We start from the raw sequence: 45,550 nt of genomic DNA, 5'->3' as shown, positions 1-45,550 counted from the left end.
TGTACTGTGGGTTCGTTTGCGTATGGTAATGCGTTTTTTGCTACGGTGTGCACTCGGTTAGAAGATGGCGTGTGGGGTAGTCGCTTTCCTGTGGTGATGAATCATTTGAGTTGGTATCGCATTGAAGTCGATTGGATGGATCAGGCTTTACTCGAGCTTGAGACTATCAAGCGTGAGTTGAGTGTGTTGCCGGTGAGTGATGTGGTGTGGGTTGTTGACTTGCCTGAGGCGAAGCCTCCTTATGATGTCGGTGGTGATAGTGAGGCTGTGAATTTAGCTGAGTTCTTTACCACCCGGAATGGTAAGAATCTGATTGATGAGATTATAAACTTGGTTACGTATGGTCAACAGATTGATAGCCGTGTGCTAAAGAGCTATATGTACGGCATCGAAGGGTGATCAGCCTGCGCATGTTCATGCTCGTCCTGTGTCAAACCCTAGGACTGGGAGTATTGATGGTGCTCAGCGTCATTATTATTTCGAAAACGAAGAGTAAAGGAGCTTTGTATGTGGCGTAAATTGATGCAGAGAAAAAAATTTCATTCGATCTTATTTGATGAATTGCCTGATTTAAAAGGAATTACTGTATGTGGTCTTGAAACTTATCAAGATGCGATTGAATTATCTTTTGATCTACCTACTCCGATTGACCATCTTCCGAGGAAATGGGAGCAGAGGGGGTTTACCACTGTTAGAGAGAATATGGAGTTTGCTGATATAAAAAGTTTTTCTATGAGTTTAGATTGTCCTTTTCCGATAGTGGATGCTGAACTTCAAGATTTAGGTAAAGACGGCATACGGTTTATTGCTCAAGGACCGTATGCTCATCTTGAGGTTATAGCGTATATGGTGGGTTTGTACAACCCTACAGGTGTTCGTTTTGCTGGTGATCATTTTACAGTGTCGTAAACGGGGAGGGTAGCTATGTGGATTGATGTTTTTGACTCCTATGGCACATTTTGTAAGTTGTATGATGCGGTGCCTTCGTTAGAGAAATGTAGTTATAAGAGCGTTACTGTCGAAGAGGGTGGGAAACGTATTAGATTCTGGGGAAGACTGTACGCGCCTGTGGATCATCCTAGACCGGATTGGTATACGGACGAAGATGGTAATGTGAAGGTTTGTTTTGATTTTTATGGCGTAAAACATTTTCAGACTCATATAGATGTTGATGCTTCGGATTCAAATACTGAGCTATTGAAGGTTGATGGTTGTGTGGTGTTTCATGGGTATGGCGAGCGCCGTGATTTCAGTATCGTTGCAGAGGGTGTGACTTTAAAACGTGGATAGAGAATGAAAAAATTCTAATAGTGAAAGGGAGGTTGGACCTCCAATTGATAAGCGGCATGCGGAAGAAATGGGAATTGAATATGATCCAAGGGACAATGAATATACTGTGGTGATCCAGGATCATACCGCTGGGCATCAGTTTGGTGCTGAGGGTGGGAAGGGTGATCAGCCTGCGCATGTTCATGCTCGTCCTGCGGCGAATCCTTGGACTGGTAGTATTGATGGTGCGCAGCGTCATTATTATTTTGAAAACGATGAGTAAAGGAGCTTGCTATGTGGCGTGAAGAGCTAGAGGGTAATAAGTTTTTGTCTATGTTGTTTGATGATGTTGCGTTGTTTGATGGCATGGTGCTGTGTGGTGTATATGTTGTGGGTAGTGGGCAGATGATTGATGTGTATTTTGATATTCCGACTCCGGTGGATCATCCTCCGAAGAAGTGGCAGCAGCAGGGTTTTACTTTTGCAAGAGTAGATATCACATTTGATGTAATTCGAGAGTTTTCTGTACGGTTGGATCGTCCTTACGCGGCGGTGGACGCTGAGTTTTATGAGTTTAACAATAATCATGTGCGGTTTGTTGCGCATGGGGTGGATGCTGATCTTGATATTGCTTCCTATGGTGCTTTTATTCAGCGTATTCGTGGTGTTCGTGCTGTTGGTGATCCTTTTAGAGTCTGGTAGATAGTAGATAGGGGTTTGATGATGTGGATTGATGTTGTGGAGTCGGGGGATTGGATTCGTCAGTTGTATGATGTGGTGCCTCCGCTAGAGCATATTGCGTGTAATTTTATGTTTGTTGATGAGGGTGGTGGTTCTATCGAGTTGAGGATGGTTTTGCCTGTGCCGGTGGATCATTCTGCTGTGCGTGGTCGTGGTGGTGATGGGATTATTCTTGTTTTAGTGTTTCATGGTGTGCGGAGTTTTCGTATGCGGATGGTTGGTAAGCGTATGATTTCGAGTGCGCAGTTAGAGAGGGTGGATGGGCAAGTGGTGTTTCATGGGTATGGTGAGCAGGTTGATTGCACTATTGTTGCTGATAGCGTGTCTGTAGGAAAATGATAGGCCAGTAACGGTTGTTGTTGGGTTGTGTGGTCAATGGTGATTGCATGACTGTTGTATGCTGGGTTGTTGTTGATTTTTACTCGGCTGTCTATGCTGTTTACTGTTTAATTTCCAAAGAGTTAAAGGTTTTGAACCATACTCTGACTGTTGGATTGGGGCAGTTTCTTCTGGATGATAAGTACTAGCAGCGTAAGTTGTATTTGCCTGAGGGTATGCGGCAGACGATTGTGATTGATGTTGAGGGTCAAGATATTTCTGATGATATGAGGGCTTCTTTGGTGGAGAAGATTCGTAGTCGTGTTTCTGTAGATGTTGATGTTCATTTTATGGAGGAGGAGTGAGTATGTCTCTTGGATTGGAATATTGGTATAACGGGACCGTGGACATTTTTTGTAGAAAAATTATCTTTTATATAGTGTAACCGAGTTTGGTGCTGAGGGAGGTGAGAGTGATCAGCCTGCGCATGAGAAGATTGTATTGCGTGTGTACTGTGAGTGGGTGGGGAGCTGTAAATTCATAATGAAAATGGGGACTGAACATACATCCAATCCCCATGCATATTGATAACGGTATAAAGACGTACCGTTTAATTCATGTCATATAGCAATTCGTTACACACGTGTGAGCTTACGGTGTAGACGATGTGGTTTAGAAGCTTCCTCACCGAGGCGAGCAATCTTATTTTCCTGATAGGACTGGAAGTTACCTTCAAACCAATACCACTTTGCAGGGTTTTCGTCATCACCTTCCCAAGCGAGAATGTGGGTAGCTACGCGGTCGAGGAACCAACGATCGTGGCTGACGACCACTGCGCAACCTGGGAATTCAATCAGCGCGTTTTCTAATGATTCCAAGGTTTCCACATCAAGATCGTTAGTAGGCTCATCGAGGAGCAACAAATTGCCGCCCTGCTTCAAGGTCAGTGCCAAATTCAAACGATTACGTTCACCACCAGAAAGCACGCCGGTAAGTTTCTGCTGGTCAGCACCCTTGAAACCGAAGCTTGCTACGTAAGCGCGTGTAGGCACTTCTACGCCGCCAACTTCAATAAAATCAAGTCCATCAGAGACTGCTTCCCACAGATTCTTCTTAGGGTCAAGGCCGGCACGGTTCTGATCAACATAGCTGATTTTTACGGTGTCGCCAATCTTGAGCTCACCACCGCTTAATGGCTCTAGCCCTACGATGGTCTTAAAGAGTGTAGACTTACCGACACCGTTAGGGCCAATAACACCTACAATGCCATTTCGTGGCAAAGTGAAGCTCAAATCATCAATGAGCACGCGGTCGCCAAACGCCTTGTGAATATGCTCAGCTTCAAGTACGGTCGAGCCCAAACGTGGTCCTGGAGGAATCTGTATTTCAGAGAAGTCCAGCTTCTTGGAATTCCTTGCCTCCTGCTCCATCTGGTCATAGCGTTCCAAACGAGCCTTATTCTTAGCTTGACGAGCCTTTGGTGAAGAGCGTACCCATTCGAGTTCGTTCTTCAAGCGCTTAGCGAGCTTAGCGTCTTTAGCACCCTGAATTTCCATACGCTTGGCTTTAGTCTCCAAGTAGGTAGTGTAGTTGCCCTTGTATGGGTAGAGTGAGCCGCGGTCGACTTCGCAAATCCATTCAGCAACATTATCCATGAAGTAGCGGTCGTGGGTTACTGCAATGACAGCGCCCTGATACTGGTGCAAGAATTGCTCTAACCACAGAATGGATTCAGCGTCCAAATGGTTAGTAGGCTCGTCGAGCAACAGCAAATCAGGTGCTTCAAGTAGGAGCTTGCACAGTGCTACACGGCGTCGCTCACCACCGGAGCATACAGACACTGGCGTATCTGGGTCAGGGCACTGCAATGCGTCCATGGCTTGTTCAAGTTGGGAATCTAAATCCCAGCCGTTAGCTGCATCAATCTCTGTCTGCAGGGTGCCCATTTCTTCCATGAGGGCATCAAAATCGGCGTCAGGGTTTGCCATTTCTTCGCCAATTTCATTAAAACGAGCAACCTTCTCAGCAATACCGCCGAAAGCCATTTTAATGTTTTCGCCCACAGTTTTTGTGTCATCTAATGGTGGTTCCTGCTGCAAAATACCAACCGTAAAGCCTGGGGTTAAATAGGCTTCGCCATTAGATACGGTGTCAAGACCTGCCATAATTTTCAGCAGGGTAGACTTACCCATACCGTTTGGTCCGACGACACCAATTTTTGCGCCCGGCAAGAAGCTGAGCGTGACATTATCAAGAATCACGCGATCGCCATACGCCTTGCGAGCGTTAATCATCTGGTAGATAAACTCTGCCACAAATACTCTTTTCACTCATACGACGATGAAACAAACATCACTAGTATCCCATATGCTATCGTCATGCTGCTGGTATTTGCGACTGGAAGATGCGTATGCATGCTGCTACATTCCGATGCCCTGCATTTTTTATTTCATTCAGATAGATCCCATTATGCGATGAAATGCTCGATTAGAGCAATCATTATGTCTTTTTCTCTGGGCTCGGATAAAGCAATCATAAGAGTTATTGCTGTCAGCGTATTGCCAGCAATTTCTGGATTAGATGATCGCTGTAGTACCTTTACAACGGATTCCAGAGTTTCCAAACGTTGACGATTGATTGTATATCCTTGTAACAAGTGTTGTTTAAGCACAGTGTTTGCCCATCGGCGGAAATACACACCTTCTCTAGATTTCACTCGGTATCCGATGGAGAGAATCATGTCTAAGTTATAGTGTTCAACTTGGCGTTTAACTGCCCTACCACCTTCATCCTGAACTGTCGCAAATTTTGCGACAGTTGGAATTTCGCTTAGCTCCTCACGTTTGGCATTTCCTATATGCTTACCAATCGTTTTGATATCACGTCCAAAAAGTATAGCTAGTTGTTGCCTAGTTAGCCACACGTTGTTGTCTTCGATACGTACATCTAGGTGCACGGTATGGTCGTGACTTTCGTATAGTACTACCTGCTGTTCGTTGGTAGGACGAACTGATTGAGGGCTACTCATAATTCTATCTCCCTATTCTTATCTATTATTCTAGCCGTTCAATGCTTTAACTCTTAGCATGATTATTCGTTTAAGCAAACGAGTACTAAAGGATTAGTAAGGATTATGAGAAGCAGATAGCACATAGCTCAGTATGACAGTATGCTCTGGAAGCTAGATAATAATGCCCAGTGTATGGTCAACTTCATGCTGGATGGCTTCTGCAGTACCGCCAGTAAACGCGGCATGACGCGCCCTGCCACGAATGTCTTGCCAGCTCACTTCAATACGACGATACCGTAGGGTAGAGCGTTCTCCTTGTAAACTTAGGCAGCCTTCTTGTGTCTCGTACGCGCCATCTTGGGTGGTGATTTGCGGGTTGAGCATTGTGGTAATGCGACCGCCCAAATCTTCATCGACTACTGCGATAATGCATACAGATTCGCCAATCATATTGGCAGCCATGCCGACACAACGTTCGCGATTGGCATCAAGCGTATCTACCAAGTCTTGCGCAATGTGAATATCATCAAGCGTTGCTGCTCTGGATGGTCGTCGTAGGAAAGACACTGTGGTCATTATTGGTCGCTGCAAGGAGTGCTCCTCATGTATTACTTCTATTTACATGCTCTATTTTGAAGTTCAGTATAGCGAATGCTGTATTTGCAAATGATGGATTGCAAATATTATTATTGCTCAATACTGTTTGTAACTTGCTCGATCCACTGTCCATAGCCTGCTTCTTCCATCTGTTCTAGCGGTATGAAGCGCAATGATGCTGAATTGATGCAGTAACGTAATCCGCCAAGCTCAGCAGGACCGTCATTGAATACATGCCCTAAGTGAATCTGCGTTTCCCCAGCCCTGACTTCAATACGAGGCCTGCCCGGTAAACTCAAATCGCGATGCTCGGTTAAAAGAGCATTATCAATTGGCTTGGAAAATGCCGGCCAGCCGCAACCAGAATCATACTTATCGCTCGATAGAAATAGTGGAGTGCCGCTTACGATATCGACATAAACGCCTGGGCGGAATTCATGATCGTACTCATTGGTAAAAGGCGCTTCCGTAGCAGCTAACTGTGTTACTGCAAACTGTTCGTCATTTAATGCCCAGACTTGCTCAATCATATGAGCACGTTTACGGGCGCCAGCAATAGCCATTGGGGGAATATGGCAATAACCATTAGGGTTTGCAATAAGATAGTCCTGATGATAATCCTCAGCAGTGTAGAAATTCTTGAGTTCGTCAATCTCTACTGCTGGCGTCTTGCCATAGCGTTTGGCGAGCTGGTCAAGCGCCTGAGTGTAGGTATTGCGCTGGGCTAAGCATGTTTTTGCATCCGCATGTTGGGTATCAATATACAATCCTGAACGATATTGTCTGCCGGCATCGTTGCCTTGGCGATTGACGGAGAATGGATCAATGACATCAAGCACCATAAGGGTAAGTACGCGCAAGGAAAGCACTGTAGGATCGAAGACAACTTGTACTGTTTCCACGGCGTCAGTTTGTCCAGAGCACACTTGCTCGTAACTTGGCTGCTCCACTAGAGACTGTACGTAACCAACAGTGGTTTCGATTACGCCATCGAGTTGCTGTAGATAGCGTTCCATACCCCAGAAGCAGCCTCCTGCGATGTAGGCAGTTTGCGTGTCTGAGTTCCGCTGTGATTGAGTAGACTGTAGTGGTTGGTCGGTTTGTGTGTCTGGACTAGTTTGTGGCACTTGCTCTGATTGTTGTGCATGTGTTGGCTCGCTCATGGTATGCATTGTCCTTGTGGTTTGCTCGCGTATTGGTCTACATGTTTATGGTTGAAGCCAAGTATAACGAAGTAGCGTCGAGATAGCTCATAATTTTGCTAGATACATAATAGTGAATATGGTCAGATAGTTGCAACATGTATGCACAATGGTTGCAATATGCACGCACACTGTACGCAATGAGATGACGAATATGGTCACATAATAACCAGTATTTCACAATATGAAATTTCTTACATTGCATAAAACATTCCTTATACACTGTACCCGAGCCCCACAAGGGCTTTATAAATACTTACAATGCTTACGCCACATGGTCAGAACACCGCATGGTAAAAAGCAGCGTTTCGCATTGCAAATGAGGAATTGTGTCAATATCAACCGCACAGGTAGCCACTGCTACTATATCAACGAAAAACAAGAAAACCGCTATTAACTCGCCTGCAGAAGTTATCGCAGCAAGCCTTGCTGGAACGACTGTGGAATTCTACGACTTTTACGTATACGCAACGGCAGCAGTGTTGGTATTTCCTAAGCTATTCTTCCCAGCCGCCAATGCAACCGCAGGCTTACTGGCATCTTTTGCGGTATTCGGTGCTGCTATGATTGCTCGCCCTATTGGTGCAATCTTCTTTGGCCATTTGGGCGATAAGCGCGGGCGTAAAACTACGCTGATTGCTTCACTGCTTACCATGGGTGTTGCAACATTTCTCATCGGTTTGTTGCCAACATACAACCAGATTGGGTTAGCTGCACCAGCGCTACTGCTGCTACTGCGCCTTACTCAAGGTTTTGCTCTTGGTGGTGAATGGTCAGGCGCAGCACTTGTTGCCACAGAAAACGCTCCGGCAAATAAGCGTGCGCTCTATGGCACCTTCCCTCAATTAGGCGCACCAATTGGCTTTATTATTGCTAATGGTTTGTTCCTTATTATTAACTACGCTCTGCCACACCCAGATGGTTCTGCTATGCAGTCACCAGCATTTATGTCATGGGGTTGGCGCATTCCATTCCTCTTTAGTGCAGTGATGGTAGCGATTGGACTGTATGTGCGCTCGCAGCTTGCAGAATCACAAACCTTTAAGCAGGCAGAAGCACGCGGTGTGATTGTACGCGTGCCACTGGTAGATACTCTGCGTCACCATATGAAGGCAGTAGTACTGGGCACTTTTGCAATGTTGGCAACATATGTGCTCTTCTACTTAATGACCACATTCAGCCTGACCTACGGTACTGCTTCTTCTGATGGAGCGATTGCAGGACTTGGTATTAAATACACTGATTTCGTGCTTATGCAGATTATTGGTGTGGTTTTCTTTGGTTTGTTTACCATGCTTTCCGGACCTCTAGCAGATTCCATTGGTCGCCGTCGTCTGCTGATTTGGGTTACTGCAGTAATTATTGCATTTGCTGTGATGTTCCCGCTGTTTTTAGATGGGCATGGTCCGACTTCATTTGGCGGAGCAATGGCAGAAGCATTCTTAGTAATTGGCTTTACACTGATGGGCTTCACCTTTGGTCCAATGGGCGCACTACTTCCAGAAATGTTCCCAACAAATGTGCGCTACACAGGTTCAGCTATTGCATATAATGTAAGCTCTATTTTAGGTGCAGCATTAGCGCCAATTATTGCAACAGCATTGTGGAGTGCTGCAGGGGGGCAGTACTTGGATGGTAGGTGCTTACTTAGCATTCTGCTCGCTGCTCACGCTGATTTCGTTAGTATTGACTCGTGAAACAAAAGATTTAGATTACAATGCAGATCTTGGAACAAAAAGTAACTAAGTGAAGAATATCTGGTATAAACATATTGAGACATAGTTCTCTTGTGTTGCCGAGTCGCTGCTAGCTGTGCTGGTGGCGACTCTTTTATATGTTATGCGGTTGCTTTAGGCTAAACGGCTCTTGAGATTTGAGGGTGGCTGTATTGCTTTCTGCCTATATGCCTTATTGCGACCTAGTGGTTTTTGGAGTGCGGGTTTTTGAAGTATGGGTTTTCGTTTTGTGTGGTTTGGAACATCAGATATTTCATACTAGCTGGTTTGGTGTAGTGAATCGTATGCAACGTAATACCTGCTATTGCAAAGTAGCGGGTTTTTGCAGGAAAATGCGTGATTTTGAATACTTGCTATTACGAATCAGCTGTTTTTCAGGGGTATTGCTTCTCATTATGTACCGTTTGTAATAGCACCTATTGCTGGCTAGACGTTTCATCCTGTTCTTCTGTACGATTTGGAACATCTGATATTACAAACTAGCCAGTTTTACTCAAAATACTCGCACCGAACATCACAAAATCGGCATATAGGTAGCAAAGTGTTGCTGGCTAGCGTGTGGTGTCAGCCAGTTTTACCCAAAATACTCGCACCGAACATCACAAAACCCCAAGAATCGATATATTGGTCCGAATAGATTGTTGCCTCATTAGCAATCTGAACAAATAACGAAACATTATAGCGAACATGTGAATGAAAAAGTGGGGCCGCAGGGGCTTGAACCCTGGACCGACGGATTATGAGTCCGCTGCTCTAACCGACTGAGCTACAGCCCCTGTGCACATGTATATGCGCAACGAAGCAATACTGTAGCAGACCCCAACCCCAAACACACGCGGTATATGTATCTTGAGGTAGAGCTATCGGTGAACAATACTGCATAAGTAGGTGCTGTATGTAACGATGCTACATGTATCATATTCCGCACGCAACCTTATATGCAATAATGATTCGGCTGCACGAAAACTTCACTGAACGCATAGAGAGGCACTTGTGCAATGTCTGCTTATCTGAGTAAGATACATTCGGTTCCGGTTCACGGTTGCTATTGGGGTAATCGACCCGGATCCCTCGAACCCTAGGAGATTACTATGAAGCAGGGTATTCATCCAGAATACGTACCTACTAAGGTTGTATGCTCTTGCGGCAACACCTTCGTAACTCGCTCAACAATGACCAGCGGTGTTGTTTCCGCTGATGTCTGCTCAAACTGCCACCCATTCTACACTGGTAAGCAGAAGATTCTCGATACTGGTGGTCGCGTGGCTCGCTTCGAGCGTCGTTACGGCAAGAAGGCTCAGTAACACTTTTGCCGGCTTCCGCATATTCCATGTTGCATATACTCATGTATTGTAACAAGGTGCTGTAATGTGGATGCCGGCATTTTTTGTAAGATAGTGCTTTTGTAAGATAGCACGTTTGATAGTCTGTAAGTAAACAGAGTAGGGAAAGCATAGTTTGCGTTGGCACAGAGCATAGCGCAGTATGACATGGAGTGACGTTACATGAATATTGATGAAGAATTTCCAGCTGCGGCAACTGCTGTAGAAGAATTCCGTGCCATCGAAAACCAGATGAGCCAACCTGAAGTGGCATCGAACCCAGATACTATGCGCAAACTAGGGCGCCGCCATGCTGAACTAGCAGCCATTGTAGAAGCTCGCAATGCATATGCGCAGCTTATGGATGACGCCGAAGCTGCCAAAGAAATGGCAAGCGAAGACCCAGATTTTGAAGAAGAAGCCAAACAGCTCGAAACACAGGCGCAAGAAGCAAAAGAAAAGCTTCGTACTGCACTTATTCCTCGAGATCCAGATGATGCACGCGATACGATTATGGAAATTAAAGCAGGCGCAGGCGGCGAAGAGGCAGCCTTGTTTGCTGGCGATCTCCTTCGTATGTATATGCGTTATGCCGAACGTCGCGGCTGGACATGCGAAATTCAGTCGCAAAATAGCACCGAGCTTGGCGGCGTAAAAGATGTGCAAATTGCTATTCGTGCTAAGGGCACGCCAGCGCCAGCAGATGGTGTGTGGGCAAGTCTGAAATATGAGGGTGGCGTACACCGCGTGCAGCGCGTGCCAGTAACCGAGTCTCAGGGACGAATTCAGACTTCTGCTGCAGGTGTGATTGTGTTCCCAGAAGCGGATGATGATAATGATGAAATTGAGGTCGATCCAAAAGATTTGAAGATTGATATTTTCATGAGCTCCGGCCCTGGTGGACAGTCGGTAAATACCACATACTCTGCAGTGCGTATGACACATATTCCAACAGGTATTGTGGTGAGTATGCAGGACGAGAAGTCGCAGATTCAAAATCGTGCAGCAGCATTGCGTGTGCTTAAGTCACGATTGCTCGCGATGAAGCATGAGCAGGAAGCTGCCGAGGCTGCCGATATGCGCCATTCACAAGTTCGTTCCTTGGATCGTTCCGAGCGTATTCGTACCTATAATTTCCCTGAAAATCGTATTGTTGACCACCGCACTAACTACAAGGCATATAATCTTGACGCAGTGCTTGATGGTGATTTGCAGGCGGTTATTGATTCTGATATTCAGGCAGACGAAGAGGCACGTTTAAGCCAGTCAAATAAGCAATAATAGCGGATGTGCTCACGCTGTGCAGTACAGTCAGATCGTCGATCAGGTAGCTTCTACGCTTGAGCAGGCAGGTATTGAACCATACCGGCATGAAGCATTAGTATTGGTAGCGTATGCGTTAGGCATAGAAGTACGAGAATTACAGCGCCTTATTATTATGCGCCAAGATATACCATTGTCGTCTGATGCTACAGCACAGCTTATGCAGCGTATTGAAACGCTTACACAGCGTAGGGCTCAACGTGAGCCATTGCAACATATTCTTGGAGTGGCGCCTTTTCGCTATCTCACGTTGCAAGTGGGTAGGGGAGTGTTTATTCCGCGACCAGAAACTGAGCTTGTTGTACAAGCAGGTCTTGATTGGTTAGAGCATCAGCATCAAGTGCAGAATCTCACTCAACCGCGTGTGGTGGATTTATGTGCTGGCAGTGGTGCTATTGGTCTTGCAGTGCTTACTGAACGGGTAGACAGCCAAGTTTGGGCAGTAGAACTTGACAACGATGCTTTACAGTGGACGCAGCGCAATGCCAAGACAGTATGCGAGCAATATGAATCAACTCATGCAGCACAGCGATATCATCTGATACAGGGAGATGCAACGCAGGCTGCTAAGCTAGACGGACTACGGCCGATAGTTGGTGCTATTGATTTAGTTCTCAGTAATCCACCGTATATTCCACTGGATACTCCAGTGACACAGCTTGAGGTACGCGATTATGATCCGCAGCTCGCATTGTACGGTGGGTCGGCAGATGGTACTGCTATTCCTCAACATGTGCTCGATGCTGGCTATCAGCTCCTCGCGTCAGGCGGCTGTATGATTATGGAGCATGATGCCAGTCAAGGAGCGGTGTTAGCACGATATGCACAGCGCATTGGCTTTACTCATGTTGAAGTGTGTCAAGATTATGCGGGGCGTGATCGGTTTATTCAAGCAATAAAATAAGTACAATCACGCCTATCGCGACCACGTATAGGGCAGTCGTACTTAGCTCAATTTCACTGAGTGCGACCACGCATAGTTTCACGCTTAGTTTAATCACGTCTCAATAACCACGCTTAATGCGACTGTGCTCTGCTCGGCAAAGTTAAGCATTACGAGACTGAGCAAAGAGCTAAACAAAGCAAGACTGAATATTATTGATTATGATTATTGGCGGTCACTATTGCGCGTAACTTTGCAAACTTGCCGCATCATTTGTGTCGTCAATCTGGCGCAGCACGCGTGCAGGGTTACCAACAGCAATACTGTGAGCAGGAATGTTTTTAGTAACCACAGCGCCGGCACCAATAACTGATCCTTCTCCAATGGTTACATTGCCCAAAATAGTAACATTGCCGCCAATCCAGCAATTGCGTTCAATAGTAATAGGCAGACCATACTCATAGTCGTAGTATTCGCCACTTGCAGTTTGGCGCAGATTCCTATCTTGCCAGCGCAAAGGATGCATGGGTGGTAATAGTGACACATTCGGTCCAATAAGCACATCATCACCAATGCGCACTGGAGCACAATCAAGCACTGTGAAATTGTAATTGATAAAAACTCGGTTACCAATAGTTGTATGCACACCGTAATCGCATTGCAGCGGGCCTAGTATTTCGATAGCATCTCCATGTTCGGGGAAGAGCTGGTCGAGAATCTTGGTGCGTTCGGCTGCTTGACTATGTGGCAATTGGTTGAAGGTCAAACATAAATCTGCAGCACGTTCGCGCAGTGCCGTCAGTTCCGCATCTGCAGGGTTATACAGTCGCCCAGCTAACATTTCTTCACGCTCGGTGGCGCGCGGAGTACGTAGTTCAACTGGCTTAATTTCAGCATTGTTTACGCTATCATTTGTAGTCATTTCAATACGATAGCAAGCATAGAGTGTTTACTAATACGAAACTGATAATGGTTACGAACCTACTACAACTATAGTCAAAGTATGGCGCATTTTGTTGTACGTATTGCTGTACACATTGCTAGTTTAGGTATTAGCAATTGTTCAAATATGGTTTTCGCATTACTACGGCGATCACGCTATGTCTTACTACAGCATTCACGCTATGTCTTACTGCAACTTTCTACTGTGTATTACCACAATTATCCGCTATGTATTGCGTTAAATAACTATTATCGAAACTGTAACTTTGACAATACATAAAAGAGATGGCTGGGGGCTATAAAGAGATGGCTGAGTACTATTCGCAGTTCCTTTCCATTTTTCCATTTTGCCGTTTATTGCCTTCTTATACCTTCATATGCCATATAAATACCAGCTGTGCTAGGCTCGCGTTACCATGTGCAGGGAGGTAACCAATGGCACGCATACTTACAGTAGATCAGCAGTCACTACAACTTGCTCAGCACATCATTGCACAAGGTGGTGTAATTGCCATACCTACAGACACTGTATATGGCGTAGCCTGTGACCCCACTTCAAAAGAAGCCGTACAGCGACTTTTTGTCGTTAAACACCGTCCAGCGCAAAAAACTGTGCAAATTCTAGTAGCACAACTATCTGATATTCACCAGTATGGCTTGAGTATTCCATTCCCGCTCGATATGGTAGCACAGCATTTTTGCCCAGGAGGATTCTCTCCAATATGCAATGTTGATGATCCAGATACGGCGCTGGTTACTGTGCGCACACAGACCGATGAGCACGGCAATATTCATCGCACACAGGCGGTTCGTGTACCAGCACACCTTGAGGCGCAACAAATTCTCGCACTATGTGGTCCGCTTGCAGCATCAAGTGCTAATATTTCAGGCATGCAGGCAGCAACATCAGCGCAGGAGGTGGAGCAAATGCTAGGGGATAGTGTTGACCTCATTCTTGATGCAGGTCCAACACCAGGCCCAGTGGCCAGCACAGTATGTGCATACAATGCTCAAGAGCCGCAATGCATGCAAATTTTACGCGAAGGAACAATACCGATGACAGAAGTGCGCGAGTTTGCGCAGCAAGTGCTTGCAGAACACATGAATCATGAAGAACACGTAATGAAACACGAACAGCGTATAGCCGAGTAATCGAGTAACCGAGTAATACATTACGAAACAAAACAGCGCACACGCACGCTAAACCATCAAATGCCAAACTATCAACTGCCAAACCATTGAATATAGACACTAGGGGAATACATGAGAGTTTATCTACTCATTGCCGCAATTGCAGGAGGCGCAACATATTTATTCACGCCGCTAGTGCGTCATCTTGCGATTCGTTTTGGTGCAGTAGGTAAAGTGCGCGCTCGCGACGTGCATACCATGCCTACACCTCGTATGGGCGGCGTTGCTATGATGCTGGGCTTCCTCGTATCGATGTGTATTGCCAGCCAGTTGCCGCTTACCAGAGCGCTGTTTGTCAATAGTTTGCAACCTGAGGTAATTGCGTTAGGTGCAGTAGGAGTGTGCTTGCTGGGTGTGCTTGACGATCGCTGGGATTTGGATTGGATGCTCAAACTTGCCGGTCAGCTGATTATTGCTGTGTTTGTATCATGGGGTGGGCTTGAAGTGGTATCTCTTCCATTTGGTTCACTTATTGCTGCTTCTCCAAGTGTTTCTATGGCTATTACAGCAATATTGATTGTGGCTTCTATTAACGCAGTGAATTTTGTCGATGGACTAGATGGGCTATCCTCGGGCATCGTTGCTATTGGTGGTATTGCATTCGCCATTTATTCGTATATTATTGCACGCAATTCTCCAAGCTACGCCTCGCTTGCCACAATGATTGATGTGGCATTAGTGGGTATTTGTGTGGGCTTTTTGCTGCATAACTGGCATCCGGCAAAACTATTTATGGGTGACTCCGGTTCCATGCTGCTTGGATATTTAGTTACATGTGCATCAATTGTGATGACAGGTAGATTGGATCCTTCAACAATTCATGCCAGTATATATCTTCCAGTATTTATGCCTATTCTTTTGCCAATTTTGGTGCTGTTTTTGCCTGTGCTCGATATGTGTTTGGCAATTGTGCGTAGATTGGCAAAAGGTCAGTCTCCTATGCATCCTGATCGTATGCATTTGCATCACCGTATGCTTCGAATTGGGCATTCGGTACAAGGTGCGGTATTGATTTTGTGGGGTTGGGCAGCGCTGATTGCGTTTGGTTCGCTTTCTATTTTGGTATTGCCTATTCATCTGGCAGCAGCAGTTTTTGCTGTAGCAGCAATTGTACTTACTGTGGTAACGATGTATCCGTATGCTAGGCACAGGATTCGTGAGATACGTGAGGGTGATCTTGATGCAGTATCAACATCAGACGATCCTGCTCTTCCTCATCAGCCGGTAGCACAACATCGGGCGGATAAATGATAAGTCAGGTCAGCATTATGTAGGCTAGTGCTATAGAGCAAGTCCGCATAGCACATTCTGATAGAGAACAGTATGAGAGAAGAGTTTGTTACACCATGTGACAATATGGTTATACCAATAGTCATACGATAAAAAATTCGTTATAGTAAATAACGCATATAGCAAAGCACAACACCTACTGCATGTCACACTAGTATGAGGAGTGCGTGAAGTAGTAGGGAGACTGGTAGGAAGAGCACCATGGCAATCAAGCAGGGAAATAAGTTAACCGAAGTAAGTGGGGAAAATAGTACCTTGACAAGCAATGCTGGAGAGCCTCAAACCAAAGTTAGTGAAAGCAAGACGATTAACGAGCAGGAAGCTCCGAGCAGTATTCGCGAGGACACCGTATGGACGCTGATGTGGCGAGCAATTCATCAAAGTGTGCTGTTCTTAGGTATTTTTGCTATTTTGTCGTTAATTGGAAGCTATATGTTTGTAGGGCTTTCTGGAGTAAGTGCTGCGCTTATGGCTATTGTTACAGTAGTGCTATTTTGCCTTTCCAATCCGGTGCTGGTGGCGGTGCTTTCGCGTCTGCATTTGCGTCCTGCGGCATATATGACATGGTTTATGCTCGGCTGGATTATAAAAATTGCTATTGTGGTAGTGGTATTGCTCTTAGCTCAGCAGATTCCGGGTATTAACCTTAAATTGTGCGGGATTCTCATTATTGTGGGTGCGGCGATTGTACTTGCTGCAGAAACACATACAGCACTGAATTCGCGCGTGCCATATGTTAGGCCGGAAGAAGTGCACCAATCAGCTCACAGCGACACTATGTGAGACACACGTCCCCCCGCGAATATACAGTACTGCTATGGCTACAGATTTTGATGTGACCGCGCAAAGCGCGTATGCCCCACTTCCTCCAATATTCGCTAAGCTTGGTTTAGCTTATGACGATGTGCTGTTATTGCCTAATGAAACTGATGTTATTCCATCAGAAGTAGACACCACCACACGCCTTACTCGTGAAATCAGCATGAAAGTCCCAATGATTTCTGCTGCAATGGATACCGTCACCGAAGCTGATATGGCAATTGCTATGGCACGTAACGGCGGTATTGGTGTGCTACATCGTAACTTGTCTATTGATGACCAGGCTGCGCAAGTTGATATTGTTAAGCGCTCTGAGTCTGGTATGATTACCAATCCTTTAACCGTAAATCCAGAAGCGACCCTAGCTGATTTAGATAAGCTATGCGGTCGTTTTCATATTTCTGGTTTGCCTGTTGTCGACAGCGATAACCGTTTAGTTGGTATTATCACCAACCGCGATATGCGCTTCATTGCAACAGAAGACTACGATCGTCTCAAGGTCAAGGACGTGATGACGCGCGAAAACCTCATCACTGGTCCTTCAAATATTTCTAAAGAAGATGCTCACGACCTGCTGGCTAAGCACAAGGTAGAAAAGCTGCCATTAGTTGATGCAGAAGGTCATTTAACTGGTTTGATTACCGTTAAGGACTTTGTGAAAACTGAGCAGTACCCAGATGCTACTAAGGATGAGCAAGGTCGTTTGCGTGTGGCTGCCGGCGTTGGCTTCTTGGGTGACGCATGGCAGCGTGCTTCCGCATTGATGGAAGCTGGCGTGGATGTGCTGGTAGTAGATACTGCTAATGGTCAGGCACGTTTGGCACTGGATATGATTCGCCGTTTGAAGAATGATCCAGCCTTTAGGAATGTGCAGATTATCGGCGGTAATATTGGTACTCGCGAAGGCGCTCAGGCTATGATTGATGCCGGTGCTGATGCCGTTAAGGTTGGTATTGGACCTGGCTCTATTTGCACAACTCGTGTAGTCGCAGGCGTGGGCGTACCTCAGCTTACTGCAGTGTATGAGGCAGCTCTTGCATGCCGTGAAGCTGGTGTGCCATGTATTGCTGATGGTGGTATTCACTATTCTGGTGATATTGCTAAGGCTCTTGTTGCAGGCGCAAGCTCCGTCATGCTTGGCGGCACTTTGGCAGGCTGCGAGGAAGCTCCAGGCGAGAAGGTACTGCTGCATGGTAAGCAATACAAGCTGTATCGTGGTATGGGATCCTTGGGCGCTATGGCTCCACGCGGTAAGAAGAGCTATTCTAAGGATCGTTACTTCCAAGCAGATGTTACCAGCAGCGACAAGGTGATTCCAGAAGGTGTAGAAGGCGAAGTGCCATACCGTGGACCACTGTCAGCAGTGCTGTATCAGATGATTGGTGGCTTGCATCAGTCCATGTTCTACATTGGTGCACACAATATTAGTGAGATGAGCGAGCGCGGCCGCTTCATCCGCATTACTGATGCAGGTTTGCGTGAGTCTCATCCACACGACATTGTGATGACTGCGGAAGCTCCAAACTACACTGGTTTCCATGAGAACTAAAGCTCGGGACTATCCAAAGATAGTTTTATGGCTAGGTTTATAGGCTGGGTTTATTAGAGAAGCCATTAAACCATTAAGAACTTCCTGTTAGATGCTGGAATTACTGGCATCAGCAGGAAGTTTTTTATGTCATTTGTTTGGTGCACATATAGATACAGATATTGAGTATAGTTGGTAATTGTAGTTGAGAAAATATAGAGTCAATGAGGACGGAATAGTTATACATGGTTGGGAAAGTAATCAATCTCTTTTTAATGGATGGCGAGCCTAGCGGGCGAATAAAATGCACATTAGCGAATTGGACTGGTCTCGCATATAAAATTCCTCGAACAATGATGGATCAATCCAAAAGTATTAAGTATTTACAACAGTCAGGTGTGTATCTATTGTTTGGTGTGTCAGACGAATTTGATGAACCGATTGTTTATATTGGGCAGGCTGGTACTCGCAAAAATGGTCTTGGTATTTTGAATCGTTGGGAAGAGCATAAGCGCAGTAGTGATAAGGATTGGTGGACTGAAGCTGTTGCATTAACCACTGCTAATAATTCTTTTGGTCCTACTGAAATGAGTTACCTCGAAAACCGTTTCCGTAATATGGCAGTTGAGGCTGGACGATACCGAGTTCACAATGGTAATGAGCCAACTACAGGAAATCTTACCGAAGAAAAAGAAAGCGAAATGGAAGAGTTCATTTCATATGCAAGGATTGTTATTGGCGCTTTAGGATACAAAGTTTTCGAACCGCTCATTGCAAAGAAACATAATTTCGGGAATATTATAGAATCTGCCCCTGAACCATTACTCTATTATCACAGCAGTAAAGCGGACGCAACTGGGCTGAGGACAGCTGAAGGTTTTGTGGTACTCTCTGGAAGTAAAATTTCACAGGAACTAGTGAAAAGCACCCCAGATAATGTGGTAGGACTCAGAGAAAAGAATGCTGCGAATATTGGTGTCGATGGTGTATTGAAGAAAGATCTTTTGTTTGCTAGTCCATCTACCGCTGCTTGTTTTGTTGGTGGTGCTTCCTTGAGTGGAAAAACAGCGTGGAAGACCAAAGAGGGAATTACTCTTAAGCAGTTGGAGGAGCAGGAGTAATACGCATAATTTTTCAGAAAGTAGCTTTTATGAAAGATTTGCTACAGATTAGTACAGAATGAATCTAATTTTTCAACCAGCTTAGGAATGGAGGATAGATAAATAACATAGTAAGTGTTTTTGTAGAAATAAACACACGGATTATCACAAAACTATCTTAGTAAGAATATAGTGCTGACCAACAGAACCACCCTTGCATAGCTTCTCCTTTGGAAGCTCAAAGTCGAGAGGAGGCTTCTTCTGCCTATATGCTTTGATTTACTATTTTCATGGAATCTTACCCATACTATATTAGATAGTTAGAGATCAGCTATAAAGGGGAGACGCCATGTCAAAGATGCCACTAATAGGAGTAACGCCGCTGGTTGATTACAAGCTACATAGCTTGTGGATGATTCCTGGATATATGGATGCGATTACTCGAGCAGGCGGTATTCCTGTGATGTTGCCGCTGCATCTTGATTCAGCACAGCTTGAAGGATTGCTTGACCAACTTGATGGCATTGTATTTACTGGAGGGCCGGATATATCGCCGGAAGTATTGGCACAATATGCTGGCACCAGCACCAGCAGTATCGACAGTAACGACAGCAGTACGGCACTTGTTAATGGGCAAGCGCAGCAACTCCATACTGATGAAGCAGCAGTAGGTCGCAGCGAAGTGTTAAGTCCTGAGCGGGATGCTTTAGAAATGGCACTATTCCAGTCAGGGTTAGCACGTGATATTTCAATGCTTGGTATTTGTCGCGGTATGCAGTTGATGAATGTGGCATGTGGTGGCACGCTGTGGCATGACCTGCCAACTGAGCATCCTAGCGATGTAGAGCATCATATGCATGATGTTCCTGAGGATGCCCTTGGACATGATGTTACAATCGTGCCAAATACTCCATTATTTGAGCAAACTCAGCTAGAGCATATGCCAGTTAATAGCTATCATCACCAAGCAGTGCGCACATTAGGTGAGGGATTCGAGCTGATGGCTGTAGCTGACGATGGCATTGTGGAGGCAATGTGGCGACCGGGCAATCGCTGTGTGTGGGCTGTGCAGTGGCATCCTGAACTCTTGATTGCACGAGGACCTAATATTATTGATTATTTTGTAGAAACGATAACGAGTTTCTAGTCGGGTAGTGTTGTATACTGATGGGTTCGTGTGAATGCGAATACAGTACACATGCTCAGTCAAGCTAAAGGAGCAACAATGGTAGATGCGCATGATAATGAGGTATACACAGCACAAGATTCACGATTGATGTGGGTGGACTGTGAAATGACAGGTCTTGATATTGAGCATGATGAGTTGGTAGAAGTTTCTGTGGTGCCGACTGATTTTGATTTACATGTGCTTGATGAAGGTATTGATTTGGTTATCAAACCAAGCCAGGCTGCGGTAGACCATATGGATGATTTTGTGCGTAAGATGCACACTCATTCTGGGCTTATCAATGAGTGGGAGCAGGGCTTAAGTTTAGCGCAGGCGCAAGCACAAATTGTAGAGTATATGCAGCGCTTTATTCCACAGGGTATTAAACCATTGCTTGCCGGTAATTCAGTTGGTTCTGATAAGAAATTCTTGGATAAATATATGCCTGATGTGATGGGGCTTATGCATTATCGCGTCATTGACGTGAGCACGTTTAAGGAGCTTTCTCGCCGGTGGTATCCTGCAGTGTATGAGGCGCGTCCTGCTAAGTGGGGTGGTCATCGTGCACTTACCGATATTATTGAGTCACTTGATGAATTGCGCTACTATCGTGAGGCTCTGCTGGTTAAAGATGCACCAACTCTTGAGCAAGCACAGCATATTAGTGCACATATTCGCGAAACTAGTTTGAATAATAAATAATAGTGCAACACGCCATAGACGCTTCGACGTGCATTGAAGTCAAAAGTGTGGTATAGAATTGTTCTTTGATTACCTGAAGTGTGTCATATAGCGGGCATACGTCACCGGGGGAGCCCGCATCAGGCATATAGCGGCCGTTCGGTTCCCTTAACGACATCCACAGCGAACGAGAAGGATAAACCTATCTTGGTGGCCGAAACCAATACTGAAAACACCGCGACTCAGGCACGCGCAAGTGAGCATGATATTGCTCTGCACAAAGCCTCTGCGCGTGTGAACTTCGGTTCTATTAAAGAGCCAATTGATGTACCATACTTGCTTGGCGTACAGACCGATAGCTTTGACTGGCTTATCGGTAATGAACGCTGGCGTCGTCGTGTGGAAGAGGACCTGAAAGCAGGTACCAACACTGTTCCACATGTTTCTGGTCTTGAAGAAGTCTTTGACGAGATTTCCCCAATTGAGAACTTCGCTCAAACTATGAGCTTGACATTCTCAAACCCATATTTTGAAGAGCCACGCCACACCGTACAGGAGTGCAAGGAGAAGGATTACACCTATTCTGCTCCTCTGTATGTGAATGCTGAGTTCTGCAATAATGAAACTGGCGAAATTAAAAGCCAGACCGTGTTCATGGGAGATTTCCCATTACAAACTCCACACGGCACCTTCATTATTGGCGGTACTGAGCGTGTAATTGTTTCCCAGCTTGTGCGTTCTCCTGGCGTATACTTCGACCGCTCTGCCGACCGCATTAGCGATAAGGAAGTATTTGGCGCAAAGATCATCCCAAGCCGTGGTGCATGGCTTGAGTTTGAAATCGATAAGCGCGATCATTTGGAAGTTCGCGTTGATCGTAAGCGCAAGCAGTCTGTTGCTATCTTCCTTGAAGCTATCGGCATGACTGAGCGCGAAATCCACGATGAATTCCAAGGCTACCCATTAGTGCTTGATTCCTTGGCTAAGGAAATTGAAGCAACTGCTCCAAAGAACGCTAATGGCGATGTTGATTTGAGCGCAGGTCGTCCAAGTGACGAAGAGATTCGTGACCATGCTTTGGTTGAACTCTATCGCCGTATTCGTCCGGGTGATACGGCAACTGCAGAAGCAGGTCGCACACTGCTCGACTCCTTCTATTTCAACAATAAGCGCTATGACTTAGCTCGTGTTGGTCGCTATAAGATCAATCGTAAGCTCGGTCTTGAAGGCGATTTCTCTGATCGCAGCTTGAAGCGCGAAGATATTGTTGCCACTATTAAGTACCTGTGCGCTTTGCATGCTCATGCAGAGTCCTTCCCAGGTAAGCGTAATGGTGAGGACGTTGAGCTTCGCGTTGATGTGGATGATATCGATCACTTTGGCAATCGTCGTATTCGCCAAGTCGGTGAATTGATTCAAAATCAGCTGCGTACTGGTTTGAGCCGTATGGAGCGCGTGGTACGTGAACGCATGACCACGCAGGATGCAGAAGCAATTACTCCACAGTCATTGCTTAATATCCGTCCTGTTGCTGCAACAATTAAAGAATTCTTCGGTACATCACAGTTGAGCCAGTTCATGGATCAAAACAATCCATTGGCTGGTATCACCAATAAGCGCCGTCTTTCCGCCTTGGGTCCTGGTGGTTTGAGCCGTGATCGTGCTTCTATGGAAGTTCGAGACGTGCACCCATCCCACTTCGGACGTATGTGCCCAATTGAAAGCCCTGAAGGTCCAAACATTGGTTTGATCGGCTCCTTGGCAACCTTTGGTCGCATTAACCCATTCGGCTTTATCGAAACACCATACCGCAAGGTTGTAGACGGTCATGTCACCGACGAAGTGGAATACATGACTGCAGACCGCGATGCTGAGCACGTTATTGCACAGGCAAACCAGGAACTTGATGCTGATGGCAACTTCCTTTCTGATGATGCATTGGCTCGAGTTGGCGAAGATGAAGCAGTCGACGTTCCAGTAGAATCCGTGGACTACATGGATGTTTCTCCACGTCAGATGGTTTCTGTTGGTGCATCTTTGATTCCATTCTTGGAGCATGATGAGGGTCACCGTGCATTGATGGGCGCTAACATGCAGCGTCAGGCAGTGCCACTGATTAAGTCTGAGCGTCCACTGGTAGGTACCGGCGGCGAATGGCGTGCAGCATATGATTCTGGCGATGTTGTTATCGCAGAAAAAGATGGCGTAGTAGTGTACTGCTCTGCAGACATTATTCGCGTAATGAACGATGATGGAACTACTTCCAGCTATCGTCTCGACAAGTTCAAGCGCAACAACCAGTCCACATGCTACAACCAGATTCCAATGGTTTCTGAGGGTGAGCGCGTAGAAGCAGGTTCTGTACTTGCTGACGGTCCTGCAACCGACCAAGGTGAAATGGCATTGGGTAAGAACTTGCTCGTTGCGTTCATGCCTTGGAATGGTTACAACTACGAGGACGCTATTATTATTTCTCAGCGTTTGGTGCAAGATGACACTTTGAGCTCAATTCATATTGAAGAATATGAAATCGATGCTCGTGACACTAAGCTCGGCGCAGAAGAAATTACGCGAGACCTGCCAAATGTTGGTGAGGATGCTGTTGCAAACCTTGATGAGCGTGGCATTATTCGCATTGGTGCTGAGGTTGAGGCAGGCGACATTCTTGTCGGTAAGGTAACTCCTAAGGGTGAAACTGAGCTTACCCCAGAAGAGCGCTTGCTGCGTGCAATCTTCGGTGAGAAGAGCCGCGAAGTGCGCGACACATCATTGCGCGTGCCTCACGGTGAATCCGGTACTGTTATCGCGGTTAAGGAAATCTCCAAGGAAGATGTGGAAGAAGACGGCGATGAACTGCCAAGCGGCGTGAACAGCATGATCCGCGTGTATATCGCACAACATCGTAAGATTACTCAGGGCGATAAGCTTTCTGGTCGCCACGGTAATAAAGGTGTTATTTCACGCATTCTTCCAGAAGAAGATATGCCATTCTTGGCTGACGGTACTCCTGTAGACATTATGTTGAACCCATTGGGCGTACCAAGCCGTATGAACCTGGGTCAGGTGCTTGAGCTTCACCTTGGTTGGATTGCACACTCTGGTTGGGATATCAATATCGATCCAAACCTTGAGGCAGCATGGAAGCAGCATATTCCACAAGGTGCTGAAAAGGCTGATCCAAATACACCAGTAGCGACCCCTGTATTCGACGGTGTGCGTCAGGATGCACTGCACGGTCTGCTCAAGACCACCTTGCCAAACCGCGATGGTGATCGCATGGTTGGCGACGACGGTAAGGCAGTACTGTATGACGGACGTACTGGTGAACCATTCGGCAAGCCAATTTCTGTAGGCTACATGTACATCTTGAAGTTGCACCACTTGGTTGACGACAAGATTCACGCTCGCTCTACAGGCCCATACTCCATGATTACCCAGCAGCCATTGGGCGGTAAAGCACAGTTCGGTGGTCAGCGCTTTGGTGAGATGGAGGTGTGGGCACTGGAAGCATACGGTGCTGCATACACATTGCACGAAATGATGACCATTAAGTCTGATGATGTTGATGGTCGTGTGCGCGTGTATGGCGCAATCGTCAAGGGCGAAAACCTGCCACCTGCTGGTATTCCAGAATCATTCAAGGTGCTGCTCAAGGAAATGCAGTCCCTCTCTCTTAATGTTGAAGTGCTCAACGCTGAAGGTGTGGCTATCGACATGAAGGAAGAGGATGATGATCCTGTTTCCGCAGCTGATGATTTGGGCTTCAACATTGGTTCACGCCCAGATGCAGGTGCTTCCGCTCCTGATACCACAAGCGAGCCAATGTATCGCTAAACACCGTGAGCGCGGTACAGGTTATCCAGTTATCAACACTTGAAACTGTGCCGTGCACACTTGCGTAAGACTTACAGATCCCAACAGGGAATTAAACAGACAGGACAACAGTGCTGGACGTTAACGCATTTGACAAGCTAAGAATTGGTCTGGCTACCGCTGATGATATTCGCGGCTGGAGCTATGGCGAAGTCAAGAAGCCAGAAACCATTAATTACCGTACCCTTAAGCCAGAAAAAGACGGTTTATTCGGCGAACAGATTTTCGGTCCAACCCGTGACTGGGAGTGCGCCTGCGGTAAATACAAGCGCGTGCGCTTCAAGGGTATCGTATGCGAACGCTGTGGTGTAGAAGTCACCAAGAGCCGCGTACGCCGTGAACGCATGGGACACATTGAACTGGCAGCCCCAGTAACCCATATTTGGTTCTTCAAGGGTGTGCCAAGCCGCTTGGGCTACCTGCTCGATATGGCACCAAAGGACCTCGAAAAGGTTATTTACTTTGCCGCATACATGGTGACCAGCGTAGATGAAGAGCAGCGTCACAAGGATATGCCAGATTTGCAAGACGAATTCGACGTTCGTATCGCCAACCTCGAAAAGGCACGTGATAACGAGCTCGATAAGCGTGCTCGCAAACTTGAGGAAGATCTCGCCACTGTAGAAGCAGACGAAGATCCAAAGAACTCCCTCAAGGGCAAGCTTCGTGCTGCAGCCGATCGTGATTTACGTGCTATTCGCAAGCGTTACAATGACGAGATTGCACGCCATACTGCAGTATTCGATCGCTTCAAGAGCCTACAGCCAGGCGAAATGGAAGGCGATGTAGATCTGTGGCGCGAAATGGTCGATGACTACGGGGACTACTTCGAAGGCTGCATGGGGGCAGAAGCTATTAAGAAGCGTTTGCAAGATTTTGATTTGCAGGCAGAAGCTGACGAATTGCGTCAAGTTATCGAGACTGCAAAGCAAGGTCAGCGAAAGGCTCGTGCATTAAAGCGCCTTAAGGTTATTAACGCTTTCATTTCTACTGGTAACAGCCCAGTAGCAATGGTATTGGATGTTATCCCTGTGATCCCACCTGATCTGCGCCCAATGGTTCAGCTTGACGGTGGACGCTTCGCAACATCCGATTTGAACGATTTGTATCGTCGCGTTATCAACCGTAACAACCGTTTGAAGCGACTCATTGACTTAGGCGCTCCAGAGATTATGTTGAACAACGAAAAGCGCATGCTCCAAGAAGCAGTGGATTCCTTGTTCGACAATGGTCGTCGTGGTCGCCCGGTAACCGGTGCTTCTAACCGAGCATTGAAGTCACTTTCTGACATGCTCAAGGGTAAGCAAGGTCGTTTCCGCCAGAACTTGCTGGGTAAGCGCGTTGATTACTCAGGTCGTTCTGTAATCGTGGTTGGTCCATCCTTGCGCATGCACCAGTGTGGTTTGCCAAAGCCAATGGCACTGGAGCTCTTCAAGCCATTCGTTATCAAGCGTTTGGTCGATTTGAACTATGCACAGAACATGAAGAGCGCCAAGCGTCTTGTAGACCGCGGTGACTCAGAAGTTTGGGGCGTGCTGGAAGAAGTTATTTCTGAACACCCAGTATTGCTCAACCGTGCACCTACACTGCACCGCTTGGGTATTCAGGCATTCGAGCCAATCTTGGTTGAAGGTAAGGCAATCCACTTGCCACCATTGGCATGTGCTGCATTTAACGCAGACTTCGATGGTGACCAGATGGCTGTGCACCTGCCATTAAGTGCAGAAGCACAGGCAGAAGCTCGTTCTTTGATGATGGCTTCTGACAACATCTTAAAGCCAGCAGACGGTCATACCGTAACCATGCCATCTCAGGATATGATTCTGGGTCTGTACTACTTGAGCACCGTCCGTGAAGGTGCCAAGGGACAGGGACGTATCTTCTCCTCACTCGAGGAATGCCGCATGGCACTTGACCTGCACGAAATTGATTTGCAAGCCAAGGTACTGCTTCGTATGCCAGCTGACTTCGTGCTTCCACAAGATTGGGAGCCAAGCGAAGTTAAGGTCGATGGTAGCGACGAGGTTGTGAAAGAAGAGCGTTTGCAGGACGGCACTATCTTGTTTGCTACAAGCTACGGTCGTATCCTGTTCAATAGCACACTTCCAGAAGACTACCCATTCGTCAACTTCCAGGTTGCTAAGAAGCAGCTCGTCAGCATCGTTGATGAGATTGCATCTCGCTACTCTACACAGCAGGTGTCTGCAACCTTGGATGCTTTGAAGGATATGGGCTTCACCCGCGCACCATGGTCAGGCGTCACCTTCGCATTCTCTGATGTTGTTGAGCCAGCTGAGCGTGATCAGATTGTAGCTGAATCAGAAGCTCAGGCTCACAAGATCAATGAAATGTATGAAGATGGTGATTTGACTGCAGAAGAGCGCCGTCAAGAATTGATTGATTTGTGGACCGAATGCACCACTAAGGTCTCCGAGGCTGTGGAAAGCGCCTTCGATCCAGAAAACAACCTGTCAATTATCGTGCAGTCTGGTGCACGAGGCAACATGATGCAGATCAACCAGATTGCTGGTATTCGTGGTCTAGTGGCAAACCCTAAGGGCGAAATTATTCCTCGTCCAGTCAAGTCCAACTACCGCGACGGCCTTTCCGTACTGGAGTACTTCATCTCCCAGCACGGTGCACGTAAGGGTCTGGCTGATACCGCATTGCGTACAGCAGAATCTGGTTACCTCACCCGTCGTCTGGTAGATGTCTCTCAGGATGTTATCGTTCGTGAAGAGGATTGCGGTACCAAGCAGGGTCTTGTTATGGCCGTTGGTGAACGTGATGAAGATGGCAATTTGAAGGTAGTCAAGGCTGCTGACGGTGGTCCATACTCACGTCTGCTCGCTGCAGATGTGCTCGATCCACAAGATAGCAACACCGTACTGTACAAGCGTGGCGATGCTTTGAGCATGGATGTAATCCGTGACCTCGTAGCTCACGGTGTAGAAACCGTGAAGGCACGTTCTGTACTCACCTGCGAATCCAAGCGTGGCGTGTGCGCTAAGTGCTACGGCTGGTCCTTGGCAACCAACAAGCTCGTCGATATTGGCGAAGCTGTTGGTATTGTTGCAGCACAGTCCATTGGTGAGCCTGGTACTCAGCTGACACTGCGTTCCTTCCACTCCGGTGGTGTTGCAGCAGCATCCGATATTACACAGGGTCTGCCTCGTGTTACCGAGTTGTTCGAAGCACGTACCCCTAAGGGTGAAGCACCAATTGCTGAGTATGATGGTGTGGTTGAAATTTCTGAAACCAACACTGGTCGCGTTATTAAGGTGATTCCAGATGATCCAGAAGCACGCAATGCTGATGGTGAAACCGTAACCTCACTTGAGTATCCAGTCACTTCTCGTGTGCCACTTTTGGTGCACAATGGTGACCATATTCGTCGCGGTACACAGTTGCACGAAGGCTCTGTAGATCCTAAGAAGATTCTGCGCATTATGGGTCCACGTGCAGCACAGGTGAACATCGTAGAAGAAGTCCACACGGTATACCGTTCTCAGGGTGTAGATATTCACGACAAGCATATTGAAGTTATTGTGCATCAAATGCTTCGCCGCTACACCGTGCAAGACTCTGGTGATACTGATCTGCTGCCAGGCGAACTTGTCGATAAGGCTCGCTTCAAGGAAGCAAGCAAGGCTGCAGTTGCAGCAGGCAAGCGCCCAGCAGTTGGTCGTCCAGAATTGATGGGTATTACCAAGGCTTCTCTGGCAACCGATTCATGGCTGTCAGCAGCATCCTTCCAGGAAACAACTCGCGTACTGACCGAGGCTGCGTTGAACCAGAAGGTTGACGATTTGAAGGGTCTTAAGGAGAACGTCATTATCGGTAAGCTGATTCCAGCTGGTACTGGTCTTGCACGTTACCGTAATGCCGTAGTTGAGCCAGACAAGGCTATTCGCGATTCTATTTATCCAAGCTTCGGTTTGGGTGAAGAAGGCTCCGATGGTCTGCTCGGTCTGAACGACGGTGATATGAGTGACGTAGACTTCTCAAACATTGACTTTGGTGACCTCACCTTAGGCAGTGATTTTGATCCAGATAACTTCACTCCAGATGCGTTCAATACAGACGACTACTCAGATTTGGGTGACTTCGGTGATTTAGGTGGTGACTTCAACTTCGGCGACTTGGGCGACGAAAACGGCACCATTACCAACATCACTCCAGAAGAGTAGCCTCAAATAATTGAGCCTTAGCAAGAAAAGCTAGAATATGTGCCCGCCAATCGGCGGGCACTATTGTTATGAGACAAGGTACAATAACAATAGGAGTAATAATGATACCAGAAGCATTACAAAGGAGTGATGCCAGCATGGTCGAACAACATAATAAGATAATCAACGCAGCTGCAAGGAGCATCCTCGCTCCTGAAGGATTGTTCAGAATAGGAGCTTCTAGAACTTGGATTGATGATAATGGGTATTTTGTAATACTAGTCGAGTATCAACCTTTTACCATCAGTAAAGGTTCAACACTTAATGTCGCTGTAAGTTTTCTATGGGAAAGTAGTGAAGGATTAAATACTACTTTTGCATTTAATTATGGATCGCGTGTAGGTAAAGTTGGATACGTGCCATACACAGGAGACGACGCAGATTTTTCAGCAAAGATGGAATGGTTTGCACAAATTGCATTACAAAAAGTTCGAGAGTATAGACGTTTTCGCGATTTAGATTATGCAAAAGCACAATTAGAGGCTCAATTGGAAACACTAGTAGCACAGAGCGGATATTGGAATCATTATGACCTTGCTATGCTCTGTTTTTTGAAAAGAGATTATCAAGAAGGATTGCACTACTTCAACTTGTTTCTTAGAAAACTCAGTGAGTGTAATCACAGACACACTCCTGCGATAGATTGGGAAGTAGATTTATATAACCATTGCATTCAAGTACTACTTCCCCAATTGGAGAGCGAGAATACCGCATACAAGATGGTAAGAGATATGATTACACGCAGAAGAACATACTTTTCTGAACGACCTTCAACTAAAAAGCTCGGTATAGTGTTTGACTAAAGATGCTCGATATTTTAGCTGTAGCTAGGCGGTATTGTGATTGAGGAGAGCAATCCTACAAACGACCTGCAGAGCTTGGATCCAAATGCATGGTCTGGAAGCGATGCGCCATCACATCATTATTAAAATACGTCGCAAAGAAGCGCTCAATAGGCGATCCTGGAGCAATGCCAGAAGCCCGAGTAAACCAGCAATCAAGGGCCATTAGAGTCATCACAATATCAACAAGCATAATAATGACAGCAATCGTAGTCACTGAATAGCGCCACTTCCAAGGAATTCTATTGATTAACTTCAGCAAATTGGGTAAGCAGAGTTTAAGCCAAACCAGTCCCAATATACCCCACATAATCATGTATTTACCGCTGGTACGCCCATCAATAGAAAGCCATTGGCCAGTATAATCCCAAGCAGTAATACCAAAAGCCACCTGCATAAACCAGCTTGTGGCATACTCAAATGAGCCGCCAATAATAGCAGAGGCAAGGAAAATTAACACTACATTACTGTCATATAAGCGATTAAGCAGCATAGTGAGTAGCACGCCACCAAACCCATAAATAGGGGAAAACGGACCAAATAGCAACCCCGCACGATCTTGGTACTCACCAAAGAGGATAAAATGGTATACCGTTTCAATGCCTAAACCAATAACGCTAGAAACCACAAACACCCAAAACAGGTTAAAGAAGTCGAGTTGAATATATCCTTTACCGCTTAAATCACGGCCAACCATATTGATACGTAACGCCTCTTCATACGCATCACGCGCATTCATGGACCGTAATTTACGCTGTAACTGACGTTCGTCAAATAGCGAAGGATCAGCAGTAACTGACACAGCAATAAGAATTACCATCTGCACCAAAGCAGTCAGTTGATGAGCACTGACACCATACAGTGCCAGATCAATCAAACCCTGCGCTACAGTAAATGGCATGATTGCATAAGCATACCGTGCTACTTGCATTCGGCGGTTGCGCATAATGCCAATGCCTAGAGCTGCAAGCGCACACATAATGCCAAATTGCAACACGCCATCGCTATGCGCCAGAATGCTGGTCAGTGTAGGTGTGTGAGTAATTGGATTTGTGTATAAAGCATGTACTGTATCAACGCCGAGCATTACAAATGTTGGCAAAGAAAGCGCAGCATCGACAATAAGTAACACCCCATAAACACGAATAATAAGAGGTAGTTTGTGTGCTTCTAAATGCTGCTGATATGAAGTATGAGTTACTGTTTGCATAATTTCCTCGTTCATCTACTGCACTCCATAGTAACAGCGTGAAATAGAGAAACAAAATATTCAATCTGTATAAGAATTAGAAGATTCAAGCATACTGTGATGAAATACTGTAAACTAAGAGCTGTTAGGAGAAGCCAAGGGCTCTAGGGAAGGAATAGTTATATGAAAAACTGTAGTCAATGTGGTGCAGAGAACCCTGCAACTGCCAAGTTTTGCCGCAAATGTGGTCACCCGTTTACTGAAACCGTTGCTAACAATGATATGATGGCTACTCCAGTACAGGACACGCCAGCACCTGTTGAGCAGTCTATTGGAGTGCAGTCAGTGCAGGAGTCAATATTCCCCAATGTATCCGCTGATGAGCAAACACAAGCTGATACAGATGAAGCTGCCCCTGTAAATGCTGCAGCGCCTGGTATCGAGTTAGCAGATCAGAACACACAGGTTGAGCAGGATACCGCAACTGAGATGTTCCAGCAAGTGCCGCAGCAACCGATGCACACTGGACAGTTGCCTGATCCTCAGTTTGCTGACATGCCACAAGCCTACGCAGGTTCATCAATGCCAGCTCAGCCAGTCCAATCAGCTCAACCAATGATGACACAGCCTATGCCAGCTATGCCAAACCAGGGTATGCCAATGGCAAATCAGCAGGCACCAGCTCAGCCTATGCAGGGTATGCCAATGCAGGGTCAGCCAGCAGCTCAGAATTCTGAGTTTATTAACTTGTTTAAGTGGATGTGGCAGTCATTCTTGCGTCCTTCGCACCAAGCCAATACACAAGTATGGTGGCCGATTGTTTCTTTCGCTATCACATCTTTCGTGATGGGATTGACTACCTATATGTGGCAGGTGCGAGCTGTAAGCGCAGCAAACAGCTTCAGTAGAGGGCTCTTCAACATGATGGGTTCAGGATATTCAGGATATGCACCATCCATGAATGCTCCAATTTCTGGATTATTTAAGGGATGGATCTTGTCATTCATTCTGCTGTATGCGGTAGTACTCATCGCGTTTATTGGATACCGTATTTTGGGTGATGCTACTCCATTTGCCAGTGTGCAAACCAAAGCTGCACAACGTCTTATGCCAGCAAATGCATTCCTACTCGCAGCACTCCTATTCGGTCTTGTTGGTGGAGGCTTAACTGGTCTGTCAGTATTGCTGTATGTTTGCACAGTTATTATGTTCATCGCCGCTCCTGGTGTACTAGTGGCTCAGGCGCAGTGTACACGTAAGGCAGATCGTACATGGTTGTGGATTGTTACCTGCATTATTGGCGGTATCATTGTTTTCATTCTGTTGATGATCACTGCAGCATCCGGCATTATGTCTGCTGTAGATAGTGCTTCTTCGCTGTTCGGTAATTTAAATAGCTTAATGTAGGCGTACTTGGCTACTTAACTATGTAAATATACGTAGAAGTTGAATAGAGCGGTTGCTTCGGCAGCCGCTTTTGTGTTAGTGAAGACTATTACAACATGAGAACGCATGGCGCACAATATTTGCGAAATATCAGACATAGCATTCGCGCAGACCATACGCCAAAATACACACCCTACACACTATTCATGCTTTACGTTGACAAACTGCTATAGTGGCATATATGAGTGCTGCCCAGAGTAATCAAACTTATAGTATTCAACAATTAACTGATGCTGTAGCATCATGGATTGCGCAATCAACGCCGATTGCAGAACACACAAACGCTACGCCTACAAGCAAAGCAGCACATGAGTCGATACTGATTGCCGGTCCCGCAGGTAGTGGCAAAACAACCGTATTACGCCGCGCATTAGTTGAAGCCATAAGAGCCTATGGGGATGGGCAAGCATTGATGTGTGTGGCTAATAGAAAAATTGCTGACACGCTTATCAGATCCGTGATGCAGCCGCTGGGAGCAAGCAACGTTACACGACCAGTAACCACAATAGCGGCTTTTGCTTTTCAATGCGCATCACAGCTTGCTGCTATCGAACAGCAGCAACCAATTAAATTATTAAATGGCGCACAGCAAGATGCAGTAATTCGTACTGTGTTGGTAACCCATATTATGCACGTGCTTACAGGAGACACTTGCCCAATATGTGCAATTTTGCGCGAGTATTTTGGTACTGCCGACTGGGTGCAGATTATTAACCCAACAGCAAATGCACAACATATGCAACTGTCAGAGGCTCAAATTAAGGCCCGCCTTGCGCAAGGTTTAAGCGATTCTTTTATCGATGAAATGCGCGATATGTTTGCTCGTATCGGTGAGCTTGGTATTCGCGGAGAAAATGAAACACAGGTTGTTGCAGAGATTGCGAATGCGGATAGTGATGTGCAATCGGCAACCTATGGCGCTCGCTTTGCTGTGCAATGGAAGCTCGCCTTTGTGTTGCGCGCAGAGTATGAGCAGGAAGTAGCTCGTGCATATCCACAGGAGACAAGAGCAGATGCGACAGTACTGATTGAGCTTGGTACACAGGCAGTACAGCAGTTGGATAAGCAGGCCTTACCGAAGCTACTTATTATTGATGATGCTCATGATATAACCCTCGCTCAGCTTCGTTTTATTACTGCGCTCTATCAACGAGGGGTTCGCATAATATTGAGTGCTAATCCTGATGAATCTGTACAAAGTTTCCGTGGTGCTTTCCCAGAATTTGTGCTCTCACGTTTGACACATGAACGTGAAAGCGCACCCACTGAGCTTGACCATATGATTTATCCATTTGCGCCATTGATTGAAGAGGAGCTAGGGAATATCCATGCTCGTGTCTACCGACTAGAAGCTCCATATGATGAGCAGCATGCGCGTTATCTAGATCGGGTATTATCGCGTGTATCGCTGTCTATTCATTCCCAAATCAGCAATTCTCTTGCCCTCGAGCAGCGCTTGGGCAAGGCTCCGGTATTAGCAGGCACTTTACCTATTGAGGTTGATACGGCATGGGTTGATGATGGACAATCGGATGTTTACCATCAGCGCTCCTTACGGGGCATGGTATATCGCACAGATCTTGAAGAGCGACAGGCTTTGGTTCAGACCATGCGTGCGTACCATGCACAAGGACAGTCTTGGCATTCAATGGCAGTGATTGCACATGATAATGCTCAAGTACAGCAACTGGGTGCTTTTATGAGAGAACAGGGTATTCCAGTTAGTTTTGCTACGCAGTCCACTCCGCTTGCACAAGATAGTACGGTGCAGGGTCTGTTTGCACTGATTCGTTTGGCATTGTGGCGCACGCGAGGTTTGCAATCAGCATTCCACAATGGCCAGTCTGCTACTGACAGGCAGATGCTCATGCGCGAAGTAGCTTCACAAGTGAAAACATTTTGTGAGTCTCAACTCTGTGTTGCAGCGGCCGATACCAGTAGCAATTATATGCAATCACTCGGTAATCAGTGGCATGCTTTTGAACAAATACTGCGCATGATTACTCAAGTAGCACAAGTAGTAACGCCGCAATCTGAGCAGGCGAAGCTTTTTACTGAACTTACCGATGCTTGGCAACGTTTGGCTAGCGCTCTGGATTATCAAGCTGAACAAGCAACCCGAGTAGAAAGCCTAACTACCGCAACCACCGTTGTAGACAATGCAATACTGGGTAGTAACGAGACAAACGCATCGTCGCATGAAGAAATACCATATGCGTTGAGTATTGAAGCCTTACTGATGCTTGTAGTCAGTCAAGAACGTTATGCAGAAATAATACAAACACTGGTACGCACTATTTGTGGGTCCGAGCGCTCGGATTCGCGCCTCGAACAGGTATGTACCAGACTGTGCACTGCAATAGAACGTGTGGCTCATGCTATCCAGTCTGCGCCGCCAGCGGCACAATACCAAGCTCATGATGGGTCAATAGTGATTTCACCAGCGTATTTAGTACAAACTGCGTGGGTCGCCGCTGATGTAGACAAGTTCTGGCAGCAGCTTGCAATACAAGGAGCCAGCGATGAAGTAGTGTGGGATGATGAGTATACTGCGTTATCACCGTATTTGATGCGTGCTACTGCTGCGCAACATGCTGCTGATGCTGCAAACCAGCGGCTTGATACGGTTATTCGGTTATTTGCTCATGCTCACGAGGCACAGGCAGGCACTAGTATTGAGCAGTTTATGCAACAAATGAATACGTTGCGTCTTGAGGCAGATTCTTTAGCCTCGCATACTCCGCAGCTTGACGCAGTGCTATTAACTACTCCCGCAGGATCAGTCGGTGTGAGACGAGATTATGTATGGATTCCAACTGTTGAGCAGGGAGTATGGCCAAATCTCACTCCGCGAGGCACGCTATTCGGTATTGAGGATTTGGCGCAGCGCGTGATGTATGGCGCTGATGTGCGTGCGTCATACGATAATCCATTTGAGCGTGTATTAGCGGCTGAACAGCGCCTTTTTGTAGTGGCATTATCGCGTGCAGCCAAACAAGTGAATATCAGTGCAGTACACAATGATGAGCAATCACCATCTGATTTTTTGAGTACGTATATTCCGGAAATCTTTGATGAGCAAACAGGGGTAGCTTATAACTTAGCGGCACAAGAGAGTGACAATAGTAGTGATATGGAGTTAGGGCAGTTACAAGACCCACGTTCACTAGTTGCTGTAGCGCGACAACACAGCATACAGCAGCATAATGCGCATGGTGGAGCTGAGCAACCGGCACAAGTTCAAGATGCTGTACAAGCGTTAGCGCTACTCGCTGAGCAACATTATGATCTGGCTCATCCGAAAACATGGTCTTTTGTTCAAGATTCGTACACTGATAACAGTGTTGAAACTATTACAGCCAATCCTGAAACTACAGCGACTAATCTTGAAAAAACGACTACCGACGCTGAAAATACGGAAGCCGATACAGCGCCTCAAACTGATACTGAGGCTCAATCTCAATCTCAAACTCAACATCAACCATCGACCGATGACAGGCAAAGCCAGCTGGCTTCACTTTCGCCATCTGATGTGAATGCTCTTGATGCCTGTGCGATTTGCTGGAAAATGAGCCGCGATTTTAGTGGGCCAACATTATCCTCTTCGCAGCAACAGCAAGGCAATATTATTCATGCAATTCTAGAGCATGCAACGCTTAGCGGTATTGATTTACCAGACTATCAACACACACATTACAGTGGTACGCGAGAAGAGCAAATTGAGCAGTGTGCTACGGAACTGGAAGCTATTGGTAAACAGTATCGAAATACCGACATGGCGCAACAAGGGCAAGAAGCGTTTGAACAAGCAGTTCAAGAAGAAGCCTTCCATCAGATACTTACCAATGTAGCGACGTATTTTATTCAGTCAAATGATCCGGAATATGTGATAAACACGAAACTATTTCCAAAAAAGCCGAGTAACAGTCCGCGTATTGGTAAGCTCGACTATGTATTAGCAGAGCAAAGTTTTGATGCCACGATAAGTGTTGCGCAACTATGCCAAGTAATCAATGCACAATTGCAATCTGCGTTATCACTTAGCGAATATGGTGATGAAGGAGCACAATCAGCTGTACTGAATCTCAGTACGGAACAATGTCTCGCATTAGCACAACTTATTACCCCGCAGTGGCAAGTGGATGCGCGTCATCCGATTGATATTGCGCAGCTTCGTATTCATTTGCATGGCAGTATCGACCGTATTGAGCTTCGTACTTTGGATGATGGTAGCGAGCTCGTGCGCATTATTGACTATAAAACAGGGAGCAATTTCACTAAAAAAACCATGTTTAGTGATTTACAGTTGGCTTGCTATCAGCTTGGTATTCATTTTGGGCATTTTCTTGCAGGTGAGCAGGAAAATAAGCGTGTAGCATTACAGCAGGTTACGTTGCAAGAGCTTGAGCAACGTGCCAAACGTGGTGTTATTGGTCAGTCGTCGTTATTTGTTATTAAAGACAGCACGCAACCAGCTCAATCGAATGCTGCTGAATCTGCCTATCAGCCGCCACTAATTGTTACACATATTGGTGATAACAACTTCCAGTCGCGCACATATACCAAGACTATTGACAACATATGGGATGTGCCTCAATTGCCTCAATCTTGTCCAGAACTCTTTGACGAGCGCACATGGCAGTGTATTCATGCGGTTAAAGATACACAAGGTATGTGGGCGGTGTCCATGATTGCAAAAATTATTCGTGCTGCAGTTGGCTCACAATCGCAAGTATTCACTACTACTGAGGTACCAGAACAGCATTTGAATTACTGCAAGTTCACTACTGTATGTCCCGCATGTGCCGAGCAGGTAAGCACAGTTATGGAGGAGCTCTCATGAGTAAAATTCGTCCAACTGAGGAACAGCAGGCTGTTATTGATGCCGCAATTCAAGACGATATTTTGGTGATTGCTGGTGCAGGATCTGGTAAAACATTTACGCTTATGCAGCGTATTACTGCGCTTATCGAGCAGGGTGTTGCTCCTGAGCATATTTTAGGTTTGACCTTTACGCGCAAAGCCGCTGCACAATTGCTTGATAAAGTCACACAAGTAGTGAATGCACACCGTGGTACTACGGCGTATTCACTCATGCGCCCGACAGTGATGACCTATGATGCGTTTTTCCAGTCCATTGTTAAGCGGTACGGATTGCTTGTTGGTATGCCGCAAGAGATGACGCCGCTAAGCGATGCAGGCGCTTACCAAATTGCTGCTGATATTGTGGGTAAGCATATTGAAGGAGCCTTATCACTTCGCACTCATAATGGTTCACATAAAAGTTTTAGTACGATTGTTGGCGAAGTATTATCATTACATGATGCCATTGCTGCTTCGATGATTGGCGGCGATATTGACACCATTGATGCGGCAGTAGCGCGTATTCGGCAGTGGGATGATGCTTTTGCGCATCGGTTTGATACATTAGGTACACCGGAAGAATATGCGCAGGCAGTACGCTCTGTAGATAGTAAAAACGCTAACCGTAACCTTGCTCAAATGCAAACTATTCGTGCCAACGTGTCTGAACGCGAGTTTTTACTAGACTGTGTACTGGAGTTTGACCAAGCCAAGCGTGAACGCGGATTAGCACAATTTAGCGATTTTACGATAGCTGCATACCGGTTAGTACACCGATTTCCATCTATTGGGCACGCATATCGTAAACTGTTTTCGCACGTGTTTTTAGATGAGTACCAAGATACTTCTACTACGCAGGCGCAACTCTTAGTGAGTTTGTTTAGAGGCAATTCAGGGCAAACTGCTGAGCGGTCAAATATGGGGATCAGTAAATCCAATCGCAGTGCGGTTACTGCTGTTGGTGACCCTTTTCAATCAATTTATGCTTGGCGAGGAGCAAGTCCTGGTGCTTTTCGATTATTCAGACAAGATTTTGCTATGCAAGATGATGTGCCAAGCTACACGCTGTCGCAAACTATGCGTAATAGTCAGGTAGTGCTTGAAGCTGCTAATACGGTGACTGTGCCGTTACGCCGTCCTATGCAAGTGCCAACAAGTGCGAGCCTACGTGAAGTAGATGTGGCACAACTGCGTGCGAAACCAGAAGCTGTTGTAGGCACTGTCGGTGCCTTAGCAGTAAGCACTCAAGGTCAACAAGTGCAGGCTGTAGCGCAATTTGCTCGTCTAGCCGTACAGAAATATCGCAAGCGTGCTCAAGAGGAACATGTTTCTCCAGTAGCGGTACTTATGCGCAGTAAAGCACAAATTCCAGTGTATCGTCAAGCCATAGAAGCTGCTGGTTTGTCTTGTGAAGTTGTTGGTGTAGAGGGTCTGTTACAGCGCCCTGATGTAGCCGATATGATTGCTGTATTGCAAGCATTGACTTTTAGAGACAATCCTGCGCATCTTATGCATGTTTTAGCTTCTCCTCGGTTTGCACTCGATACTCAGGCTTTGCATACCCTAGCAGGCTTGGCACGCGCTACCAATGAGCAAATGCAGTATGCCGCCCTTGTTGAAGCAAACGCAGTAGAGCCAGGATTAACCACGAGTAAGGAAATTCGAACTGCTCTGCGCTCTTACCGCAATGCGTTAGCACCTGCACGCACTATTGTAGATGTTATTACCAATCAACATTTTGCAGCGTTACTGCGCGAATATGTGCAGCGCGAGCATAAAACGCTTGCTGAACCGATGATGCGCTCGCTTATTGCCGCTTCACAGATGATGCGCAATGCTGAGCACAGTATGCATCGCAGTATACAAGAGGCAATATATGGCGTCTTTCGTGCACTGCAGTTGGATATTGATCCAATCGTGGCAGCAAGTATTATTCGTCAACAAGAACAAGTACAAGAAACTGCTGAATCAAGTAGTACACTAAATGCGCGTGCTGTATCAGAACATGAATTAAGCACTGGCAATACTAATAACACATCAAGCACCCAGCAGCCAGCAACTGCTCAGACTTCAGATACCCATAGCGAGTTAGCTCTACAAGCAGTACTGCAATTAGTTGATGCGTATACGAGCGAACAACCGCAGGGAGTACGTCCGACTATGGCAGGACTACTCAGTTGGATTAACGCACAGCGTGATATTTCTGGTGAATTAGCTCCCGCACAAGGACAAGCTGATGTAGTAATTATGACAATTCACCAATCAAAAGGTTTAGAGTGGCCGGCAGTTATTATTCCTCAACTTAACGAGGAAGTATTTCCTGGAGGAGGGAATAAAGCCACAGGTGATAATTTGAAGATTACTGAGTTGGTTGCGCCATCAGAAGATGATGTGTTAGCAGATACCAGTACAGCTGACGAAGAGCATTATGATGGGCAGTATCAGGTCCCTGAATATAGTGAGGATGCGAAAACTTGGCTACATAATGCCACTTCGGTACCACCAACGATTCGTATTGATCATGATATTTTGCCGCATTTCCCTCATAATGCTAGTAATGATGCTGATATTACCGAGCAAATGCAGTCCATTACTTCTCTTGAGCAACTTATCCTCGAATGCACTGGGGAAATAAATACCCTTACAGATGCTGTAGATGATGCTGTATCGGGAGTATGGCGCGGACAGCGTAGTGAATATGGCAAACGGTATCATGATGACGATCGCAGACTGATGTATGTGGCATTAACCAGAAGTGAATGTGATGCGTTGGTGATTTGCAGCAAATACTCCTCGGATATGACAGTGCCATATAGTGGCATAGATGTTGAAAACCTAGTATTTGCAGGCACAGCAAGAAAACCTTCTAATTTTTGGAAGGAGGTTTACGGGTCATTGTCTCATGCCAGTCAATTTACACAGGTACCGGTAGAAGATACGTTTGGGGGTCATATTGAGGGAATATTTGTAGGCGAAGATGCAGATGAGTATTACCAAAATGTAGTGTGTGAGCCATGGGAGCATCCACTGGCACTCTCAACTACATTGGAGCGCTCCACTTGGCCATGGCATGTTGAACCGGAATCCACACGTGCTGCGCTGAGAACCAGTGCTCAACAAGTACAAGATGCTGTAGCACAATCCATGCAAGATGGGCAGCAAAAGCAGGAGGATACAAAGACCCAGATTGCGAGCGATGAAGTTGATACTACGCAGACCACAAATGCTGTAGGCTCATCGCCACTGACCAAAGCAGCGCAGCAATTGATTGCGCAAGGTGCTCTGATACCTAAGATTCCTACTGCACCAATGATTATGGTAGATACTGATGGCGCAGGTGAAGCTAATATCGGTGAAACTAGTGCAGAAAGACAACAAGCATTACAACAGGTGCAAATGCTGCAACAGCTACAAGCACAGGGTGCTCGCATTCTTGAAGCTGGACGCCAGTCGGTGACGCAAGTTCAGCATCGCTTAACGTTGGAGCATAGTAGCGTACAAGACCAGCTTGACTATTGGCAAGGTATTGTGCGACCTATGCCTACAGTTGAGTCATTTGTGGCAGCTGCCGGCACAAGTTTTCACGCTTGGGCGCAAGAATATATACTGCCTGAGGCATTAAGTGCTGCTGGAAATGAAGAGAGTGTAGGGCAACCTACGATGGAAATGTTGCATCAGTGGCGCGCGCCGCGTATTGAAGCACTTGAGCAAGAGCTTGCATCCCTACAGTCTGATAGTGAAGATACATCCCCTGATATGACTTCCGATACAGCGTCTACTGATGTGCAGAATGCTTTACACGCACAGCGCTACCGTGAGTTGCAATGGCGTAAACGCTTAGTAGAAAGCACATGGAATGCGCGCTTACCACTCTGGGTAGAGCATTCGGTGTTGATGAGCATTGAGGGGCGTATCTATAATGGCAAACTTGATGCGGTGTTTGCCGGCGGTATTGATGAACATTCTCGTGCACAATACACCATTATCGATTGGAAAACCGGCAAACGACCAACTGGTCAAGACATTAGTGATAAGCTAGTGCAACTTGACTTATACCGCCTGCTGCTTGCTCGCACTCAGGGTATTGATATAGAGTGTATTGATGCGGCTTTATATTATGTGAGCGAAGCGCAGGAAAGTAATCGTTTGATTGTAGCTGCAGGTCACCAAGAGAAAGAAATTATAGAGCGTCTAACGCGCCTATAACACCGTTGACGCGCCTTTAAGTCTGTACACATACCTGCAGAGCAAATGGAGTTTAGAGGCAAGGATGACATACACCTGCACGAAAGGGAGGGAATATGCAGTCGCTACGCACGCGGCTCGACCAGTTGCCATATGCTAAATTGTTTAGCATACCAGGTACACGGCGTTTCTGCATTGCTGCAGCGTTTGCACGCTTGCCGATGTCAATGATGAGTTTAGGTATAGTGCTTGCACTCAATCACCTATATAATAATTGGACTATTGCGGGCACGATGAGCGCGGCATTTGTGCTTGCGGCAGCAGTGGTGACACCGGTATTTGCTCGTCTTTTTGACCGCCTTGGACAAGCTAAAGTTGGTCCAATTGCCCTTGCAGCTCAAGTTGTAAGCATGTTCGCTTTTGCAGCTGGTGCTTTTTTCCGCGTGCCATTAGCGCTGCTTTTCGTACTGGTAATTCTTAACGGCTTGACACAATTCTCATTTGGCGCGTTGGTTCGCACACGTTGGGCATGGGCACTTCGTGAGACGGGGGATAATGGCACCTTGCTTAATGCTGCATACGCGTTTGAGGCCGCTGTTGATGAGTTAGTGTTTATTTTCGGACCTATTCTTGCGGCTTTTCTAGCGACCTCTGTTCACCCGGTTTCTCAGCTGGTAGTTCCTGCAATCTGTGCTGCTATTGGCGGTAGCGTGTTTTTTGCACAACGCAATACTATGCCTATTGTTGAGACTGTTGCGGTTAATGCTAATCCATTGCACGATGATCAGGCTATCGAATCGGCATCAACAGATATGTGGCGCAAGCATCGCAATAAAACTGAGCATCATAAGCATGTGCGTTCGGCATTGGCATATGCAGGTGTGCCAGCTTTAGTGTGCATCTTTATGATATTTAATGCCAGCTTTTCAAGTTTTGATGTTTCTATTACAGCACTTACCGACGAGTTAGGCGTGCCGCAAGTTGTTGGTATTCAATTAGCATTATTCGCATTTGGCTCACTGATTGGTGCTTTGATTTTTGGATCATTACATTTGCCCGGTTCTCACTGGTCACATATGGTAGTGTTTTTGGCAGTGCTAACTGCGTGGTATGCGATTTTCGTACCGGCTTCTGCGAATTTGGTTGTGCTTGGTATTTGCGAAATTTTAGCTGGTGTTTTTGTAGCACCAACATTTGCTACAGCGAATTTGCTGGTAAAAGAATTAGTGCCACAAACCTCTCTGACAGAAGGTCTGGCTTGGGTATCAACCGGTACAGCAATTGGAGGATCTATTGGTTCAACCGCTGCCGGCATGGTATTGGACGCTCATGGCACGTTGATTGGTTTGTGTGTTCCAGCAATAGCATGTGCTGCAGCCTGTGTACTTACCGTGTTCACTTGGTGGAGAAGGCATGTTCAAAAGCGCAAACAAGATTACAATCGAGAATAGTCACTTACATATGAGTACATGCAATGGTGTTGATAGTGTATATGCTTGTCATATTGCGGATTGAACGCTAGCGCATGTTGGTGAGTAAGAGCGAGCAGTTGGAGGAAAAATGCGCGTTTCTGTAGTCGGTGCACAAGGACGCATGGGATCACACGTTGTTGCAGCAGTTGAGGCAGCTGAAGATATGCAGTTGGCGTTGCAAGTAGATTCAAGTGATGATCTGACTCAAGTAAGCCCAGAAAATACTGATGTTGCTGTAGATTTTACTGTTCCTGATGTCACTTTGGACAATGTATTAACGCTTATTAAGCAAGGCGTCAATGTTGTTGTTGGTACTACAGGTTGGAATGATGACAAATTAGCACAAGTGCGCGAGGCTTTAGCTCAAGCACCACGCAAGGATCAAGCTGTGTTTATTGCTCCTAATTTTGCTATTTCTGCAGTACTTGCTGACTATTTTGCAGGTATCGCTGCTCCATATTTTGAGTCAGCAGAAGTGATTGAAGCACACCATCCTAATAAACTTGATGCTCCAAGCGGTACCGCAGTTCATACTGCACATACTATTGCTCAGGCTCGTCGCCAAGCAGATTGTGCTCCAATGCCAGATGCGACAGTAGGTAATGAACCTTCTCGTGGCGACGTTGTGGACGGTGTACATGTTCATGCAGTACGATTGCGCGGGCTGAATGCGCACGAGGAAATATTACTTGGTAATCCCGGTGAGCAGATGATTATTCGCTCTGATTGCTTTGATCGAGCGAGTTTCATGCCGGGAGTATTGCTGGCGTGCCGTAAAGTTGGCGAACACCCAGGCCTTACTGTAGGGCTTGATCAGTTCTTAGATTTATAAACTATTGATAACTGGCGCGGACTCTGATAACCAGCATAGGTCTTAACCAGTAGGTAATTTGGTGGTACATATGTGTGACAGTGAAGTAAGTGAGAATACCATGCATTTACTCAGCCCAGCTCCTTTTGGTCGAGTGCTTCCAGCAATGGTTACGCCGATGAAGCAAGATGGCAGTATTGATTATGAAGTAGCACAGCAGCTTGCCAAGCGTTTAGTGAGCCAAGGAGCTGATGGTATTGTTGTCAATGGCACTACCGGCGAATCTCCAGTAACGCATATGGAGGAGAAAATTGAGCTGGTACGCGCAGTAAAAGAAGTAGTGAATGTGCCTGTGGTTTCAGGAGCAGGCTCTAACGATACGGCGCATACTGTACGCATGGTTGAGCATATTCAAGAGTCTGGTGCGGACGGTCTGCTTATTGTTGCGCCATATTATTCGAGGCCTTCACAAGAGGGTATTGTGGCACATTATGCTGCCGCAGATAAGGCTTCACAATTACCTATTATTGTCTATGATGTGCCAGGTCGCACAGGTGTACATATCAATATTGACACCTATAAGCGCCTCGGTGAGCTTGAACATGTGGTAGCTGTAAAAGATGCTACTGGTGATTTATCAAGTGTTGCTACCAAGCAGATTGCTACATCATTAGCTTGGTATTCTGGAGATGATGGACTATTCCTACCATTCCTTTCTGTAGGTGCGGTAGGCATTATATCTGTAATAGCGCATGTGGCTGCCTCGCCGATGCGCGACCTCGTTGATGCGTTTGATCGAGGTGATATTCACGAGGCACAACGCATTGCAGCGCGACTTTCCCATATAGTAGACGCGCTCAATGGTGACGGGCAGCAGGCAGTAATGGCTAAAGCTGCATTACATGCTGCAGGAGCATTAGATTGCACGGCAATGCGATTGCCAAATGTAGGACCAAAACCTGAACAAGTGCAAAAAGCAGTGCTAGGCATGCATGCTGCCGGATTACTGGAATAATTGAGTGTACTGGGGCATCTGCGTATGCTAGTACAGATACGTAGATGCAAGGCACACTCCTGTACTGTATAAAGAATACGAATGGAACAACAACATAAACAACAATCTGCGCCATCGAAAGGGCGCACACAACAACGAAAAGCCGGAGCGCGTTCACGTAAAGTGCGACCAACGCCTCCTGTAGGAGCGCCCACTCAACAGCAGCTGATCGCTCCTCCTAAATACCGCAAGGGCTCAATGCGTATTGTGCCATTGGGTGGTTTAGGTGAAATTGGTAGGAATATGAACGTTATTGAATATAACGGGCATATTTTGCTTATTGACTGCGGTGTGCTGTTTCCAGAAGAAGAGCAGCCCGGTGTCGATTTAATTCTGCCAGATTTCAACTATATTAAAAACCGTTTAGACAAAGTAGATGGTTTAGTATTAACCCACGGTCATGAGGATCATATCGGCGGCGTACCATATTTATTGAAGCTTCGCCCTGATATTCCGCTGATTGGCT

The 45,550-nt window shown here is 46.3% G+C and carries 35 protein-coding genes and 1 tRNA gene (1 of these 36 cut by a window edge); 29 read left to right on the top strand and 7 right to left on the bottom strand.

The genetic code is table 11. The features are described from left to right. The 8 genes from IEU85_RS04220 to IEU85_RS08780 form a co-directional block, all read left to right on the top strand. A partial coding sequence (locus IEU85_RS04220) for an Imm70 family immunity protein (protein WP_188354942.1) occupies positions 1–399 on the top strand: 399 nt, incomplete at its 5' end. A gap of 28 nt (positions 400–427) precedes the next feature. After that, positions 428–496, top strand: a complete 69-nt coding sequence (locus IEU85_RS08875) for a hypothetical protein (protein WP_371866626.1) — start codon at positions 428–430, stop codon at positions 494–496. An 11-nt stretch (positions 497–507) separates the two neighbouring features. Further along, positions 508–909 carry a hypothetical protein gene (locus tag IEU85_RS04210; protein WP_188354941.1) on the top strand — a complete coding sequence of 134 codons (402 nt, stop codon included), beginning with the start codon at positions 508–510 and terminating at the stop codon, positions 907–909. Positions 910–924: 15 nt separating this feature from the next. Next, the gene (locus IEU85_RS04205) at positions 925–1,290 is read left to right on the top strand and encodes a hypothetical protein (protein ID WP_188354940.1); all 366 of its coding nucleotides are present in this window, start codon (positions 925–927) and stop codon (positions 1,288–1,290) included. A gap of 43 nt (positions 1,291–1,333) precedes the next feature. Then, positions 1,334–1,552 (top strand): HNH/endonuclease VII fold putative polymorphic toxin, encoded by a 219-nt coding sequence (locus IEU85_RS04200; protein ID WP_268234208.1) that lies wholly within the window; start codon positions 1,334–1,336, stop codon positions 1,550–1,552. An 11-nt stretch (positions 1,553–1,563) separates the two neighbouring features. Next, complete coding sequence (locus IEU85_RS04195) at positions 1,564–1,971, top strand: hypothetical protein (RefSeq protein WP_188354938.1); 408 nt, start codon at positions 1,564–1,566, stop codon at positions 1,969–1,971. An 18-nt stretch (positions 1,972–1,989) separates the two neighbouring features. Next, a complete protein-coding gene (locus IEU85_RS04190; RefSeq protein WP_188354937.1) occupies positions 1,990–2,349 on the top strand; it encodes a hypothetical protein in 360 nt (119 codons plus the stop codon). A gap of 215 nt (positions 2,350–2,564) precedes the next feature. Further along, positions 2,565–2,693: a hypothetical protein gene (locus IEU85_RS08780; RefSeq protein ID WP_268234204.1), complete on the top strand. Its 129-nt coding sequence runs from the start codon at positions 2,565–2,567 to the stop codon at positions 2,691–2,693. A gap of 270 nt (positions 2,694–2,963) precedes the next feature. Here the strand turns inward: IEU85_RS08780 and ettA are convergent, their stop codons facing one another. The 4 genes from ettA to msrB form a co-directional block, all read right to left on the bottom strand. Beyond that, positions 2,964–4,643: an energy-dependent translational throttle protein EttA gene (ettA, locus tag IEU85_RS04185; RefSeq protein WP_188354936.1), complete on the bottom strand. Its 1,680-nt coding sequence runs from the start codon at positions 4,641–4,643 to the stop codon at positions 2,964–2,966. Positions 4,644–4,795: 152 nt separating this feature from the next. Further along, positions 4,796–5,356 (bottom strand): virulence RhuM family protein, encoded by a 561-nt coding sequence (locus tag IEU85_RS04180; protein ID WP_188354935.1) that lies wholly within the window; start codon positions 5,354–5,356, stop codon positions 4,796–4,798. Between the two features lie 153 nt (positions 5,357–5,509). Beyond that, the gene (locus tag IEU85_RS04175) at positions 5,510–5,929 is read right to left on the bottom strand and encodes a peptide deformylase (protein ID WP_188354934.1); all 420 of its coding nucleotides are present in this window, start codon (positions 5,927–5,929) and stop codon (positions 5,510–5,512) included. Between the two features lie 95 nt (positions 5,930–6,024). Further along, positions 6,025–7,098, bottom strand: a complete 1,074-nt coding sequence (msrB, locus tag IEU85_RS04170) for a peptide-methionine (R)-S-oxide reductase MsrB (protein ID WP_188354933.1) — start codon at positions 7,096–7,098, stop codon at positions 6,025–6,027. A 368-nt stretch (positions 7,099–7,466) separates the two neighbouring features. Here msrB and IEU85_RS04165 point away from each other — a divergent pair, with 368 nt between their 5' ends. After that, a complete protein-coding gene (locus IEU85_RS04165) occupies positions 7,467–8,834 on the top strand; it encodes an MFS transporter (protein WP_229714718.1) in 1,368 nt (455 codons plus the stop codon). Between the two features lie 741 nt (positions 8,835–9,575). On the opposite strand, the gene IEU85_RS04160 is transcribed toward IEU85_RS04165, so the two are convergent. After that, positions 9,576–9,649, bottom strand: a tRNA-Ile gene (locus tag IEU85_RS04160). Positions 9,650–9,964: 315 nt separating this feature from the next. Here IEU85_RS04160 and rpmE point away from each other — a divergent pair. From rpmE to prmC, 3 genes are all read left to right on the top strand, one after another. Next, positions 9,965–10,177 (top strand): 50S ribosomal protein L31, encoded by a 213-nt coding sequence (gene rpmE, locus IEU85_RS04155; protein ID WP_188354932.1) that lies wholly within the window; start codon positions 9,965–9,967, stop codon positions 10,175–10,177. Between the two features lie 201 nt (positions 10,178–10,378). Then, a complete protein-coding gene (prfA, locus tag IEU85_RS04150) occupies positions 10,379–11,476 on the top strand; it encodes a peptide chain release factor 1 (RefSeq protein WP_188354931.1) in 1,098 nt (365 codons plus the stop codon). A 19-nt stretch (positions 11,477–11,495) separates the two neighbouring features. Next, positions 11,496–12,422 carry a peptide chain release factor N(5)-glutamine methyltransferase gene (prmC, locus tag IEU85_RS04145; RefSeq protein WP_188354930.1) on the top strand — a complete coding sequence of 309 codons (927 nt, stop codon included), beginning with the start codon at positions 11,496–11,498 and terminating at the stop codon, positions 12,420–12,422. A gap of 217 nt (positions 12,423–12,639) precedes the next feature. Here prmC and IEU85_RS04140 read toward each other — a convergent pair whose 3' ends face one another. Then, positions 12,640–13,323 carry a sugar O-acetyltransferase gene (locus tag IEU85_RS04140; protein ID WP_229714717.1) on the bottom strand — a complete coding sequence of 228 codons (684 nt, stop codon included), beginning with the start codon at positions 13,321–13,323 and terminating at the stop codon, positions 12,640–12,642. A 455-nt stretch (positions 13,324–13,778) separates the two neighbouring features. On the opposite strand from IEU85_RS04140, the gene IEU85_RS04135 reads away from it, so the two are divergent. The 10 genes from IEU85_RS04135 to IEU85_RS04090 all read left to right on the top strand — a co-directional run bounded on the left by IEU85_RS04135 (position 13,779) and on the right by IEU85_RS04090 (position 30,025). After that, the gene (locus IEU85_RS04135; protein ID WP_188354929.1) at positions 13,779–14,495 is read left to right on the top strand and encodes an L-threonylcarbamoyladenylate synthase; all 717 of its coding nucleotides are present in this window, start codon (positions 13,779–13,781) and stop codon (positions 14,493–14,495) included. 111 nt (positions 14,496–14,606) lie between these two features. Continuing rightward, positions 14,607–15,785 (top strand): glycosyltransferase family 4 protein, encoded by a 1,179-nt coding sequence (locus IEU85_RS04130; protein WP_188354928.1) that lies wholly within the window; start codon positions 14,607–14,609, stop codon positions 15,783–15,785. Positions 15,786–16,025: 240 nt separating this feature from the next. Beyond that, complete coding sequence (locus tag IEU85_RS04125) at positions 16,026–16,607, top strand: Cg1360 family ATP-synthase-associated protein (protein WP_188354927.1); 582 nt, start codon at positions 16,026–16,028, stop codon at positions 16,605–16,607. A gap of 34 nt (positions 16,608–16,641) precedes the next feature. Further along, positions 16,642–18,192 (top strand): IMP dehydrogenase, encoded by a 1,551-nt coding sequence (gene guaB / locus IEU85_RS04120; protein ID WP_188354926.1) that lies wholly within the window; start codon positions 16,642–16,644, stop codon positions 18,190–18,192. Positions 18,193–18,524: 332 nt separating this feature from the next. After that, entirely contained in the window at positions 18,525–19,292 is a 768-nt protein-coding gene (locus IEU85_RS04115) for a GIY-YIG nuclease family protein (protein WP_229714716.1), read from the top strand. Between the two features lie 328 nt (positions 19,293–19,620). Next, a complete protein-coding gene (locus tag IEU85_RS04110; protein ID WP_188354924.1) occupies positions 19,621–20,418 on the top strand; it encodes a gamma-glutamyl-gamma-aminobutyrate hydrolase family protein in 798 nt (265 codons plus the stop codon). A 78-nt stretch (positions 20,419–20,496) separates the two neighbouring features. Continuing rightward, entirely contained in the window at positions 20,497–21,141 is a 645-nt protein-coding gene (orn, locus tag IEU85_RS04105; RefSeq protein WP_188354923.1) for an oligoribonuclease, read from the top strand. Between the two features lie 189 nt (positions 21,142–21,330). Continuing rightward, positions 21,331–24,954 carry a DNA-directed RNA polymerase subunit beta gene (gene rpoB / locus IEU85_RS04100; protein ID WP_188354922.1) on the top strand — a complete coding sequence of 1,208 codons (3,624 nt, stop codon included), beginning with the start codon at positions 21,331–21,333 and terminating at the stop codon, positions 24,952–24,954. 110 nt (positions 24,955–25,064) lie between these two features. After that, positions 25,065–29,183 (top strand): DNA-directed RNA polymerase subunit beta', encoded by a 4,119-nt coding sequence (locus IEU85_RS04095; protein WP_188354921.1) that lies wholly within the window; start codon positions 25,065–25,067, stop codon positions 29,181–29,183. A gap of 101 nt (positions 29,184–29,284) precedes the next feature. Beyond that, positions 29,285–30,025 (top strand): hypothetical protein, encoded by a 741-nt coding sequence (locus tag IEU85_RS04090; RefSeq protein WP_188354920.1) that lies wholly within the window; start codon positions 29,285–29,287, stop codon positions 30,023–30,025. A gap of 55 nt (positions 30,026–30,080) precedes the next feature. On the opposite strand, the gene IEU85_RS04085 is transcribed toward IEU85_RS04090, so the two are convergent. Further along, entirely contained in the window at positions 30,081–31,289 is a 1,209-nt protein-coding gene (locus IEU85_RS04085) for a putative ABC transporter permease (protein WP_188354919.1), read from the bottom strand. 147 nt (positions 31,290–31,436) lie between these two features. On the opposite strand from IEU85_RS04085, the gene IEU85_RS04080 reads away from it, so the two are divergent. The 7 genes from IEU85_RS04080 to IEU85_RS04050 all read left to right on the top strand — a co-directional run. Beyond that, entirely contained in the window at positions 31,437–32,660 is a 1,224-nt protein-coding gene (locus IEU85_RS04080) for a zinc ribbon domain-containing protein (RefSeq protein WP_188354918.1), read from the top strand. Between the two features lie 220 nt (positions 32,661–32,880). Beyond that, positions 32,881–37,542, top strand: coding sequence for a PD-(D/E)XK nuclease family protein (locus tag IEU85_RS04075; RefSeq protein ID WP_188354917.1), 4,662 nt, complete (start codon positions 32,881–32,883; stop codon positions 37,540–37,542). Further along, on the top strand, positions 37,539–41,768 hold the full coding sequence (locus IEU85_RS04070; RefSeq protein WP_188354916.1) for an ATP-dependent helicase: 4,230 nt from the start codon (positions 37,539–37,541) through the stop codon (positions 41,766–41,768). The genes IEU85_RS04075 and IEU85_RS04070 overlap by 4 nt, the downstream gene beginning before the upstream one ends. A 95-nt stretch (positions 41,769–41,863) precedes the next feature. Continuing rightward, positions 41,864–43,198, top strand: a complete 1,335-nt coding sequence (locus tag IEU85_RS04065) for an MFS transporter (RefSeq protein ID WP_188354915.1) — start codon at positions 41,864–41,866, stop codon at positions 43,196–43,198. 109 nt (positions 43,199–43,307) lie between these two features. Next, entirely contained in the window at positions 43,308–44,051 is a 744-nt protein-coding gene (gene dapB / locus IEU85_RS04060; protein WP_188354914.1) for a 4-hydroxy-tetrahydrodipicolinate reductase, read from the top strand. A gap of 100 nt (positions 44,052–44,151) precedes the next feature. Further along, positions 44,152–45,045, top strand: a complete 894-nt coding sequence (gene dapA, locus IEU85_RS04055; protein WP_188355017.1) for a 4-hydroxy-tetrahydrodipicolinate synthase — start codon at positions 44,152–44,154, stop codon at positions 45,043–45,045. 81 nt (positions 45,046–45,126) lie between these two features. Next, positions 45,127–45,550, top strand: partial view of a ribonuclease J gene (locus IEU85_RS04050; protein ID WP_229714715.1) — the 5' portion only. Its footprint extends 1,391 nt past the window's final position; 424 of the gene's 1,815 nt are visible here — the first part of the coding sequence; its start codon is at positions 45,127–45,129; its stop codon lies beyond the right edge, outside the window.

Source organism: Galliscardovia ingluviei (genome assembly GCF_014635685.1).
In the GTDB taxonomy this organism is placed as follows: Bacteria; Actinomycetota; Actinomycetes; order Actinomycetales; family Bifidobacteriaceae; genus Galliscardovia; species Galliscardovia ingluviei.
Note: the sequence above shows the minus strand (reverse complement) of the source record. Positions and strands in the feature narration are given on the sequence as shown.

Excerpts from the sequence above, each read along its gene's own strand:
- IEU85_RS04130 (WP_188354928.1), top strand. The coding sequence starts at position 14,607 with ATGAGAGTTTATCTACTCATTGCCGCAATTGCAGGAGGCGCAACATAT.
- orn (WP_188354923.1), top strand. The coding sequence starts at position 20,497 with ATGGTAGATGCGCATGATAATGAGGTATACACAGCACAAGATTCACGA.
- guaB (WP_188354926.1), top strand. The coding sequence starts at position 16,642 with ATGGCTACAGATTTTGATGTGACCGCGCAAAGCGCGTATGCCCCACTT.
- dapB (WP_188354914.1), top strand. The coding sequence starts at position 43,308 with ATGCGCGTTTCTGTAGTCGGTGCACAAGGACGCATGGGATCACACGTT.
- IEU85_RS08780 (WP_268234204.1), top strand. The coding sequence starts at position 2,565 with ATGCGGCAGACGATTGTGATTGATGTTGAGGGTCAAGATATTTCTGAT.
- IEU85_RS04115 (WP_229714716.1), top strand. The coding sequence starts at position 18,525 with ATGATGGATCAATCCAAAAGTATTAAGTATTTACAACAGTCAGGTGTG.
- msrB (WP_188354933.1), bottom strand. The coding sequence starts at position 7,098 with ATGAGCGAGCCAACACATGCACAACAATCAGAGCAAGTGCCACAAACT.
- dapA (WP_188355017.1), top strand. The coding sequence starts at position 44,152 with ATGCATTTACTCAGCCCAGCTCCTTTTGGTCGAGTGCTTCCAGCAATG.
- IEU85_RS04070 (WP_188354916.1), top strand. The coding sequence starts at position 37,539 with ATGAGTAAAATTCGTCCAACTGAGGAACAGCAGGCTGTTATTGATGCC.
- IEU85_RS04135 (WP_188354929.1), top strand. The coding sequence starts at position 13,779 with ATGGCACGCATACTTACAGTAGATCAGCAGTCACTACAACTTGCTCAG.
- IEU85_RS04080 (WP_188354918.1), top strand. The coding sequence starts at position 31,437 with ATGAAAAACTGTAGTCAATGTGGTGCAGAGAACCCTGCAACTGCCAAG.
- IEU85_RS04205 (WP_188354940.1), top strand. The coding sequence starts at position 925 with ATGTGGATTGATGTTTTTGACTCCTATGGCACATTTTGTAAGTTGTAT.
- IEU85_RS04195 (WP_188354938.1), top strand. The coding sequence starts at position 1,564 with ATGTGGCGTGAAGAGCTAGAGGGTAATAAGTTTTTGTCTATGTTGTTT.
- IEU85_RS04180 (WP_188354935.1), bottom strand. The coding sequence starts at position 5,356 with ATGAGTAGCCCTCAATCAGTTCGTCCTACCAACGAACAGCAGGTAGTA.
- IEU85_RS04090 (WP_188354920.1), top strand. The coding sequence starts at position 29,285 with ATGATACCAGAAGCATTACAAAGGAGTGATGCCAGCATGGTCGAACAA.
- IEU85_RS04110 (WP_188354924.1), top strand. The coding sequence starts at position 19,621 with ATGTCAAAGATGCCACTAATAGGAGTAACGCCGCTGGTTGATTACAAG.
- prfA (WP_188354931.1), top strand. The coding sequence starts at position 10,379 with ATGAATATTGATGAAGAATTTCCAGCTGCGGCAACTGCTGTAGAAGAA.
- IEU85_RS04210 (WP_188354941.1), top strand. The coding sequence starts at position 508 with ATGTGGCGTAAATTGATGCAGAGAAAAAAATTTCATTCGATCTTATTT.
- IEU85_RS04065 (WP_188354915.1), top strand. The coding sequence starts at position 41,864 with ATGCAGTCGCTACGCACGCGGCTCGACCAGTTGCCATATGCTAAATTG.
- IEU85_RS04125 (WP_188354927.1), top strand. The coding sequence starts at position 16,026 with ATGGCAATCAAGCAGGGAAATAAGTTAACCGAAGTAAGTGGGGAAAAT.
- IEU85_RS04085 (WP_188354919.1), bottom strand. The coding sequence starts at position 31,289 with ATGAACGAGGAAATTATGCAAACAGTAACTCATACTTCATATCAGCAG.
- rpmE (WP_188354932.1), top strand. The coding sequence starts at position 9,965 with ATGAAGCAGGGTATTCATCCAGAATACGTACCTACTAAGGTTGTATGC.
- IEU85_RS04075 (WP_188354917.1), top strand. The coding sequence starts at position 32,881 with ATGAGTGCTGCCCAGAGTAATCAAACTTATAGTATTCAACAATTAACT.
- IEU85_RS04140 (WP_229714717.1), bottom strand. The coding sequence starts at position 13,323 with ATGACTACAAATGATAGCGTAAACAATGCTGAAATTAAGCCAGTTGAA.
- IEU85_RS04190 (WP_188354937.1), top strand. The coding sequence starts at position 1,990 with ATGATGTGGATTGATGTTGTGGAGTCGGGGGATTGGATTCGTCAGTTG.